Source organism: Luteitalea sp. (assembly GCF_044337415.1).
In the GTDB taxonomy this organism is placed as follows: Bacteria; Acidobacteriota; Vicinamibacteria; order Vicinamibacterales; family Vicinamibacteraceae; genus Luteitalea.
In genome coordinates, this window is sequence record NZ_JBIINP010000018.1 from 1 (window position 1) to 51829 (window position 51829).

Here is a 51829-nt window from a genome sequence, read left to right on the forward strand (position 1 = left end):
GTCTTCACCGGGACCGCACGTGCGGGGTGAAGCACGAGCCCGACCGCGAGGCCCGCAGCGCGTTGTCGTCGCTGACGTGACTTGGGGGAGGGCCGGCCGCATTCGCGGCATCGCGGCATCGCGGCATTCCCCGGCAAGGGCGGCGCGCCTTCCGCGCCGCCTTACCGGGGTGCCAGCTCCTCGGTCAGCGTGTCGATGGCCACGCGCTTGACGCCCAGTGTGCCCTTGGCCACGGCGCTGGCGATGGCCGGGCGCGCGAGGAACTCCTCGACACGGGCGCTGCGCTCGTCCACAGCCGCCGCGAGCGCCGGGAACTTCGCCCGCAGGTCGGGCGTCTTCGCGACCCGCTCGGCCGCGCAGTCGGAATGGGTCGTCAGCACCACGAGCTTCACGCCGTTGGCCACGGCGAGCTCGAGCATCTCTTCCTCGCGCGGGCTCATCACCGAGCCGGCGGTCCGGATGATGTAGTAGTAGTGCCGCGTGTCGCCCATCAGCTCGTTGGTATCGATGCGCGCGTCCATGCACACCACGAGCGCGACGAGCGGATGCCGCGCCGTGCGTGGGAAACGGCGCCGCTGGGCAGACGCCAGATGGTTCTGCTTCTGCAGTTCCTCCCAGACCTGTTCCGGCGTGATGTCGTGCTCGTGCTCGAAGTCGTAGCGCTCGATCCCGTCCTGCAGGCCGTAGCCGGCGTCGACGAGCGCGCCCCCGACCACGAACTGTGCCTCACGCCCCGTGGCCGTGAAGTGCGCACCGACGAACGCCAGGGCACCGAGCACGACCAGCGACAATCCCAGGACCAACGCCTTCCTCACGCGGCACCTCCCACGGTCAGCCGCGGCGATTATGGCGTGCCGATCGACGCGCCAAGAACGCGTGTAGGCGCCGTCCGACATCGCCGTGCCCGCGTGGCGTAGGATGCTGGCATGAGCGACGCGCCCGACCACGCCGCCCCCGTCCACCGCGCCCCTGCCCTCACCGCACGCACGCGCGCCGCCCTGAAGGCGCGTGCCCATGCCCTCGAGCCCGTGGTCCGCATCGGCCACGCCGGGCTCACCGAGGGTGTCGTGGCCGACATCGCCCGTGCCCTCGAGGCGCACGAGTTGATCAAGGTGAAGGTAGGCGAAGGCGAACGCGAGGCGCGCGAGGCCATGAGCACCGCCATCTGCGATCGGACCGGCGCCGCGCTCGTGCAGAAGGTGGGACGCATCCTGGTGCTGTGGCTGCCGCGCCCGGAGGAGTGAGTCCAGGCACCGCGACGCGACCCACGCTCGCTCCCACGACATGACGCCCGACGCCAGCGCCACGTGGCCCCGGCCAGCGGTGTACGACTTCTTCGCCACCACCGCGCTGCTGCGCACGGGTCCCTTCGACCCGACGCTCCGACGCGAGCCCGACGGCCTGTGGAGGACAACGCATACCCCAGACGGCCCTGCCACGGTACGGGTCTGGGTGGGTGACCCCTTGCGCGCGGAGGCGTGGGGCCCGGGCGCATCGCGCGCGCTCGCGGACATCCCGCGCTGGCTCGGCCTCGACGAGCCTGCCTGGAGCCTGCCGCCGCACCCCGTCGTCGATCGCCTGTCGCGGGCCCATCGCGGCCTGCGCCTCACCGACACGCGCGACGTGTTCGAGGCGCTGCTCACCTTCATCCTCCAGCAGCGCATCACGTGGGAGGAGGCGACCGCGCTGTGGCGCCGGCTGTGCGAGCAGCTCGGGGCGCCGGCTCCCGGCCCCATGGCACTGCGACTGTCGCCGACGGCCCGCACGCTGCGCGCGGTCGGTCCCGAACGTCTCGGCGATCTCGGGATCGCGTGGCAGCAGGCGCGCACCATCATGGCCGTGGCTCGCGCGTCCCGCCTGGTGGAGCGGGCTGCCGATCTTCCCACCACCGAGGCCGATGCCGTGCTCCAGTCCGTGCCGGGGGTCGGCCCGTGGACGGCCGCGATGGTGCTCGGCGTACGCCTGGGACGGCCCGAGCCGGTCCCGGTCGGCGACGTCCACCTCCCGAGCACGGTGGCGTTCGCACTCACCGGAGAACCGCGAGCCGACGACGCGCGCATGCTGTCGCTGCTGACCCCGTTCGCCCCGCAGGCCTTCCGCGTGGTCCGGCTCGTGTTCGCGGCTGGTATCCGCGCGCCTCGCCGGGGCCCGAGAGCGCCGATCGCCCAGCGCCGCTGACGCCGTCGGTCGAGCCGTGACTATACTCGCCACCGTGTCGCTCATGACGCCGGCACGCCTCTTCGGACGCGTACGGCACCTGCCGCGTTGGCTCTCCGTGCGTGCTGCGTGGCGCGCAGGGCAACGTCTTGCCCCGCTGTCGCCCGAGCCATGCGACCAGTCGATGCTCGACGAGGCCGAGACGCTGCGCGCGGCCGCCATCGCCGGCGCCAGGGATCGGCACGCCGGCTGTGGGCTGCGCGCGTTCCTCGTGCGTCCGCCGACGATCAGCGGCGCGATCTGGTTCGACACGCTCGGCCACGCGCTGCGGCACATGGGCATCCCTGCGGTGGTCCTCGATGCGGACGCGTCAGACTGGAGCACGCAGTGGCGTGCGCTGTCGCCGACGCTGCTGGTCGCACCGGACCGCGAGGCCATCCATGCCAGGCTCGACGCCGGCGCGCGCGACGACCTCGCCTCGCGCGCGGGCCTCCGCCTGCTGGTCCACATGGCACCAGCGGGATTCCCGTTCGACGCGGGCGGGGATGCCGCGGACGAGGCGCGCCTGCGACGCGCAGTGGCGGGCGACACCGCCGACGCGTTCCTGTCGCTGTACGAGCCCGAGTACTTCGATCGGTACGCCCCGACGCTGGCGGCCGCCGGATTCCGCTACCTCGCGCTGCCGCAGGCCTGCGACCCGTTCGTCGATGGCCCGCAACCGGTGCCGCGCACGCACGCCTGGTTCATGGCGTCCACCTTCACGCCCGATCGCCTCGCCGTGGCCTACGACGTGCTGCGCCCCGTACTGAGGAACGCACCCGGCCTGTGGGTGGGGAGCGGATGGCGGTTCGGCGCACCGCGGGTGCAGCCGGCCGACCTGCCGGCGCTCTTCTCGGCAAGCCGGATCGCGCTGGCGCCGCTCGTACCGTTCCTGCGCGATCGCCCCCTGGAGATCACATACCGCGTCTTCGCCGCCGCCGCCTGCGGCGCGTTCCAGGTGACACACCGCACACCCGTGACGCCACGCTTCTTCGCCGACGACGAACTCGTGCAGGCCGACGACGACGCGACGTTCGCCGAGGCCTGCGCCTGGTACCTGCCTCGCCCGGCGGAGCGGCAGGCGGTGGCGCGTCGTGCACTGCGGCGCGCCTGGCGCGATCACACCACGTTCCGGCGCGTGGACCACCTGGTCGCGTTCGTCGAGTCGCTGCGGGCGACGCCACGCCTGTCATGAGCCTCGCTGCACAGCACGCGCGACTGGTCGTGGTGGATGGCGGCGCACGCGGCGGCTGGCAGTTGCTGCCCGGGGTGCCCGCCGACCTCGAGGTGCATGCGTTCGAGCCGGACCCGGCTGCGTGCGCGGCCATCAGCGGCAGCGGCCGCGGCATGACGCTCACGGCATGGCCGTGGGCGCTGGATGCCCGGCCGGGGCGGCGCCTGCTGCACATCGCGCGGCATCCCAGCATGAGTTCGCTGCTGCTGCCCGACATGGAAGCGTACGCGCGTCACTTCGGCCGGATGGTCGACTACCCGCGGTGGGCCCGTGCCATCGACACCGTCTCGACGTGCGAGGTCGAAACGGTGTCGCTGGACGCGTGGGCCGCGCAGGCGGGCGTCGAACGCCTGCACCTGCTGAAGCTCGACACGCAAGGCACCGAGCTCGACATCCTGCGCGGCGCGCGAGGCCTGCTCGAGGCAGGCCGGGTCGGGGTCGTCTACTGCGAGGTGAGCTTCCTCCCCGTCTACCGCGGCCAGGCGCTGTTCCCGGAGGTCGAGCGCTTCATGCGCGAGGCCGGGTTCAGCCTGGTCGACTGCCACTTCCACCCGCAACCGCGCATGGGACATGCGCTCGGGGCGCGCTACGCCGAGCCCCCGCGCTGGTCGGCGGTCGGCGATGCGGTGTTCGCGTGTCGTCCCGAGCGGTGGGCGCCAGCCGAACGCGAGGCCTCCGTCGTCGCGGGCGCCATGGTGCTCGCGTTCCTCGGGCAGCCACGGACGGCGGCGGCATGGCTGTCGCGTCACGCAGGCTGGTCCGCCGGCGACGTGGCCGCGACGATCGCCGCGTGGAATGCACACGCGCATCGCCATGCCTCGCTGCCGAGGCGTGCCGCGCGATGGCTGCGACGGCGGTGGCCGTCGTGAGCGCCGCCTGGCGCGAGACGCTTCGGGCAGGCGCTCCCTGGCCGTGCGTGCACGGCGGCGTCACGTCGACCAGGCCGCACCTCCCGGCACTTCGGGACCTGCTGGCATGGCACGGATGCCATCCATCGACGGCGGTCGCGGACGGCGTGGCCCGCCTGTTCGCCTCGGCGACCGGGACGGTCCGGTGGCTGTGCACGGCAGACCCGGCGCTGGGCACGAGGCTGGCACTCGACGTCGACGCGTGCGACGAGCTCTACGGGCACATGGCTGGACATTCCCGGTGGCTCGCCGCGCGGGAGGTGGTCGATCGCAGGGACGTCCCGGCCACCACCCTCGACGACTGGACCGCCGGAAACGACCTGCGCGACATCCTGCTGCTGTCGCTCGCGCTCGAAGGCGGTGAGCTCGATGCGCTGCGCGGCGCCGATGGCCTGCTGCGCGAGGGCGGCGTCAGCATCGTGCGCACCGCGGTCGTCCTGCGTCCGCTGTATCGCGACCAGCCGACCTACACCGATGTCGACGGCTGGCTGGTCGCGCGAGGGTATCGGCTCGTGGACTGCCGATGGCCCTGGGACGCCCCGGGGCGCGTGGACCGGCGGCAGGCCGGGGGCCAGCCCGCACGCCGGTCGATCGAGGGCATCGCGACGTACGCGCACGGCACGCTGCTCGAAGGCGACAGCCCGCCGCTGCCCCGCGCGATCGCCGCCGCGGCGATCCTCGCGCAATGCGGATACGGCAGCACCGCCGCGACGATCCTCGACAGGCATCCGATGTGGGACCGTGGCGACACGGACGCATGGTTGAATGCGTATGCGCGTCCCGGGCGGCGCGAACGCTGGGCCGCGTGGTTGCGGAGCCGCTGGCCGGCGCGACGCTGACGGCCCCCGTGGCCCGCGTGCGAGAATGCGCCGATGTTCTTCGACTGGCGCTCGCGAGCCGCGCTGGAGCGGCGCATGGGTCAGCCGGTCTTCCGATCGCTGTCGCGCGCCCTCGGCCGTGCCGCGCTCGAGGGCACACTCGCACCGGTCGTCACGGCAACGGAACGCCTGCGCGCCAGCGACGCCGACGTGTTGTTCGCCGTGCGGTGCCAGGGTGTCGCCGGTCACCTGCGCCCCCTGCTCGGCGAGGCACCGTCCGCGTGGACGTCCGCCACCATCGACGCGCTGCATCTCGAGGCGGAGCGCATCGCCGTGCGCAGCACTCGCCTGCGTGACGACCTCGCCCGCATCGCGCACACCGCCGAGGCCGAGAACCTGCCCTGGTCGCCTCTCAAGGGCACATGGCTGCGCCTCGGCGTGGATCGGCATCCGGAGCGGCGGCCCTCGGCCGATATCGACATCCTCGTCGAACCCGCCGACCAGGCGCGATGGGATGCGCTGCTGACGCGACTGGGCTATGTCGCGATGCACGTCGATCGGCACGTCACGTACCTGCAGCCAGGCGCGGCGGCGGCAGACGTTGCCGGTGATCACCCGGACCACCCGAGGCCCGTGGAGGTGCACACGCGCATCAGCGAGGTCGTGTTCGGCGTGCCGCAGGACGTGACGGCGCCGTACCGAGACGGGCTCGCAGGCACGCGCGTGCACGGCATGGCACTGCAGGCGCCGTCGGTCGACGGGCTCGCGCTCCACCTCGTGCTGCACGGCGCCGCCGCGATGCTCAGCCGCGGGTTGCGCGTGTCGCAATTGCTGGATCTGCGGCACGTGGGCGACGACGAGACGACGCGCGTGGCGCTCCAGTCGACGCTGGCGCAGGAGACCTGGGCGGTGGCGGCGCTCGCCGAGCGTGACCTGCCGGGCCTGGTGCCCCTGGCGATGCGCGACGTGCTCGACGGCGCGGCGCCCTCCGCCGCGCGACGTCGCGCGATCCTGTCACGGCCGGGCGTGCTCGAGGGCGACCCGTTGCGCTGGCGCACCGCGCTCGGCGAGTGGCGACTGGCGGGCACGCCTCACGTGGTGCGGCGGGTACGCGAAGCCGTGGCGGGACGCATGGCGGTCGATCCCCTCGGCCAGGCGAGGCCGGCGGCCGTGGTCGGCACGCACCTGCGCAGCGCCGTCGACAGGCTCACAGGCCGTCGATCTCGGGCCGCTTCAGGGGAATGAGCCGACGCGCCAGGTCGAGCTCGATCGGCCGGCCATACACGCCGCTGGCGTAGCGCCACGACGCCAGCGCCGCCAGCACACTGCGCCCCCAGGCGGGCGTCCGGTGATCCTGCACCGTCGGGAACCGACAGCCGAGCACTTGCGCGAAATCCTGTACCCGCTGCCGCATGCGCGACGACAGCCACGGCGCGTCCTGGTGGCACACGTAGCGGATCCACTGCGGTTGCGTCCACTCCTCGGGCGTGGTCGGGAGCGGCGGGCCGTCGGGTCCGTACGTGGCCAGGCTGGGCAACAGCGCGACGTCGCGATCGGCCCACGCGCGGTCCCGCTGCGGCGTCGGGCTGTAGAAGTAGAGGACCACGTCGCACTGCGGATGGAGCCGCTTGACCTGCCTGATGAACGCGAACGTGCGCTCGATCTCGGCCTCCGGATCCTCGGGCCCGCCGAGCACGAAGGAGAACTCCGGGACGACGCCGGCCTCGCGGCAGCGTGCCGCCACCTCCAGCGTGTGCTCGACACGCGTGCCCTTCTTCATCGACCGCAGCACGGCGTCGCTGCCGGCCTCGGCACCGATGTACGCCATCCGCAGGCCGCTGCGCCGCACGAGGGCCCACGTGGAGGCGGAGAACTTCGCCATGGTGTCGGCACGCGCGTAGCACCACGACGGCAGGCCGGCGCGCTCGAGCACTTCCAGCAGGGGGACCGAGGCGTCCTCGTGATCGAAGAAGTTGTTGTCGTAGAACTGGACGGCATCGGCGTGCCATCCGTCGCGCAGCGTGCGGAGGGCGGCCTCGAGCCGCGCCGGCCCGCCGAGCCGCGTGTGGCCGTTGTACACCGACACGACGCCGCAGAAGCTGCAGCGGTAGCGACACCCGATGGCGGCCTGGTGGACGGCGGTGCGCGCGCCCATGTACGTGGGCCGCAGGTAGTCGGGCAGGCCCTCGAGCCGGTGGTACGGCAGGGGCGGCCTCGCATCTGGATCGACGAACGGGCGGGCGGCGTTGTGCTCCACCCGCTCGCGGTTCTTCCACGTGAGTCCGGCGATGCCGCCGAGGTCGTCGGCCACCGCCGATGACGCGGACGCACCGTCGGCATCGGGAAGCACGGCCAGGAGCTCGAGCAGCGTGTCCTCGCCTGCGCCACGCGCCACGTAGTCGACGTAGGGCGCGTTGATGGCGGCATCGGCGTACAGGCTCGGGAAGTACCCGCCCCACACGATGGGCACGTCCGGGCGCCGCGCGCGGATGGCCAGGCTGGCGGCGATCGCCGGTGCGACCTGCGGTCCGGGCATCACGCTGATGGCCGCGACGGCTCTCGGGGATCGCTGCAGCGCTGCGGCGATGGCCGCGTCGAGGTCGTCGAGCCGGTTCCCGTCGAGGATCTCCCACTCGTATCGCCCCTCGAGCACGGCCGCCAGCGACAGCAGGGAGAGCGGCAGGCGCATGCTGCGGCGCGAGCACATGCGCGGGTTCACCAGCAGGACGCGAGGCGCGCTCACCTGTCGCCCCCGTGGTGCCGGGCGGCGAGCACCGTGACCTGTTCGTAGCCGAGGTCCTCGACGACGAATTGCTCGACGCGCAGTCCGGCATCGCGCAGCGCTGCCTCCGTGCGTGCGCGCCCGCCGTGGCTCGACACGATCACCAGCGCCACGCCACCCGGTGCGAGGACGCCGGGCAGGCCCGCGCCAAAGCGCTCCGGCACGTCGACACTGCGCCACGCGCGGTCGAGCGACGAGCGCGGCGCGCCCTCGAAGAAGGGCGGGTTGAACAGCACCACGTCGAAGTGCTGGCCGGCCACGGGTGCGAAGAGGTCGCCCTCGAGGGCCTGCACGCGGTCCTCCAGGCGGTGCTGCAGGGCGTTGATGCGTGCGCAGCGCACGGCGTCGGGGTTGAGGTCGACCGCCACCACCTCGTACCCGAGTTGCGCCGCCGCGATGGCGCCGATGCCGGTTCCCGTGCCCATGTCGAGCAGGCGGCCGCGCACGGCCCCGCACGCCCCGGCATGAGTCCGGAGCGCGCGCACGAGCACGTCACTGCTGCCGAACACCGCCGCGTTGAACACCGTGGGCAGGACGATGAGCGGGATGCCCTCCACCTCCTCGCAGACGAGGCGGCCGACACGCCGGCGCAGGAAATGCCGGCGCAGGGGCAGGGTCGCCCGCACGGTGAGCCGTCGCCACGCGTTCACCCGACCCTCCGCTCGAGTTCGACCACGACGTGATCGGCCAGCGACGGGAGCGGCCAGACGGTCTCGAGCCGGCGTTCGAGGTGCGTGAGCCGCCGGGACAGCCGCGGGTGCGCCCTGACCCACGACTCCGCGAACGGAGGTGGCATCACGGCGCCCAGCGCCCAGGTGCGCGTCACGCGAAAGCCGGGATCGAAGGCTGCGCGCACGTCGCGCGCCGAGAAGTAGTGGATGGTGAGCCCGCGCCACGGCACGCCGCCGCGCCGACGGCGCCGGGCGCGCGCCAGGTCGCCGCGGGCGGCAAACCACGCCCACTCCCACGGCACGAGCGGTCCCATCACGCACAGCAGCGCACGACCGCCGGGACGCACGACGCCCGCGAGCCGGCGGGCGGCGCCGGGCAGGTCGCCGATGCAGTTCAGGCCGCCGAAGTTCGACAGCAGGCCATCGAACGTGCCGAGGCCGGGGCCCACGGCCTCGATGGACAGGGCGGCCACGTCCACGAGGGACTCCACGCCAGCCGCAGCCACCTTCCTGCGCGCCTGCGCCACCATGGCCTCGGAGGCATCGGTGGCGACGACACGAACACCGCGATGCCCGAGGTGCACGGCGTCCTCGCCGGTGCCGCAGTTGATCTCGAGCACCCGCGCGCCCGGAGGAAACAGCGCGTCGCACCGCCGCCAGGTCGCGTCACGCATCCAGCGCCCGACCTGCGTGTCGGTGAACGCCTGGTCGTAGTCGCCCGCCAGTCCCTCGAACGCGTCCACCATCGTCACGGGACGACCGCGTCGCCGGCGTGCGCCGCGAGCAGGGCGCGACGGGCCTCGTCGGCCTCGGCGGCGAGCACGTCTGCTCGTGCCGGGTCGCTCTCACGGAGGTGATGGGCCTCCACGTCCCTTCGGAGCCAGCGGTCGGCGTGCGCGTAGTACGCCCGATCCCGCCGGCCGGCGATCACGTGGTCGCGATCGGTCGCGTCCTCCCAGGGCACCGGCAGCGACAGCCGGTCGGCGACCTTGCGGTGATAGCCGGTGCCCGCGATGGGATAGGCGAGCGTGGTGAAGAAGACGTGCGGATGGGCGCGCTTGACGAGGTCCACGGTCTGGGCGATGTCGTCGGGCGTCTCGCCCTCGTAGCCCCACATCAGGAACATCCCCACCTCGATGCCGTGACGGCGGGCCGCCTGTGCGGCCCACTGCACCTGCTCGCGGGTGACGCCGCGCTGCATCGCATTGAGGATGCGCTGGCTGCCGCTCTCGGCGCCGATCCAGATGCGGTAGCAGCCGAGCCTGGCCAGCGCCTCGATCACGTCCTCCTTGAGCATCCGGTCGGCGCGCGAGATCGTCTCGAAGGGCAGCACGAGGTCGCGCCGCGTGATCTCCTCGGCGTAGGCCTTCAGCCACCGGTGATCGATCGTGAAGACGTCGTCGGCGTACCAGAGCTGGTCCGGGGCGTAGACCTCCCGGATGTGCGCGACCTCGTCGGCGCAGGCCTCGACGCGCCGCCGGCGATGCGTGTGCCCGTACACCGCATGGCTGCACCAGTTGCAGCGATAGGCGCAGCCGCGGGCCGTGATCAGGTTGACGCTGCCGCGTCCGTGGTGCGTGCGCCAGATGTCGACGTACGCGGGCATGTCGATCGCCGCGCGATCGGGCCAGGGCAGCGTGTCGAGGTCCTCGACCTGCGCGCGGGCCGGCGTCACCACCATCTCGCCCGCCTCGTCGAGGAAGGCGATGCCTGCGATGTCGTGCAGGCGGTGGCGGCCATGGATCGGCAGCGCCTCGAGGAGCGCGGCCATGGTGACCTCGCCCTCGCCCAGCACGACGACATGCGCCCCGCGCGCGAGGTACTCCCGCGGGTAGTTGGCCGACTCCGGTCCGCCGAGCACCACGGTCCAGCCGTGCGCCGCGGCGACCGCGCTGATGTCGAGCACCGATCGGCGCGTGATGAGGTTGGTGTAGAGGCCGAGCACCGGCGCGCGGCGCGCCTCGAGCCGCGACGAGAGCGCGGCGCGGGTGTCCAGCGTGCTGTCGAAGATCTCGACGCCGAAGCCGGCACGCTTCAGGTACGCCGAGAGGTACAGCAGCCCGAGCGGCGGGTAGGGCCGCATGATCTGCTGTTCCTTGGGATCCTCGCCGAGGAAGTAGCCGTGCGAGAGCAGGACGTCAGGCACGTCAGTTGGCGTCCATCGCCAGCACCGGGCGCGGCAGCGACTCGCGCACGCCGAGTTGCAGGGGATCGGCCTGTCGATGCTGCGCCTCGGTCTGTTCGAGCAGCGCCCATGCCTCGCTGACGGCGGCGGCCTCGACACTCATGTCGCGCCCAGCGGCCTCGGCGCGGCGGACGTCGAGGTCGCGGTGCAGGAGCGTGTGCAGCCTGCGGTAGAACTCGCTCGTGTAGGTGCCCTGGAACATCATCGCGAGATCGTCGCTGTCGACCCACTGGGTCTTGGCCCCGAGTTCCTCGCGCACCCGGTCGTACAGGCCCGTGCCCGGGAGGGGGTAGGTGACGCTCACGCCGATGTCGTCGGGAAGCAGCCGGCGCACCATCTCCACCGTCTCCATGATCTGTGACCACTCCTCACCGGGATACCCGAACTGGATGAAGAAGGCCGTGCGAATGCCCGCCGCGCCGAGCCGCTGCCGGGCGTCCGCAATCTCCTCGACCGTCGTGCCCTTGTCCATCGCGTCGAGCACCTGCTGACTGCCGCTCTCGGCGCCGAGCCACGCCTCGGCGCAGCCGGCGCGGGCGAGTCCCTCGACGGCTTCCGGCGTCATCAGGTCGGCACGGGTCTGGATCGTGAAGGGCACGCGCGCGTCACGCGCGGCCACCTCCCTGGCAAACTCCGTGACCCAGGCCGGCCGGAGCCCGAAGATGTCGTCGGCGAACCAGACGTGGTCCGGGCTGCAGTGGAACTTGAGCGACGCCAGGTCGCTCGCCACGCGAGCCGGCGAGTGCATGGCGTAGCGCTGGCCCCAGATCGGCTTCGCACACCAGTTGCAGTGGAAGGGACAGCCGCGCGTCGTGACCAGGTTCAGGCTGAAGTACCCGTGCGCCTCGGTCCACACGCGCCGGTAGGCCTCGACGTCGACGAGGTCCCATGCCGCCTCCGGGAACGAGTCGAGATCCCGCTCGGGGGGCCGGCCGGCCGAGAAGCGCAGCCCCCGCGGCGCCGAGGGGTCCGCGACCACCACGCCGGGAACGGCATCAGGCTGCCCCGGGGCCCGCCCCAGCAGGATCGCAGCCAGCTCCGCAGTGCTGCGGTCGGGTTCACGCACCAGTGCGAACTGCACGTCGCGTGAGACGTACCGCTCCGGATGGTCGGTGACGTGCGGGCCGGCCGCCGCCACCGTCGCGCCAGACGCCCGCGCCATCCCCGCCATCGTCAACGCGGCATCGACCATGCGGTCGAGGCACATCTTCGACAGGAAGTTGAAGTTGTCCTCGTAGAGCACGACGAGGCGCGGTCGATGCGTCCGCAGGCAGTCGGCAAAGGCCTGCTCGTCGGGTTGCAGCGTCGCATCGAAGAGACCGACCTCGAGGCCGTCCTTCCGGAGCAGGCTCGCAGCATAGAGGGCCGCCAGCGGCGGGTACGGACGCGACTTGCGGCGCTGCTTGGGATCGAGCGCCATGAAGTTGGCAGTGGCGAGCAGGACGTCTGTCACGGGATCGTGGTGGTCAGGGTGGTGGACATGGGCAATCGCATGGATGCCGGGGACTCCGACGGCGCGGCGGCGAGGCGCGCCAGCAGCCTCGCGGTGAGGCGGGGATCGGGCCCACGTCGGCACAGGTACGCCGGCCGCGTCCGCAGCCAGTCGACGACGCCAGGACGCGACTCCGGGTACTGATCGAATCCCTCGGTGCGGTCGGCAGCGACCCTGTCGGCCAGGACGTCGCTGCCTAGTGCCTCGAGGACCGGTTCGTCGCCGCCGGTCTCGATGAGCACGGCGCTCACCGGCGCGGTCGTGGTGAGCAGTGGCGGGCCCGCGGCCGGGATGCGGAGACGTGGCTTGCCGTTGCCGCGAACCACGACCGGATGCCCGGCCAGCTCGGGGAACATGTCCACCGCGGCAGGCCGGAGCCAGTGGCAGGGCAGTCCACCCCACAGGCGCGCCACGCTCCCCGCCGCATCCACGAAGACGGTGTCCTCGGTGAGCACGCGCAGGCCAGCGTGGCCGCAGGCGTAGGCCAGGGTGGACTTGCCCCCGCCGCTCTCGGCCAGCAGCAGGAGCGCGCGTGCGTCACCGACGACGGCCGCGGCGTGCAGCGGCACGCGCCGATGGCGACTGGCGAGCATCCAGGCCAGGCCCGTGACGTGGGAGCGAAACCACTCGCCATCCTCGAGCGCGTGCGCCGGCACGAAGGCCACGGCGTGGGCGAGCTCGGGCAGCACCGACACCATCACCGTGCCGGCGGCCGCCATGAAGACGGCGCCATGCCGACGATAGGTGAGCGGGCCGAGCGCCTCGGCGGTGCGGGGATGCACCACGATGTCGAAGGTCGCGACGGGGCCGTCGCCCACCAGCCCGGACGGGAGTGTCCGCCACACGCCGAAGTCGACCTCGGCATGGCGCAGCGCCTGCTCGGCATTGCTCCGGATGCGGAGGGGCATGCCCAGCACGGGCGCGTGCAGCCCGAAGTCGAGCGTCGCCGAGCGCCCGAAGGCGTCCCCGGGCGGCAGGAACGCCGCCGATGCCAGGGTCATGGGTGCGACACCGGCGTGACGGGCCATGGCGACGCCGGCGCCGGACCTGTCCTGAGGCAGGCGGCGACGCAGGCGGGAAGGTCGACGCGCCGATGGAGCAGCCATGCAGCCGCCACGGCAGGCAGGATCCAGGCGATCACCCAGACCGCCGTCGGGGGCACGAAGTGCACCGTGACATCGGCAGCGAACTCGCTCCAGGTGGCAGTGGCGGCCACCGACGTGTGGATCGCGTGGTGGGCGCGACGCGGCAGCCGTCCGAGGCGACCGGTGCGCGCGAGGCCCCCCAGGCCCGCGAGGACGCTCCCCCACACGAAGGCGACACCGAGCCCGAGGCCGTACGGCGTGATCGGCAGCTCCCGCTGCACCAGCATCGCGAGCGTTGCCAGCATCAGCGAGACCCCGAGCGCGATCGCGAGGTCGTGCTGGACCAGGCGCGCCAGTGCCCCGGCCAGGTAGGGGCGCTCATCCCGGCCTGCCACCGGCAGCCAGGCCTGGTGCGACGCGTACCACGCGGCGTACCCGATGACGAACAGGAAGAACGTGTAGCGAATCGACGCCATCAGCGCCGTCGTGACGAACAATCCCGCCACCGCCTGGACGAACCACCAACCCGCCCGCCGGTGAGCGGCACTGCCGCGGCGCGTGCGGACGGCGGCGACCGAGGCCGCCAACGCCGCCACCCCGAAGCCGGTGTGCACGTAGATGAGGAACCAGAAGAATGGCGTGCGGGTCATGGGCTCGATGAAGCCGCGTGGCCGCGCCTGGGTGTGGGCATGGATGCAGCCACGGCCAGCATCACCAGCTCCCCCCTGCTGGCCGCGAATTGATGAGGCTACGTTGTATCGGTTCAGACGACTGGAGTCAACATGACCCGCGCACCCGTACGATGCCGACACGGCGGCCGGGAGAGCGATCGCCATGGCGGCGCCGCCCATCGACCGTCAGTCCTGCTGGACGCGCAGCGGCGGTGACGCGAGTATGGCGCGGCGGCCAGTGAACCGCCGACTGGCCCGGCCTGTCCAGATGTGTTACCGTTCGCGCACTCATCACGGTCATGGCTACCAGTCCGTCACACGCGCCAGGTTCACGACTGGTACTGTCGCCCCAGGAAGCCCTCGTGGCGGGCGGTCCCGCCGAGGAACTCGAGCGTCGGATCCAGGCACTGTTCCGTGAGGGCTACCGGCACGTGGTCGTCGACCTCCGCGCCGTGCCGACGGCCGACAGCGCCGGCGTCCGCGCGCTGGTGCGCGGACACACCTCGGCACAGCGGCTCCACCGTCGGTTCACCCTGATCAGCCCCAACCCGCGCGTGCAGGAGGTGCTGAGCCTCTCGCTCCTCGATGGCGTGCTGGAGGTCAAGGACTCGGTGGCCGACGCGCAGGCCAGGGACGTGCGCTGGGATCGCGTGCTGACCATCGCGGGCGTGCTGGTCGTGGGGGTGGGCCTGGTCGGCACCGGGCTGGTGTGGCCGACGCTGGGGCTGCCGACGGCCGCGGCGCCGACGGCCCCGGGCGGCGCCCCGTTCGTCGCCTCGCCTGCCGGCGGGTTCGATCACCCGGTCTTCGAGCTCGCCAAGCTGGTGGCCTCGGCCCTCATCGGCATGCTGGTCACCGTCGTCCACCGGCAGACCCGCAGCGATCGCACGCCCAATCCGTCCATGGATCAGGCGCAGGTGCTGCTGTGCGTGTCGGGGGCGCTGATGATGGTGATCATCGGCAACAACCTGGCGCGGGCCTTCGGCATCGCCGGCGCCGCGAGCGTGATCCGCTTCCGCACGCCGGTCGAGGACGCCAGGGACATCACGATCCTGTTCATCCTGATGGGACTGGGCATGGCCGCCGGCCTCGGCGCGTTCGCCGTCGCCGGCCTGGGCACGCTGTTCCTGTGCGGCCTGCTGCCCGCGCTGAACCTGTTCAGCGGCGACCGGCCGCGCAGCATGCTCGTCGAGATCGTGGCCGACGGCCGCGAGTTGCCGATGTCGCACATCCACCAGGTGTTCGCCATCAACGGCATCGTGTTCGAGCCGCGCGAGGTGTCGCAGGGCGACGAGGCGACCGCGCGGTACCTGGCGACCCTGGGCCCTGGCGACTCCATCGAGGACCTCAGCGCGCAGCTCATGGCAGAGGGCAAGGCGAGCATCAAGCATGTCTCCTGGTCCCCGCCCAAGCGCGGCTGAACCGTCCGTCGCCGAGTCGGTGGCGCTGGCGCCCGTGGCGCGTCGGGAGGCCCTCCTTCGTGCCATCGACGAGGCCCGTCGTCACCTGGTGCTGTCGCTCTTCCGGTGCGACGACCAGGGCGTGCTCGACGCGCTGGCCGCCGCCGTCCGACGAGGCGTGGCCGTGGAGGCGCTGCTCACGCGCCGCGCCAGGCGGGGCCGCAAGTCGCTCGGGCGGCTGCACGCCGCCCTCACCGGGATGGGCGCCACGGTGGCCTGGTTTGCCGACCCGGTCGTGAAGTACCACGCGAAGTACCTGGTCGCCGACGAGACGACCGCGCTGGTGATGACGCTGAACCCGACGCGCAAGTGCTTCGGGCGCACGTGGGATGCCGTGATCACCACTGGCGACACCCGCGTGGCCCGGAGCCTGCTCCGGCTGTTCGACGCCGACGCGTCGGGCCGCCCGCCGGTGTTCGGTCCGGACTTCAGCCCGCGGCTCCTCGTCGGGCCCGAGCGGAGCCGCGACGAGGTCCACCGGCTCATCCTGGACGCGCGGCGGTCGATTGGCATCCTTGACCACAAGCTGGCCGACCCCGGCGTCGTGACCCTGCTGCGGGAGCGCCGCAACGCGGGGGTCGCCGTGACCGTCGTCGGCAAGGATCTGCCCTCGCCGCTGGCCGCGCATGGCAAGCTGATGGTGGTCGACGAGACGCGGGCGCTCGTCGGGAGCCTGGCCCTCTCGACGCTGAGCCTCGACTTCCGCCGCGAGGTGTCGCTGATGGTGGACGATCCCGCCCTGGTGCAGCCGCTTGCCGCGGCCTGGCGCGCACTATCCGACCACGCCGGCGCGCGGGCGCGCCGCCTTCCCGGAGACCCGTCGTGACGCCCACGCCCGCCCTCGCCTTCACGCTCGCCGGCCTGCTGCTCGCAGGCGCGCCCGCTGCGCTCGCGCAGTCGTCGCAGGCGCCGGTGGCACGCGGGTTCGGCTGGAAGGACGACCGTCCCGCGATCATCTTCGGCGACGACATCTACGTCGGGCTGCGCACACGAGTCGTGATGGACTGGCGCGGGTTCGATCCCGAGCTGGACGAGGACCGCTTCAAGCTCGACGTGGCCCGCATCGGCATGAAGGGCAAGCTGACGCGGCACCTCGACTTCGAGCTGGAGCGGGAGATCGACGAGGACGGTGAGTGGCAGGACTGGAAGGACGTGTACCTGAACTGGGGCACGTTCGACGCGGTCGCCGTCCGCGGCGGACGGTTCAAGATTCCCTTCGGGCTCGAGCAGAACTTCGGCCGTACCGAGATCGACTTCGTGTACCGGTCGCGGGCCTCGACGCAACTCACCCCGGCGCGTGACAAGGGCGTTGCCGTGCACGGGCGGTTCTTCGGACGGGGCCTGACCTACGAGGCCGGCGTGTTCGACACCGACGGCGACCTCGGCAAGCTCTCGGAGCCGCAGTTCATCGAGGGGGCCGAGGACGACCTGGGCCCCACGTACGGGGGCCGCGTGACGGCGGCCGTCCTGCGGCCGCTGGTGGGCAAGGACGCCGCCCTGCGCTCGCTCCGCGTCGGCGCCGCGTACACGACCGGCAACCTGCCGGAAGGCCTGAACAGCCTGCGCGGCGAGACGCCGTACGGATTCGACTACTTCGCGCCCGTCTATGTGAAGGGGCGCCGGCAGCGGCTCGGGGTCGAGCTGGACTGGACGCCGGGTCCGTTCGGGCTGCGGGCCGAGTGGATGCAGACGCGTGAGGACCGCCTGAAGCAGGGCCTCGGCGACGTGGATCTCTCGGACTTCCTGGGCACGGGCTGGTACGCGTACGGGACGTGGCTGGTCACCGGGCAGGACAAGGACGATTCCATCAGCATGAAGCGATCCGTGCTGCGCGGCGGGCCCGGCGCCATCGAACTGGCGCTCCGCTACGAGGAACTGGGCTTCGGCAGTGCCAGCAAGGAGGGCACCCCGGTGCGCAACCCCCGGGGAGACCACCTGCTCGGCAACACGGACCGCATCTGGACGGCGGGCGTGAACTGGTACGTCATGCCGCACGTGAAGGTGGTGGCCAATGCCATTCACGAGGACTTCACGGATGAGCAGCGCACGCCGGCGGCTGGCGAGACCGCATTCTGGTCGGGCGTCCTGCGGCTCCAGGTCGTATTCTGAGGACACCATGGCGAACGGGCATCCCACGCGCGTCGCGTCCATCGGTCGGTGGCTCCTGGCCCTCTGCGCGCTGGCCGCGCTGCTCACGGGGACCTCGCAGGCGCAGACCGCCGACGATTTCTTCAACCCGGCAGTGATGCACCGCATCGACCTGCTGATGAACTCCCAGGACTGGGCCAAGCTCAAGGAGAACTTCCAGGAGAACACGTACTACCCGGCCGACATGCGCTGGAACGGGCTCACCGTCCGCAACCTCGGCATCCGCTCGCGGGGCCTCGGCTCGCGAAGCGCCACCAAGCCCGGCCTGCGGGTCGACTTCGACCGCTACGCCTCGGACCAGACCTTCCTGGGCCTGAAGTCCTACGTGCTCGACAACCTCACGCAGGACCCGTCAGGCGTGAAGGAGTCGGTGGCGATGCGGTTCTTTGCCCGCATGGGGGTGCCGGCGCCGCGCGAGTCGTTCGCCCGGCTGTACGTGAACAACCAGCTCGTGGGCCTCTATGGCGTCGTGGAGGCCGTGGACAAGGACCTGCTCGCGCGCGTGTTCGGCGAGGTGGACGGCAACGTCCAGAACGACGGCTACCTGTTCGAGTACAACTACCTCATCGGCGCGCCGTGGCGCTTCGAGTACCTGGGCAGCGACCTCGCGCCCTACGCCGAGCGCTTCGACGCCAAGACGAAGGAGAGCAAGAGCGACGCGGAGAAGTGGGGGCCGATCGAGGAGCTCGTGCGGCTGACCAACGAGACCCCGGAAACAGGCCTGACGGCGGCGCTCGACTCGCGCCTCGACATCCCCGCGTTCGTGCGCTACCTGGCGGCCCAGAACTTCGTGGCCGAACCCGACGGGTTCACCGGCTACGACGGCATGAACAACTTCTACTTCTACCGCGTCGAGGACGGCACGCGGCACGTGTGCATCGCGTGGGACGAAGACAACGCCTTCGAGGCGCCAGACTTCTCGCTCACCACGCGCCACGACGAGAACGTGCTGGTGCGCAAGCTCCTGGCCTCCGCGGCCTGGCGCTCGCAGTACTACGCCACCCTCTCGGAGGCGGCAGCCTCGGCCGCGCAGGTGGACGAGGGCCAGACCGAGGCGTGGCTCCTGGCCGAGATGCGGCGCCAGCTCGACCTGATCGCCGCCGCCATGCGCGAGGACCCCTCCAAGCCGTACAGCAACGAGGACCACGCGGCGGCCCGCGAGAAAATGCTGGCGTTCCCGGCGGCCCGCATCACCTACGTGACGTGCGAAACCGCCCGCGCGACGGGTGCAGCGCTGCCGGAGGGGTGTCAGTAGGGGCCGGGTACCGGGTACCGGGTACGGGGTACGGCCTGTCCGATCACACCTCGTCGACCCTGCGGCGGATGTCGACCATGCGGCGGATGAGGTGGCGACGCTTGAGCCCACCCGTGGCCACCGCCCGTGCCTCCAGCCATGCCATGGCGCGGCGGCGCGCGCGGCGCTTGCGCAGCGCCGTCGGCGCGCCGTCCAGCAGCGTGGCACAGCACTCGGCGTAGCCGCGATCGGGCCTGGGGCGCCACCCCGCGTCGCGGCGCCGCTCGGGAGCGGCCCGGGCGGCATCGGGCATCGGGGCGAATCGAAGCACGTCGAGCAGCCACGCGTCCGGCAGGCCGAGCCCGACCCCCACCGCCACGGCCGTGTCCACGTACGGCGCCGCGATGACGACGCGGCCAGCGGCGAGGGCGGGGCCGATCTCCCAGCGCAGGCGGAACACCAGGTCGGCCGCATAGAGCAGCGCCAGCATCCTCGGCGACACCTGTCGCCCAGCCACCGGTCCGGCCAGCAGGTCCTCGAACATGCCCGAGGCGTCCCAGCGGCTGATGGCGCAGTCGATGCCACGGGCCCGCAGGTCGTCGGCCACGCGCGCAGCTTCCGTCCGGATGTCGGCGCCGCGCGTCGCGTCGATCGCGATCAGCCGACCAGGTGCGGGTGTCGCTGCAGCCATTCGGTGAGCGCCTCGGCGCTGTAGTCGGGCCACGGACGTCGCTCGGCGCCCTGCACGAGCGCGCGCACCTGCTGGTGCAGCCGGTAGACGGGCTGCGAGGCGTCGACCTTGACGAACTGGAAGATGACCGCGAGGTTCTCGTAGTCGGTGATGACGCGGTCGATGAACTGCGCGTAGCTGGCGACGGGATCGGCCAGCCCCGTCACGTCCTGCCCGGCCTGGTAGAAGCGGGGCGAGCGCGTCGCCACGACGCGACGACGCGAGTCGTGCGCATCGAGCGCGAAGTACACGACCAGGTCGGGCCACACGAGCGGTGCGTAGGCCCGCAGGAGCCAGTCGAGTTCGAGGCCGCGCGCGGCGTCGCGCGCCAGTGCGGTGAACAGGTAGCGATCGGCGAGCACGGTCTGCCCCGCCCAGAGCGCGGGCAGCACGACCGTGTCGAGGCGGTGCTGGAAGTCCGCGGCGTGCAGCAGCGAATACTCCTCGGCCGACAGCACGCGCAGGCGGGCGCGCGACGTGATCAGCGGCTTGATCAGGCGCGACGAGGCCCAGCGCGAGGTCACCACCTCGTGTCCCTCGCTCTGGAGCCACGTCCGCAACAACCGCTGCTGCGTCGTCTTGCCCGCGCCATCAGGCCCTTCGAACGCGATGAGCAGGCCCCGGCGCTCGTCGCGCGCGGCGATCGCGCGCGCGATCGCGGCGGCGTCGGGCTCGTGGCCAAGCATGGGCGGCACTATACAGGACCGGGTGCCGGGTGCCGGGTACAGGTCGCCTGCAGCCTGCAGCCTGTGGCCTGTGGCCTGCTACCGCTTCACGAGTTCGACGCGGCGGTTCCTGGCGCGGCCATCCTCGGCGTCGTTGCTGGCCACGGGGGCCAGTGGCCCGACACCGCGGGCGACGAGGCGAGCTGCCGCGATCCCGTGGGTGCGCACGAGCGCCTGCACCACGGCATCGGCACGGGCCTGCGAGAGCCTCGTGTTGAGGTCGAGCGCCGCCACGTTGTCGGTGTGCCCGACGACGTAGACCTCGAGTGTCGGGCTGGCCTTCAGCAGCGCCGCGACCTCGGCGACGGCGGCCGCCGACTCCGGCTTCAGGACCGACTGGCCGGTGTCGAAGAAGATGCCCGGCACCTCGACATGGCCGGTCGCGGCCAGTCCCGCCTTGAAGGCCTCGGCATTGGCGACCACTTGCTGCGTCATCGCCTGCTTCTCGATGATCGTGAGCATGTAGCCACCGCCCCACGCGGTGTCGACCTGCGTCCAGATCTCCTGCTGCTGGTGCGTCACCTGCAGCGTGGTGTAGCGCGCGTCCTCGTACTTCGTGGTGCCGCCGATGCGCGCCACCGCCTGCTGGTGGTTGCGCAGGATCGCGATGGGCCCCGGCGCCGGGCGTCCGGTGGCGATCCTGTAGCGCACCTCGTACCTGCGGCCCTCGACAGGCGTCTCCACGCCCTTGCCGGTGCGGAACGCGAAGCGATCGAACTCGACGGTACGGCACGACACGATGTGCATGTCGGCCATGCGGGTGAGGAGCGGGTGATCCGTGCAGCCCTTCGCGTCGCTATCGGGCGAGGCTTGCGGCGCGGCAGTGACGCGCATGCTGGCGGCCAGGCCGATCACCACCAGGATCGACAGGGTTCGACTCATCGTCATTGGGAGTCTCCTCTGCCCCGGTGCAGCGCAAGAACAGTGCCGGAGGGGTGCCGCATGCGCACCTCGAAACGCGCACGACATGCGTGCGCAAGTGCGAACGTTTCCGCAGGCAGCGCGAAGAAGTTCGGGTGTGCGTCGCTGGCGCGCATGACGTGGCTCGACCAACGGCCATGACGCGTGCCGCTGCTGCCGGGTTAGGATGAGGTGCCGCGACAGTGCGGCCACAGACACGGAGAGGCACCATTCATGGCCAAGGCCCGTCGGACCACGCATCGCAGCAGCACCGGCACGAAGCTGTACGCAGTGCGTGACAGGTCCGGGAAGTTCAAGGACATCCAGACGTTCAAGCGCGCGCACGCCGCCGACCTGCGCAGCAAGAGCGCCGAGGAAGTGGTGACCGCGGAGAAGAAGGCCGCCAAGAAGGCCGCGGCCCCGACGCCTGCGGCGAAGAAGGCCGTCGCGAAGAAGGCCGTGGTGAAGAAGGCCGTGGTGAAGAAGGCCGCCGCGCCGAAGAAGGCCGTCGCCGCCAGGCCGGCTGCGAAGAAGGCGGTCGCGAAGAAGGTGGCGGTGAAGAAGGCCGCCCCGAAGAAGGCTGCCGCCAAGAAGGCCGCGCCCGCGAAGAAGCGCTGACGCCCCGCGTCGCCGCTCACCTCCCCCGCTTCGCCCCTGCCGCCTGCAACCCGCGCCGGACCCGCCGGCGCGGTGGCCGTGTCGGTCATGCGGCACCACCGCCGTGTCGAGGCGGAGTCGTGTCCGCGCCGCGCGCTGTGCTATCAACGAGAGACGGATCGTGTCGCTGGCGCGAACGCCGGCAGGGGGAGCGTGTGGCGTGTTGAACTGGAAGGACGTACTCGGGCGGGCTCGTGACGGCAATCCGGCGCCGCTGCGCCGCGTGGAGCGGAGCGACGAGGAGTGGCGGGCGCAGTTGAGTCCGGCGCAGTACCACGTCACGCGCCAACACGGCACGGAGCGTGCGTTCAGTTCGGAGATGTGCAGCCGGTTCGAGCCGGGCCGCTATGCCTGCGTGTGCTGCGGGACGCTGCTGTTCGATGCCTCGACCAAGTTCGAGTCGGGCACCGGCTGGCCGTCGTTCACCCAGCCCGTCGAGGCGGACGCGATCGCCTACACCGCAGACCACTCATACGGCATGGTGCGCGTGGAGACCACGTGCAGCACCTGCGACGCGCACCTCGGCCATGTCTTCCCCGACGGCCCGGCGCCGAGCGGCCTGCGCTACTGCATGAATGCGGTGGCGCTCGAGAAGATCTAGGGCTACAGGCTGCAGGCTACAGGCTGCAGGTCGCCTGCAGCCCGTGGCCCGTCGCCAGATACGTGCTACTTCGCCGAGTGCAGCCCGAACATGTTGCCCTCGGTGTCCACCGCCAGGGCGATGAACCCGTAGGGCCCGATGGACGTCTTGGGCCGCTGCAGCGTGCCGCCGGCCGCCGACACGCGGTCGGCCTCCACGGCGCAGTCCTCGCTGGTGAAGTACACCAGCGTGCTACCGCCCGAGGGCACGCCGGGCATCCTGACGAGCGCGCCCGACGCGCCGGTGCCCTCGTCCGACATCGGGAACGACAGCATCTCCATCTCGTCCTCGGTGGGGTTGGGCAACGGGTCCAGGGTCACCTGCAGCACCTGCTCGTAGAACGCCTTCGCGCGGGGCATGTCCTGCACGTAGATCTCGAACCATCCGACGGGATTCATGGGGACTCCTTCTACGCGAGCGCCTTCGCGTACAGCGCGAGCAGGCGGGCCCACGCCTTCTCGGCCAGCGGCTCGTTGTACACACGCGAGTCGGGCGGGCACCAGCCGTGCGCAGCCGCGTACACCTCGATCTCGGCGGGCAGGTTGGCCTTCGTGAAGGTCTCGCGCAGCGTGTCCTTCTCGGTCGGGTTGCGCTTGTCGTCGTTCTCGGCGACCGCGATGAGGAACTGCGCCTTGGTCGCCGCCGCCTGCAGGTGCGGGCTGTTGGGGGCCGTCGTCGCAAGCCCGCCCCCGTGGAACGACGCCACCGCGCCGACGCGGTCGGGCACGGCCGCCGCGGTGCGGAACGCCATCGGGCCACCCATGCAGTAGCCCTGCGTGCCGACCTTGCGCGAGCGCGCGACCGGCTTCTGCTGATCGAGCCAGGCGATGAACGCCCTGGCGTCGGTCATGTGCGTGGCTTCGTTGAGGCCCTGCGCGAGCGGCCGCACCTGGTCGATGGGCGTCGCGCCGCCCTGCTCGGCGGTCGGGGCCTTCTTCACGCGGTAGAAGGGGTTGACGACGAGCACCGCGTAGCCGGACTCGGCCAGCCGCTTGCCCATGTCGCGAAACGCCGGGCGCAGGCCGAAGATGTCGGGCCACACGAGCACCGCGGGAGCCTGTCCCGTGGCAGGGTGCACGAAGAACGCATCGCAGGTGCCGTCGGGCGTCGTGATGCTCACGTCGCTGCCGGTCACCGTGACCGCGTTGGCCGCGCGCGGCAGCATCATCGACACGCCGGCGCCGAGCAGCACGCCGAACTGTCGGCGCGTCACCAGGCCACGCGCCTCGTACTCGAGCCGGTCGCGCTCGAACTGGTCCTGTTCACACATGGGATGTCCTCGGCTGGCGGCCGCCGGATGGCCGGCGGGCCAGCGTCCTGTCCTGCGATAGGTTTGTCGGCGATTCTACCGGAACACGTCGGCAGGCATCACGCCCACGGCCGAGGTATCGGGCCTGAAGTCCATGTGGGCGAGCACGTCGCGCTCGAGGTCGAGGCCCGGGGCGATCTCGACCAGTGCGAGCCCTGACGGTGCCAGACGGAAGACGGCGCGTTCGGTGACGTAGAGCACCTCCTGCCCGCGCTGGCGTGCGTAGGCGCCACTGAAGGTGATCCGGTCGACCCGCGAGACGAACTTGCGCACCTTGCCAGGCGCGACGATGGAGAGGCGGCCGTCGGCAAAGGCGATGCGCGATCCCTGCGCATCGAAGGTGCCGCAGAACACCACCTTCTTGGCGTTCTGCGCGATCTCCATGAAGCCGCCCGGGCCGATGAGCGTGCCGCCGAGGTGCGACACGTTGACGTTGCCCTCTGCGTCGGCCTCGCCCATCCCGAGGAACGCGATGTCGATGCCGCCGCCGCTGTAGTAGTCGAACTGCTCGACCGACGGCACGATGGCGTCGGCGTTGCGCGCTGCGCCGAACAGCCGGTCGTCGAGCATCGCGCCGTTGTGCGTGCCCTGCTCCACGCTCATCCAGAGCCTCGAGCCGATGCCCTGCTCCGCGATCACGCCGAAGATGCCACCGGGCATGCCGAAGCCGAAGTTCAGCGACGCGCCCTCGCGCAGTTCCATCGCCGCGCGCCTGGCGACGACGCGACGCTCCAGCTTGTCAGGCAACGCCACGTCGCCCTCGCGCAATGCGGCGCGGCGTGTGCCGCTCACCGTGTCGTCGTACGCGAGGCCGTAGAACTGCTCCTGCTGCGAGTCGGTGACCACGGCGTCGACCAGGATCCCGGGGATGCGCACGTGACGCGCCGCGATCGACCCCGGCTGCACCACCTGCCGCACCTGCGCGAGCACCACGCCGCCGCTGTTGTGGGCGGCCAGCGCCAGGGAGTGCACGTCCATGTCGATGGCCTCGCCCTCGGGGCTGACGTTGCCGCGCGTGTCGGCGTACGTGCCGCGGACGATGGCGACGTCGACGCGGAATGGCTTGTAGTGCAGGACCTCGCGGCCGTCGATGGTGAGCAGGTCGACCAGCGAGTCGCGGCTGCGGGCGTTGCAGCGCCCGCCGTCCTGCCGCGGATCGACGAACGTGCCGAGGCCCGAGTGCGTGAAGAGGCCGGGCCGCCCCGCGCCGATCTCGCGCAGCAGGTGCTGGATCACGCCGCCAGGCAGGCAGTAGGCCTCGATCTGCTCATCGCGGACCATCTGCTGGATGCGCGGCGACCACGTGAAGTGCCCGGCGATCACCCGCCGCAGCATGCCCTCGTGCGCGAAGCGGTTGGTGCCCCTCGACTCGCGGTCGCCGAGCCCGAGCGAGTGCACGAGCGTGAGGTCGCGCGGATGGCCCGTCTCGAGGAAGCGCCGCTCGAGCGCCTCGAGGATCGCCTCGGCGGAGATCATGCCGGCGCCGTTGCCGCTGACGGCAACGGTGTGGCCGTCCTTCACGAGGGCGGCGGCCTGGTCGGCGGTGAGGAACCGGGTGACGGGCATGAGGGAAGGCTACAACGTCCTGCCCGTCGGCCATGGCCGACGGCTACGTGTTGGGGAAGGCTGCCCGTCGGCCATGGCCGACGGCTACGTATTGAGAAGAGCCGACGGCTGCGTATTGAGAAAGGCAGACTGCAGGCGGCGGGCGGCAGGCTACCGGTTCATGAACTGCGGTGGACGCTTCTCGGTGAAGGCGCGCACGCCCTCGCGGCAGTCGTCGGTGGCGGCGGCCTGCGCCGCCGCGGCCGCGTGGTGATGGCGCATGTCACGCCGCGACTCGGCGAGCAGGCCCTTCACGAGCGCCATCGCCACCGGGGCATGCCCGCAGAGGCGGTCGACCCACTCGGTACGCCGAGCCGCCAGCGCCGCATGATCGGGCGCCACGGCGGTCACCAGTCCCCACTCGAGCGCCTCGGCTGCGTCGATGGGCGTGCCGAGCAACGTCAGGTGTGCCGCGCGAGCCGGGCCCACGACCTCGGCAAGACGACCGACGCCGCCCCAGCCCGGGATCATCCCCAGCCCCACCTCGGGCGTGCCGAACTTCGTGCCCGCCACGCACAGGCGCAGGTCTGCCGCCAGCGCCAGCTCGAGGCCGCCGCCGATGGCGTGGCCGTTGATCTCGGCGATCACCGGCACCGGCAGCGCCGCGAGCCGCGCCAGCACATCGGCGCCACCGGCGATCCACTCGCGCGCCATGTCGAGCGGCGACAGGCGGCCCCAGGCCGCGATGTCGCCACCGGTGCAGAAGTGGCGCTCCCCGGCGCCGCGCAGCACCACCGCGCGCAGGTCGCGGTCGCGCGACGCCTCGTCGACGGCTGTGCCGATGGCGCCCAGCATGGGCATCGTGAGCGCGTTGCCCTTGGCGGGGCGATCGAGCACGATCTCCAGCCAGCGCTCGTGACGGGTGACGAGAACGTTCGTGTCCTGAGTCATGGGTCGGGCCAGTTCGTGTGCGCCGCTCAGCAGACGTCGAGCAGGCGCGACATGCAGAACTCCAGCACCTCGTCCTCGGGGCGCACCCACCAGTCGGTGGCCGAGAAGATTTCCACTTCGACGGGTCCCCGGTAGCCCGCGGCCTCGAGCAGTCCGCGAATCCGTCGCAGGTCGATCACGCCGTCGCCCATCATGCCGCGATCGGTGACCAGATCACGCGTGTCGCGCAGCCAGTCCGAGACGTGATACCCCAGCACGCGGCCGTCACGGCACGCGCGAGCGATGCCGGCCTCGAGATCGGGATCCCACCACACGTGGTACGCATCGACCATCAGGCCGAGCCCACCCTGCCGCTCCGGATCCAGCGCGTCGCACCAGTCGAGCGCCTGCGCCAGCGTGTTGACGACGGATCGTCCCGCGGCGCCCATCGGATGGATCGGCTCGATCGCGAGCGCCACGCCGACGGTCCGCGCGCGCTCGAGCAATGCGCCGACGCCGTCGATGGCCTGCTGTCGCGCGGCCGCGATGTCGTGCATGCCGTCAGGCACGCCGCCGACCACCAGCACGAAGCTTGCCGCCCCGATCGCGGCCGCCTCGTCGATCGCGCGGGCGTTGTCGTCGATGGCCGCCTGGCGCTCGGCATGCGAGGCATGCGTGAAGTACGTCGAGCGGCAGTAGCCGGTCACCGTGAGGCCGCGGTCGCGGATGCGCGCCGCGACGTCGGCGAGCCGTCGCCCCTCCAGATCGCGTCGCCACGGCGCGATGGCCCCGAAGCCGTGCGCCGCGCACTTGTCGATCACCGCCTCGATCGGGCTGCGATGGCCGAGCGTGGCCGTGTTGAGGGCGAGCGCCTCGCGATGGTGACGGAGATCGCGCATCAGAATCGCGGCACCGTGAGGCCGCCGTCGACGGTCACGGCCTGCCCGATCGTGTACGCCAGGCGTCCCTCGGCCATCGTCCGCACGGTCGAGGCGACGTCCTCCGGTTGCCCCCAGCGGCGGGCCGGCACCCGCCCGTCGGCGATGGCCGCGTCGTAGTGGGCCTGCACCGGTTGCGTCATCGCCGTCGCGATGATGCCCGGGCGCACCTCGTACACGCCGATACCCTCGTCGGCGAGGCGAAGCGCGAACAGGCGCGTGGTCATGCTCGAGGCGGCCTTCGACACGCAGTACTCCCCGCGCGCGATCGAGACGGCGACCGCGTTGCTCGACGTGATGGTGACGATGCTGCGGTGGTGGCCGCCGATCTCGCCTTGCGCGAGCATGTGACGCGCCGCGACCTGCGACAGGAAGAACACGGCGCGCGTGTTCACGCTCACGCACCGGTCGAAGCTCTCGGGCGTGACGTCGAGGAGGTCGCCACGCGACAGCACCCCGACGCCGGCGTTGTTGACGAGGCAGTCGAGGCGTCCCCAGCGCGAGACGGCCGCGTCGACCAGCGCATCGTGGCGCGACAGGTCGGCCACGTCGATGGCGAATGCCTGCGCCTCGACACCGGAGGCCTCGAGCGCGCGCACCGTCTCGCCAAGTGCCTCGTCCATCGCCAGGTCGGCCAGGAGCACGTGGAATCCCGCGGCGCCAAGCGCGACCGCGCACGCCCGGCCGATGCCGCGTGCGGCGCCGGTGACGAGGGCGACGGGTCTGGAGGAGAGGGCGCTCACGGTGGCGTCGATTCTTGCGCGAAGCGCGACGGTCCGCCAAGTCGCGAGCGCGTGGGTCGCCTGCCGCCTGTAGCCCGCAGCCGTCGGTCGCCTAAGATCCCGCCCATGCCGATCGACCGTGGCACCACATCCGTGTCGTCGTGGCTGGTCTCTGCCGGACGCGACGGACGACCGGGCTCGCCGCTCAATGTCCCGCCGATCCCGGCCTCGAACTTCGTGCTGGGCGACCAGCGCGCCTACGCGCGCGACGACGGCACGCCCGGCTGGGAGTCGCTCGAGACGCTGGTCGGCGGCCTCGAGGGCGGCATGGCGGTGGCATTCGCCTCGGGCATGGCCGCCATCGCCGCCGTGTTCGAGCAACTGCCCGTGGGATCGCTCGTCGCGCTGCCCGACGACTGCTATCAGGGCGTCGCCGGCCTTGCCGATGCGGGCGTACGCCTCGGCCGCTGGCGCGTGGAGCGCGTGCCCGTGGACGACACCGCCCGCTGGGTGGCGCTGTGCGGCCAGGCGGACCTCGTCTGGCTCGAGTCGCCGTCGAACCCGCTGCTGGCGGTCGCCGATCTCGACGTCATCTGCGCGGCGCCGCGCCAGCCCGGCGCGACCCTGGCCGTCGACAACACCTTCGCGACGCCACTCAACCAGCAGCCGCTCGCCCTCGGCGCCGACGTCTCCGTGCAGTCGGTCACCAAGTTCATCGGCGGACACTCCGATCTGCTCGGCGGCATCGTGACGGTGCGCGACGCGGCGCGCCTGGCCGCGTTGCGGCACACACGCGAGCTCACCGGCGCGACGCCGGGCACGCTCGAGGCCTTCCTCGCGGTGCGAGGCGCACGGACGCTCGCGCTGCGGCTCGAGCGGGCCCAGGCGAGCGCGGCGGTGCTGGCTGGGCGCCTGGCGGGGCATCCGCACGTGACCGCGGTGCGCTATCCGGGCCTGACCAGCCATCCCACCCACGACGCGGCCCGGCGGCAGCTCGCGGGCTTCGGCTCGATCATCTCGTTCGACGTACGTGGCGAGGCCAGCGACGCCGACCGGGTGTGCACGGCGGTGAGGCTCGTGCAGCACGCCACGAGTCTGGGTGCGGTGGAGTCGACCATCGAGCGCCGTGCCGGCATCCCCGGACAGGAACACCTGCCGCCAACGCTCTTGCGGTTGAGCGTCGGCATCGAGGACGTCGAGGACCTCTGGAGCGACCTCGACGCGGCACTGCGCGCCGTGTAGGCACGGCCAGCGCCCGGCCGTCGGGGCGCGACCAACGCCCTACCCCAGCGAGGCGCCGCACCGGTGACAGAACCGCGCGTCGTCGGTGGGCGCCATGGCGCCACATGCCGCGCAGTGCCTCGGCGCCACTGCCTGTGACATCCGCTGCGTGGTCATCTCTGCCGTCACGATGCCCGTCGGCACGGCGAGGATGCCCCAGCCGAGCAGCATGACGACACTCGACACGAAACGCCCGAGCGTCGTCTTGGGCGTGATGTCGCCGAAGCCCACCGTCGTCATCGTGGTGATCGCCCAGTAGATCGACGCGGGGATGCTGGTGAAGCCGTTCTCCGGCCCTTCGATCACGTACATGACGGTGCCGAGCACCACCACGACCATCGCGACCACCGACAGGAACACGGCGATCTTGCGGCGACTGGCGCGCAGGGCCGCCCCGAGGCTCGCGTACTCGCGTACGTACTCGGTGAGCTTCAGGATGCGGAAGGCCCGCAACAGCCGGAGCACCCGCACGTCGATCAGCACGTGCAAGCCAGGCACGAACGCCGCGACGTACATCGGCAGCACGGCGGCGAGATCGACGACGCCGAAGAAACTCCGAGCGTAACGGAGCGGTCGCTCGACGCACAGCAGGCGCGCGACGTACTCGACCGTGAAGACGACGGTGAAGGCCCACTCGAGCGCGAGGAACAGCCGCGCGTGGCGATCGGCCAGCGCCGGCACGCTCTCGAGCGTGACGACGAGCACGCTCAGCACCACCGCCACCAGCAGCGCGATGTCGAATCGTCGTCCAGGTGGCGTGTCGGACTCGAAGATGACGCTGAACCATCGGCGCCTCCAGCCAGCCGGAGGACGTCCGAAGGCTGCCGCCTCCGGCGACGTACGCGGATCGGTCACGTCGTCATCTTACGTTGCACCGCGGCAGGGGCTGCGACATGATCCGCCTCCCATGCAGACGACGGTCGCGATCATCGGGGGAGGGCTTGCCGGGCTGTGCGCGGCGCGCCGGCTGAACGCCGAGGGCGTGGCGTGCGTGGTGCTCGAGGCACGCGAGCGCCTCGGCGGGCGCGTGCTCTCGGTCGACGACGCCGGCGCGCCGGCCGACGACGGCTTCGACCTGGGGCCGTCGTGGTTCTGGCCGCACACGCAGCACGAGCTCGCGGCCCTCGTGCAGGCGCTCGGCCTGGCGACGTTCGCGCAGCACGACGAGGGCGACGTGATCGTCGAACGCATGTCGCGCGAGACGCCGTGGCGCTACCGCGCGACGTACCAGGTGCCCCAGTCGATGCGCATCGTGGGCGGCACCGGCGCCCTGGTCGCGGCACTGGCCGCGAGCCTGCCCAGCGAGTCGCTGAGGCTCGGCACGCGCGTCACGCACATGACGCTCGACGGCGACGCCGCGCACCTGACCACCGCGGGCCCCGACGGCGTGACCGGCTCCCTGGTTGCCACCCACGTGCTGGCCGCGCTTCCCCCGCGCCTGCTCGCCGGCCTCACGTTCTCGCCTGCCGTCGACGACGCCACCCTGCGTCGGTGGGAGGAGACAGCCACGTGGATGGCGCCGCACGCGAAGTGCTTCGCGATCTACGACCGCCCGTTCTGGCGCGAGGCCGGACTCTCGGGTACGGCCCAGAGCTTCGTCGGGCCGATGGGCGAGATCCACGATGCGACGACGGCCTCGGGGAAGGCGGCGCTGTTCGGGTTCCTCGGCGTCGGGGCCGACGCACGCGCGTCGATCGGTGAGGCTGCACTGACGGATGCATGCGTGGCGCAACTGGGCCGGCTCTTCGGCCCGGAGGCGCTGCAGCCGCGGGCCACGCTCCTCAAGGACTGGGCGGCCGATCCGTGCACCGCCACGCCGCACGACCGCAGCGCTGGCGGGCATCCTCACCCCTCCGCGGCGCCATGGGTGACAGGGGCGTGGCAGCCGCGCCTGTCCTTGTGCGGCAGCGAGACGAGCGCGACCGAGCCGGGCTACATGGCAGGGGCGATCGCGGCAGCCGAGCACGCTGCGCGGGACGTGGCGGCTCGCGTACGGACATGACGCACGCACGCGAATGCGCCTTCGGGCGCCTCGCGCGAGGTCTCTCGCCTCACCAGGACGCGCGAAACGACAGCGCCACCCAGCCTGCCTGCGTACGCGCCTCGATCTGGTGCAGGCCGACGCGACGATAGGCACGCTCCACCTCGGCCTGCAGCCCCGACGACACGCCAGACAGCACGAGCTGGCCACCGTGCCCGAGACGTGTCGCCAGCACGGGAGCCATCTCGATGAGCGGCGCCGCAAGCACGTTGGCGACCACCAGCGGCCAGCGCCCAGCCACTGCGTCGAGGCCGGCGTGCAACACCTGCAGTCGCGATGACACGCGGTTGAGTCGCGCATTGCCCACGGCGGCCCGCGCCGCATCCCCGTCGATGTCGAAGGCCACCACGCGGGGCACGCCCAGCGCCAGGGCTGCGAGCGCCAGGACTCCCGTGCCAGTGCCGACGTCGAGCATCGACGCGACCGGCGCCGCCTGCACGATGTCGTCGATCACGGCGATGCACAGCGCGGTCGTGGGATGCAGGCCGGTGCCGAACGCGGGTGTGTCGATGAGGCGGATGTCGCCGTCGCGCGGTGGCGGGTCGCCCGCTGCGGAGGGCACGAGGCGGAGGCGTCCGAGGCGGACGACGCGGGGCGACAGGACCCATACGGAGTCGGCATCGCGGCCAGTGGCGGCAGACACGGTCACGTCGGGCACGCCCAGGGCCTGCAGCACCTCGCCGTGCGTCACGCCGTCGGGCAGGATCGCGGCGCCGCCCCCATCGTCGCGCACCTCCACGTCGAGGGCGCCGAGGTCCAGGAGTCGGAGCAGCGCTGACTCGTCGGCGCGGTCGACGTCGATGCGATAGGGCATGACGCGTCAGGCCCTGGGCGCCGTGGCGGGCGAACGATGCCTGGCGCTCATGCGACGCGGTCGGGCCACTCGGCCCGGATCTCGTTGGCGCGCGCCAGCGCCGCCTGCACGTGCGGCGCGATGTTCCGCTCGCCGACGTGGGCGACGAACGCGCCCTGCGCGAGGAAGGCCGCCGGCTGCTGGCGCGCGCCGCAGATGATCAGCGTACGCCCCGACGCTCTGAGGCGTTCGGCCAGCACCTCGATGGCGTGCAGGCCCGTCGCGTCGATCGCCGTCATGTTGCGCAGCCGCAGGATGACGATGCGCGGGAACTGCGACAGATCGGCGGTGGCCTCGGCGAGCTTGTCGGTCATGCCGAAGAGGAACGGCCCGAGGATGCGCAGGATGGCGACGTCTGGCGGCACGTCGCGGTCCTGCAACATGTGCACGCGACCTTCCTCGATGATCTCCTGCGTCAGCGTCGACACGATCGTCGTGTCGGTGACGCGATAGATGTAGAGCAGCGCGGCCAGGGCCATGCCCACCTCGACGGCGATGGTGAGGTCGGCCACCACGGTGAGGGCGAACGTGAGCAGCCACACCGACTTGTCGGCCCACTCCAGCCGCCAGATGCTGCCGATCTCGCGCCACTCGCCCATGTTGTAGGCGACCACGAACAGCACGGCGGCGAGGGTGGCGAGCGGAATGTGGGTGGCGAGCGGGGCCAGCAGCAGCACGATCACCAGCAGCGTGAGCGCGTGGACCACCGACGACACCGGCGTGCGTGCGCCGGACCTGAAGTTGGTGGCCGTGCGCGCGATGGCGCCCGTGACGGGGATGCCGCCGACGAGCGGCGTGAGGATGTTGGCGACGCCCTGTCCCATCAGCTCGGCGCTCGGGTTGTGTCGATCGCCGGTCATCGAGTCGGCCACCACGGCCGAGAGCAGGCTCTCGAGGGCCGAGAGCATCGCCACCGTCAACGCCGACGGCAGCAGCGGCAGAATCAGGTCGGCGCGGAACTCCGGGATGCGCACAGGCGGCAGGCCGCTCGGGATGCCGCCGAACTTCGAGCCGATGGTCTCGACGGGCATGCCGAACGCGGCGACGACGATGGTGGCCACGACCAGGGCGATCACCGAGCCGGGGATGCGCTTCACGACGCGCGGCGCCAGCAGGATCGTCGCCAGGGATCCGGCCGCGAGCGCGAACGCCACCGGGTTCCATTGCGGCAACCCGTGCAGCAACGCCTCCATGCGCCCGAAGAACTCGCTCGGCGGCTCCGGAATGGCGAGCCCGAGGAAGTCCTTGATCTGCGTGCTCGCGATGAGCAGCGCGATGCCGTTGGTGAAGCCGATCACGACAGGGCGGGGCACGAAGCGCACCGTTCGCCCGAGCCCGGTGACCGCCAGGAAGATCAGGATGACGCCGGCCATCATCGTCACCATCAGCAGGCCGGAGAGGCCGTGCGCGGCGATGATGCCCGCGACGATGACGACGAAGGCGCCGGTGGGGCCGCTCACCTGGATGCTCGACCCGCCGAGCAGCGCCACCACCAGGCCCCCGAGGATCGCCGTGTAGATGCCGGCCTGGGGCGAGACGCCGGAGGCGATCCCGAAGGCCATGGCCAGCGGCAGGGCGACGACGCCCACGGTGATGCCGGCGACGAGATCGGCGAGGAACGTCTTGCGGTCGTAGCCCGCCAGCATCTCGACGAGCTTGGGCCGCCAGGTCGCCCACGGAATGGCGAGGCGGCTCATGGCCGACCGGCCGCGTGCCGCTGGGCGACGGAAAGGACGTGCATCACGTCATTCTAGCGAGGCGCGAGCGTCGCCGCGATCCCTTCGCGATACGGCGTGGCCGCGAGGCCGAGCGCCTGCGCGGCCTTCGTGCTGTCGAACCGGTAATCGTGCTCGAACTGGTACATCATCTCCATGTTCTCGCGCAGCACCGGCACGAACACGCCCATCAGACGCAGCATCCAGCGCGGCGCCACCTGCAGACCGTACGGGCGACCCGCGAGTTCGCAGGCGATGCGCACGTACTGCTCGCCGGTCATCGCGTCCTTGCTGGTCAGCGCGTGCCACACCTGTCCGTAGGCGTCGGGGCGATTGCCGAGACGCGCCACGGATTCCGCGGCGTCTGGCGTGTAGGTGAACGTGTGTACGGCCCTGGCATCGCCGACCCACTGCGGCGTGCGGCCGGCCTTCAGGCGTTCGGTGACGGTGGCATGCGTCAGGCTGAGGGTCGCGCCAGGCCCATAGAAGTCGGCGGCGCGCACGATCATCGCGCGCAGCGTGCCCTTCGCCACCTCATCCATCAACATCGTCGCGATGCGTGCGCGCACCTCGCCTTTCTTGCTGCAGGGGTTGTACGGTGTGGACTCGGTCATCGGCCCGTCGACGCGCCCGTACGCGTAGACGTTGTCGAAGAACACGAGCGCGCAGCCATGCCGGGCACAGGCGTCGATGGCGTTGCGCATCACGCGCGGCCACTGATCGGCCCACACGCGGGCGTCGTATTTCAGGCCGGCCAGCAGGTAGGCGACGTCGGCGCCCTTGACGGCGTCAGCCGTGGCGGCCGCGTCGAGCAGGTCGGCGGTGACCAGCTCGTCCGTCTCGTTGACCCGCGAGGGTGTCCTCGCGACCTGTCGGACATGGTCGGTGAATCCGGGCAGACGCCGGGCCAGCTCGCGACCGACCACGCCATTCGCACCGAGAATCACCTGCATGGGGCCATTCTAGCGAACGCGTGGCGATACCGAGGGAGCCGGAGGCGGCGGCGCGCACGACGCGCGCCGCTGCTCCCGGCCCTGACGCCTTCCCTACCGCCGCTTGAACGTGGCCGTCACCGCACGCGCCTCATTCATCGTGACCACGCACACGGGCCCCCACGTCGACCCGCAGGCACCTGTCCAGCCGGTGAAGCGTGTGCCGCGCCCGCCCAGCGCGAACAGCAGCACGCGCGTCCCTGGCTCGTAGGTCTCCGCGCAATCGGTGCCGCAGGCGATGCCGTCAGGCACGCTGAACACGCGGCCCTGAGCGCCCGCACGCGATCGGACCGTCACCGAGAGCATGAAGCCGGCCGGGCCGGGCGGCGGCGCGGGAGCCCACGTGCCATCCTGGGCGTTGCCGTCGAACGTGAGGGGCGTGGCAAGGCCGGCTGCCGCGACGATTGAGGGCGCGTCTGCCACCGCCGCGGTCATCGCCGACCGCAGGGCTGGCGCTGGCGCCACCGTGGGCGCAGGCATGGTGTAGAGGTTGAATCCGCCGAGCTCGGCCCGCGAGAACAGGATCAGCGAGCCGTCGGGCGACCACGACGGGTACAGGTCGTTGACGGTGTCGTCGTTGGTCAGGTTCACCGGTGCAGTGCCATCGTCGGCCACCGCCCAGATCTGCCAGGGGCCGCAGCAGCCTTGCGCCTGGGTCTGGCTCATGAAGACCACGAGCCGGCCATCGGGCGACCACGAGGGCGAGCGATCTTCCTCGAGCGAGTCGGCGCGAACGCTGCCCGCGTCGCCCCGACTGACGATCCGCTCGCCGGTGCCATCCACGTTCACCGTCACGATCTCGTACTGTGCCGCGACCTGCGGTTCGCCCGTCACGGGGTCCAGCATCGTCTCCGGGCGCACGCTGGTGAACGCGATGCGGTCGCCGCTGGGCGACCAGGCGGGCTCCATCTCCTCCACGTCGATGAAGACGCCGTTGCCAAAGTCCACGGGACCGGTCACGTCGCGCTCGACGCCGGTCGCCAGCGTGCGGATGACGATGTTGACGGGCAGGCCGTCGCGGCCGCGCACGTAGGCAATCTCGGTGCCCGCCGGATTCCACGTCGGGAACGTGGCGCCGCTCACGATGGGTGTGGGGTTGCTGCCGTCGGCGTTCATCACCGTCAACGTCTGCGAGAAGGCATCGGCGATGAAGGCGATGCGCGTGCCGTCGGGCGACCAGGCCGGCGTGAACTCGTCCACCTCGCTGGTGTTGGTCAGGTTGCGCGGATTGGTCCCATCCGCGTTCATCACACAGATGTCGGTCTGCGTCGGCGAGCCGAACGGGATCGTCGACGGGCCTGACACGACGTAGGCGATCTGTCCGTTGACGGCGGTCTGGGCCCCGGCCGGAATGGCCGGGCACACGAGTGCGGCCAGGGCGAGGCTGGCCGGCAGGAACGAGCGGCTCGCGGCGGTACGAGCAAGGATGCGGCGGATGAGCGGGTCTGACACGACAGCCTCCAGGGGCGGAACGCGAGGCCACAGGCACCTCGCATGGCGTGCCAGCAGGTGTCCCCGGGACCCGGGGCGCTGCCAGCACGCCTCATGAGGGGGCGTTCGGAGCCGCGTGATATAGGGCCGGCGGTCCTGCTTCTGCCCGGGAAATCCAGGGATGGCCGGCGAAATGACGGGAAAATCGCGGTGTGGGCGTGAACTCCCGGTATGATGATGGCCGGCCGAGCCGCGACGCTGCATCGCACGGGTGCGATGCGAAGCGGGCCGCGTTGGTCATCATTCGGCCGGAGAGGCCAGAAGGAAACACATGCTCACGAAGACGCAATTGATCGAGAAGCTCGTCGCTGGTTCGGACGGCCTGACCAAGAAGCAGGTCAAGACCCTCCTGGAGTCGCTTGCCGCGCTCGCCCACAAGGAACTGAAGAAGACCGGCACGTTCGTCATGCCGGGCCTCGCCAAGTTCGTGGTGGTGAAGAAGCCGGCGACCAAGGCGCGGAAGGGCATCAACCCCTTCACGAAGGAGCCGACGGTGTTCAAGGCCAAGCCGGCGCGCAAGACGATCAAGATCCGTCCCGTGAAGGCCGCCAAGGACGCGCTGGCCTAGCCAGCACGCCCGCGGGCTGCGCCCGAGGACTCGAGGGCCACGCCGCTTCGACGGCGGTTCTCGAGTCCATGGCGCGCCCGGCGTCTGCCGTTCTGCGGCGCACGCCCGACCGACTGGCGCGGGTCGCTTGACCCGCCAGTCACCCTCCCGCAGCATCCCACTCATCTCGATAGCCACGAGCTCAGCGGGCGCACGTGCCTGCGCGTCGCGGAAGCGACTGTTGACGTGAGGCGGGCGAACCGAAGGCTGCGCCCAACGGTTTCCGCTGGGGCAGCGACGACGTCACGAGCGTTGGGATGGCTCACGTGTGGGCGCGTCGCACAACGCCTCGAAGAACTCGCAGTGACGTCGGAAGCCCAGTGAGTCGTAGAGGTGGATCGCCGCGGCGTTGTCGGCGCGGACGTTGAGGCCGATGGTCTCGAGCCCCGCCAGGTCGCCAAGCACGGCCGACACCACACGTCGGCCGAGGCCGAGGCCGCGTCGATCGCGGCGCGTGTAGACGTTACCGATGCTCGCCACGCCTTCCGCGCGCGACAAGAGGTGCGTCCCGGCCGCGGCCAGCAACGCGTCGCCGTCGTGAACGCCGTGGAAGACCCCGTCGGTGACCATCGACGGGAAGAAGAAGTCGGGTGACTCTCCAGCCGCATCCCCGTCGGCATAGAGGCGCTGCAGCGCCTCCACGTCGCGCGCGTCCAGTCGAGCGGTGCCGTCGCGCCGTGTCGGTGACGGCTGCCCCGTCCACGTCATGCGCAGCATCGGCTTGACCGACGAGACGGGCGCGTGTCGCCGAATCTCCTCGAGCGCGTCCTGCTGCACCTGGAGGTGTACGGGGCCGTCCACGGTGGCGAGCGCCTCGCGCACGCTGCCCGTGCCCATCGCGAAGAGGATGGCCGTGCCGTAGTCGCGAAGCACGAGCGTGAGGTCCGGCGTGAACCAGGTGGCCTTCGGGAACATCGCCGGCGCGAGGTCGCCGAGCGCGTAGACCGACCACGCCGGATCGCGGCGCAGGAGACGGCGAATTTCGTCCCGGTCGATCAGTCGAGGCATGCGGAGGTGACTTCCGGGGCCGGTGAGGCGGCGCGGCGTGTGTCGCCGCGCCGGTCCGATCCCGATGGCGGAGTTCTTCAGCGCTCTGCTAGAGCTTCAGGTCCCAGCCCTTGCGGAACATCGGCTTCACCCAGCGATTGGCTTCCTCGCTGTTGGTGAAGCGCGTGTTCTTGCTGTCCCACTGCAGCTTGCCCGGCACGCGCCAGGCGATCACCACGAGCGCCAGCCACTCGGCGTAGGGCGCGGTGATCGCAAAGTCGGAGCACGAGCGATCGCCGCCCTTGCAGGCACGAATCCAGTCGAGCATGTGCCCGGGTGAGCGCGTGAGCAGCTGCGGCGGGAGCTGATACTCCTGCCAGCGCGCCGCCGGCAGGAGCCACACGCCTTCGCCACGGTCCCGCGTGGCCAGCATGCCCTTGCTGCCGACCATCACAGAGCCGTTGCCGGTCAGCACGCCGTTCGTCGGCGTGTCGTTGCGGCCACCCGGCTGCGTGTAGACCTTCACGTCCGGGCCGCCGGGGCTCATCACGCGACGGGGACCGGCAGGCGGTGCCTGCGGCTGTGCGCCACGCGCGCCGGCAGGCGCCTCGCCGAGCGCGGGCGCGCGGTTGCTCGTCTCGCGGCCCTTGTCGCGGAGGTTGTTCGACGGCGGCAGGATGGTCTCGTTCTCCATCCCCGGCACGACGTAGGCCTCAGGGTCGCCGGGTCGCGCGGCCTCGTGGTAGTACACCGACACGGGCGGCATGCCCGCGCGCGCCGGGAAGTCGAGCCGGACGACCGCGCGATGCGGCATCGAGATGGTGCTCTTGCCCTCGATGCGGAGGCACTCCACGCTCACCGGCGTGCCCAGCTTCAGCGCGGTGTGGACCGGGCCGGCCGTATGGGTCGCCCAGTTGCCGATCTGGCCGGTGCCGAAGTCGAGGAAGCCGCGCCAGTTGTACGGCACGTACGCGTCGCTGAAGGGCCGCGGCGCGGCGCCGCCGAGCCACAAGTCCCAGTCGAGGCTCGACGGGACGGCCGACTCGGGTGGCGGCTCGGTGAGCCCGGTGGGGAACATGCCCGGCGACGTCGAGACGTGCGCCTCGGTGACGTCGCCGATCTCGCCCGACCACACGATCTCGGCGGCCACGCGATGCGCCTCGTGCGAGAAGCCCTGGTTGCCCATCTGGGTGGCGACCTTGTACTTCACGGCCGCGTCCTGCAGCAGGCGCGCTTCCCACGGCGTGCGCGTGAGCGGCTTCTCGACGTACACGTGCTTGCCGCGTTGCATGCAGGCCAGGGCGACCGTAGCGTGCATGAAGTCGGGGACGCCGATCGTGCACGCGTCGATGTTCTTGCCTTCCTTGTCGAGCATCACGCGGAAGTCCTTGTACTTCGGCGTGGCCTCGAACTTCTTGAAGGTGCCGGCGGCGCGGCCGTGGTCGACGTCGCAGAGCGCGACCAGGTTCTCGGTGAGCGCGGCCTGGCCGAGGATCAGGCCACCCTGCCCGCCACAGCCGATGGCGGCGACGTTGAGCTTGCCCATGGCCGACTTGAAGCCGAGCGCCTGCAGCGACGGCACGCTGCCATAGCCACCCGTCGGCACCGCCCCCGCGAGCAGGGAACCGTAGAAGAAGAACTTTCGCCGAGAAATGGAGTTGCTCATCGATCCGCTCCCTGCCGGGCGTCACCCGGCCGTCGACGCGGAGCGTATCACCATGGAACGGGAGTCGGGAGTCGGGAGTCGGGAGACGGGAGTCGGGAGTCGGCAGTCGGCAGTCGGTCGTCGGTAGGGCAGTCGGCGGTGACCGGGTAGCATCTCGGTATCCCTGCACTCACAGGAGCGCACGATGGGCGAGCCGAAGACCACACCGACGACCACGAGTTTCGCGACGTACCTTGCCGGGATCACCGATGAGACGCGGCGTGCCGACTGTACGGCGCTCGCCGCGATGATGACGCGCGCCACGGGCGAGGCGCCACGCCTCTGGGGCACCGGCATCGTCGGCTTCGGGGAGTATCACTACCGGTACGCCAGCGGGCAGGAGGGCGACTGGCCACTCGTCGCGTTCGCGTCGCGCAAGACGGACATCTCGGTGTATCTCATGCCCGGCTACGACAGCGGCGAGGCGAAGGCCTGGCTCTCGACGCTCGGTCCGCACAAGACCGGCAAGAGCTGCCTCTACATCAAGCGGCTGGCCGCAGTGGACGAGGCGTCGCTGGCCGCCCTGATCGACTGGTCGGTGGCCGAGATGCGGCGGCGCTACCCGCCGGCAGTCTCGGGCCCGGGCGCCGCGCCATCGCGCTGAAGGCCGGGCGTCTCGGGAACACCGACGGCGGGCCTGCCGATCAGGGCATTCACCGTCTCCGGCTCGACCGGCTTCACGAGGTGATGATCGAATCCTGCGGCGTGCGCACGATCGACGTCGTCGGGTTGCCCATACCCCGTCAGGGCGATCAGCACCACCCGGGCGGTGTCGGCATGACCGCGGAGGTGCCGAGCCAGCTGATAGCCGTCCATGTGCGGCAGGCCGATGTCGAGGATCGCCACGTCGGGACGGAACTGGCTCGCCACGGCCATGACGTCGCGCGGATCGTGGACCACCCGCACGTCGTGGCCGTGCGTCGACAGGATCATGGCGAGGGTCTGCGCCGCGTCGATGTTGTCGTCGACGACCATCACCTTCCGACGGATGGCAGCAGTGGCGCCCCTGGCCAGCCCGGTCGGTTCGTGCGCGGGAGGCAACGAGCGCTGCTCCAGCAGCGGGAGACGAACGACGAAGCGGCTGCCCTTCGCCAGTCCGTCGCTCTGCGCGTGCACGGTGCCGCCGTGCAGCTTCACGAGCTGGCGCACGAGCGTCAGGCCGAGGCCAAGCCCACCCTTCGAGCGATCCAGCGTCGTGTCGGCCTGCGCGAAGAGGTCGAACACGTGCGGCACCATGGCGGCCGTGATGCCGGCCCCGTTGTCGATGACCCCGATGACCACCTCGCGCGCGTCGCGGCGGGCATCGATGGCAATCTCGCCGCCCTCGTCGGTGTACTTGGCCGCGTTGTTGATCAGGTTGGCGAGCACCTGTGTCAGGCGCAGCAGGTCGCCCACGACGGTCAAGGGCTCCGAGGGAAGGTCGACCGTCAGGCGATGGCGACGCGCGTCGATCAGCGGGCGGCTGATCTCCACCGCGCGCTCGACGATCACCGCGACGTCGACCGGCGCCAACGCCAGCGGCACCTTGCCGCGGGCGATGCGCGCCACGTCGAGCAGGTCCTCGAGCAGCTTGGCCATGACGTCGGTCTGTCGACCGATGACGCCCGTCGCCCAGACCGACGTGGCGTCGAGGCCGGGAGTTCGGGCGAGGATCGCGGCGGCGTTGCGGATCGGCGCGAGCGGGTTCCGCAGCTCGTGCGCAAGCATGGCGAGATACTCGTCCTTGCGGCGATCGGCCGCCACGAGTTCGGTCTCGGCCTGCTTCCGGTCCTCCACGTCGAGCATCAGCGCCACGTACCCCGAGTAGCCGCCATCGGGATCGAAGTGGGGCACGCTGATGGTGCGCATCCAGCGGTAGACCCCGTCGTGACGCAACAGCCGGAGATCGGTCTCGAATCGGTCGCGGCTGGGCAGGGCCCGCGCGTAGTCACTCACGTAGGCCTGACGGTCCTCGGGGTGGAGGAACTGCAGCCACCCTTCGCCGAGCAACGCCGCCCGATCCTGCCCGGTGAAGCGGCAGCACGCCTGGTTCACGAACTGGGCGCGACCGGCCGCATCCTCGACGCGCAGCAGGGCCGGGATGTCGTCCGCGAGACGGCGGAAACGGATCTCGCTCTCGGCGCGCAGGCGTTCGGTGAGGTCGCGTTCGGTGGACAGCATGGCGTACACGGCGCCGCGCTCGTCGCGCAGGGCGGTGACGGTCACCGACACCCTGATCGTGGCGCCACTCCTGCTCAGCCGCTCGGCATCCAGCGGACCGGCCCGGTCACTGCTGCGCACCAGCGCGATGAGCTCACGCGCCGAGGCGTGGGCCGATGGGGGCGTGATGCCGAACAGGCCGAGGGCCATGGCCTCGGCTCTGGCGTACCCGTACACCCGCTGCGCCGCGCTGTTCCACGAGAGGATGCGGCCCTCGGAGTCGTAGGTGAGGACGGCGTCGTTGGAGTCCTCGAGGGCCGAGACCAGTTGGCGCGCCTGCTGGGCGGCCGCTCGGCCAGGCGTGATGTCGACGAAGGTGACGACGACACCCTGCGTATCCGACTCGCCCGAGCGATAGGGCAGGATCCTGCGCAGGAACCACGACCCGGCGGAGGTCCGGACCTCGGCCTCGGCCGGCGTCAGCGACGTCAGCACGCCGTTCATCTCGGCGAAGAAGCCCGGGTCGTCGACGCGGCTGGAGATGTCGGTGATCAATCGACCCTCGTCGCCCGCCTGCACGCTGAACAGGGTGGCGGCCGCCGGCGTGAAGCGCCGGATGCGCAGGTGCCGGTCGAGCAGCAGCGTCGCGATCTCGGTGCTGGCGAGCAGGTTGCTCAGGTCGTCGTGGCCACGGGCGACCTCGCCGACCTTGTCCTCGAGCTGGGCATTGACGGTGGCCAGTTCCTCGTTGAGGGCCTGCAGTTCCTCCTTCGAACTCTCCAGTTCCTCGTTGGACGACTGCAGTTCCTCGTTCAGGGCCAGCGATTCCTCGTTGGCCATCCGCAGCTCCTCGTTGCTGCGTTCGGCATCCTCGAGCGCCAGCGTCAGCTCGTGGCGGTTGTCGTCGAGCTCCTGCGACGACGGGGCGTCGGCGGCGCCCGGCACCTGATCGGGCGACAGGCCAGCCGTCTCCGAGGGCGCCGTGTCCAACAGGACGAGCATCAACCCCCGACCATCGGCATCAGGCACCGTCTCCACGTCGACCCGCACGCGCCGCGGCCCGGTCGGCGACGGCACCATCGCGTGGTGACCCGCCGCACGGGCCCCTTCGTGCACCTGCCGGAGCATGTGGCGGACGGCGGCCCGCAGCTCCGGGCGCACCAGCGCCGACAGTTCCAGCGTCGCGTCGCCTTGCGGCTCGAGGAACTGCCCCATCCGTCCCTGGAAGTGCAGCGCACGACCGTCACGGTCGATCAGCGCGGCCGCGGCCACCTCGCGCTGGCCGAGTTGCGCCCGGAGGATCTCGCTCGGTGAGGGCGCGCGCCTCACCCCTCGACTCGTGACACCGAGCACGGCATCCGCGTCGCTGCGATGCCCAACGCTGCGCGGCAGGTGCGTGCGACCGCCGACCCGCCGGAACAGCCGGGCGTGGCGCGAGGCCGGCTCGAAGAGCGCCGTCGCCGTGCCGATCGACTCGGCCTTGCCCAGCAACAGGAACCCGCCCGGCTTGAGCGCGAAGTGGAAGACCCGCAGCGCCCGATCCTGCAACTCCGGCTGGAAGTAGATCAGGAGGTTGCGGCACAGCACGAGGTCGAGCTTCGAGAACGGCGTGTCGCGCACGAGGCTCTGCGGGGCGAACAGCACGGCGTCGCGCAGCGGCTTGCGCACGACGTAGCGGTCGCCACGCCGCTCGAAGAAGCGCGCCAGCCGATCGGACGACACCGTGGCTTCGATGGTGAGCGGGTACGACCCGCGCCGGGCCACGCGGAGCGCATCGTCGTCGATGTCGGTGCCGAAGACCTGCACGCGCTGCGACGTGTCGCCGATGTCGAACTGCTCCAGCACCAGCATCGCGATGGAGTAGCTCTCCTCGCCCGTCGCGCAGCCTGGCGTCCACACCCGAACGGGAAGATCCTCCGGAGCGCGGGTGGCCAGCACCTGCGGCAGGACCTCGCCAGCCAGGGCCTGCCAGGCCTCGGGATCGCGAAAGAAGTCGGTGACGCCGATCAGGAACTCTCCCTTCAGCGCCTCGACCTCCTCGCTGGAGTGCTCGAGCAGCGACACGTAGTCGGCCACGCGATCGGCCCCGGTGAGGCCCATGCGGCGGCGCAGGCGGCGGCGCAGCATGCCTGGGCGGTACCACCGGAAGTCGTGGCCCGTGCGCGCCAGGAGGATCCCGAGCACGTCCTGCAGCCCTTTCTCGGGAGCGTCGAGTGCCGAGAACGGAGTCAGCGGGCTGTCGAGGTCGATCGGCACGTGGGCCAGGTAGGCACTCAGGGCCGCCGGCATGTCCTCGGGGGCCAGCACCTGATCGGCGACGCCGGCCGCGATGCCGCTGTCGGGCATGCCCTTGAACTGCGCCGTCTCTGGGCGCTGCACGAGGGTCAGTCCACCGGCGGCCCGGATGGCCCTCAGCCCGGCGGTGCCGTCGTGGTCGGTGCCACTCAGCACGATCCCCACCGACCGATCGCCGGCATCGTCGGCCAGCGCGGCCATGAAGTGATCGATGGGCTTGGGAGACGATGGCCGCACCGGGCGCGGCTCCAGGCGGATGGCGCCGTTGGTCACGCCCATCAGCGCGCCGGGCGGCATCACGTACACGCGCCCGCCGACGAGCGGCTCCCCGTCGCGCGCCTCGCGGGCGCGAAGCACGCCGGCGCGATCCAGCAGGGCCGGCAGGTGACTCACGTGGTCGGCCGGCAGGTGCGTGATGACGACGAAGGCCAGCTGGGGGTTCTCGGGCATGGCCCGAAAGAAGGCCTTGAGGGGCTCGAGACCGCCGGCCGACGCCCCGATCGCGACAACGTTGGGCAGGCGGGCCGGCGAGCGCGCCGGGGAGTCGGATTCGTTCACGTGAGCGCCTGGGAGGCTCCCGTCGTGCCACCAGCCAGCACGCGTCGGCTGTCGTGTGGGGCACTACGCAGAGCAGGGAGCCAGTCTACTCCCTGCCGGGCCGGCGCGCTGTGGCGACGCCGCGAGACGGATCAGGCCAGCACGGCTGTTCGCGCGTAGTGCGAGAGGAACTGGTGCACGCGGTCGGGCGAGGCAGCGTAGGCCTCGCGCACGGCCGGCTGGTGCAGCAGGGGCGAGAAGCCCTCGGGGACGTCGCCGTCGGCGAGATCGACGAAGCCCATCGACCAGTCGGCGAAGTCGCGTTTGGCGCGCGGACGCCGGGCCGCCACGATCAGGTTGTGGTGGCGCACATCCCTCACGATGCGCGCAAACAGCGCCTCGACCTGCGAGCGCGGCCCCTCGAGCGCCTGCATGAAGCCGCCGCGATGGTAGAGGAGCACGCCGGTGATGCCGGCGGCAGCGTTGCGCACCCGCGCCGACTCGAGCATGCCGTGGAGTTCGTCGCGCGTCAGCTCGCGCGTGGCGGCGCTGACATAGACCAGCACCATGAGTCCTTCGGGGTTGGCAGGGACGCGCGGCCCGGACGGTTGAGCAGCCATTGGTCACCTAATCGGCCTCACCAATGCCCCGCGTGAGCGCGTGCCCCCTGCGACACCTGCCGCAGCGCCCTCACGACGCACCAGGGGGTGGGCACGACGAGCACGGGCCAGATGACCAGCAGGTCGACACGGATGTTCGCCTCCGGCGTGCGCACCATCACGAGCCACTCCCGGCCCGCGTGGACCAGCCATGCCGCTGCCGCGGCCAGCAGCAGCGCGACGATCAGGATATCGAGTGGCCTGCCCACCAGGAGCGTGGCGAACCTTCCGGTCATCGTGCCCTGGACGTATTCGGAGCGTCCACGCCCGTGGGCGTCACGCCGCGCTCCGCGTCGCCCGAGCGACTAGCCCATCACTCCCACAGCCTTGAGGAGGCCGATCAGGACCGCCGCCCCGATGATCGAGATGACGTAGCCCCCGACCGCGCCGCCGGCCGAGAGGCCGAGGACTCCCGCGAGCCAGAAGCCGACGAACGAGCCGACGATGCCGACGACGACATTGGCAATGAGCCCCATCTGGGCATTGGTCTTCATGACCATGCTCGCCAGCCAGCCGATGATGCCACCAATCACGAGCGTCACGATCAGGTTCATGTGATCCTCCGAGCCAGGAGCCAGGGTGATGACACGGCGACAACCGTGAGTCGCGCGTCATGCCGCTTCGACCGTGCCCTGCCCTTCCGGCGCAGGGTCGGTCAGGCGCACGAGTGTTCAGCAGTTCCAGCGGCGGCCGCCATCTTACCCCCTCCGTGTGAATTCCCGGTGCGCGTGTCGTCGAGCCTGGGGCAGCGCGGGCGGGGAGCCACGATCGGCGCGGCCGATGAGGGGCGCGGCGTCCTACATCACGTGCCGAGCGGGCCGCACGCTGAGGAACACGACGACGCTCGGCGCGACACGCCCGTAGTAGTAGGGCGACAGCTCGGACGACAGCACGCTCACGGCCACCGACGCACCGATGCCCGGCACGATTCCCCTGCCGCTCCGCGGGTGCCACACGTACCCGACCTGCAGCTTGCCGAGCGGCACCAGCGCGAGCGCGTACTCGTGCGCGTGCAGATGGTGGGCCGGCATGCGTCCGACCTCGGCTCTCCCGAAGACCGTGTGCCGGTCGGCCACCAGCAGGCTGCTCTCGAGGAGCGCGCCGACGCTGGTGGCCTCGAGGATCCCGCCGGGCACCGCCTCCCGGGCACGCGTGGTCCCGACGGCGACCGTCGTGGCCCAGAGATGTGCCTGGCCGAACGGCACGTGGTACATCGCCGATGCGGTCGTGCGGATGACCGGCGGCTGGGACGGGAACGGGAAGTCGGTCGCCGCCTCGCGCAACCGCCCCGCCGACACCTGCAGCGCGAGACGCTCGGTGGGCAGGAACGACAGGCGACCTGACACCGAATCGAACGCGCCGATGTCGAGATCCGTCCGACGCTCGTCGGGCTCGCGCCCGTTGAACGTGGAGACCTCCGCCTTCCAGCGCTGGTTGTGGACACCCAGCGTCACGAGCCCGAAGCTCACACGCGTCGCGTCGAGCCAGTGATGGGTGAGCGGCGCGGTCGGATTGGGCATGGCGGAGGCCCGATGCGGGTATCCCGGCGGGCCCAGCGCGGGCTCCCCTGCCAGGCCGGCATAGACCTGCCACCGCCATGTGCGTCGCAGCGCATGCTCGTAGTCCACCGCCAGTTCCATGACGAGGTCGTGCGGTTGCTGTCGGTCGTGGATCGTGTCGCCTTCGCAGACCTCCCCGACGGCCAGGAAGCTCAGCGACCCGCAGCCGGGAACCGTCCACGGCTCCGCGCTGAGCATGGTGCGCACGCCGAAGCGGCCGTCGCCCAGGCGTCGACGGGCCCCGAGCATCACCCAGTTGAGGCTGCTGGCCTGGCTCGTGCTGGCGCCGCCCGTCCGGTGGCGCTCCCGGGGCTCGTACACCGCTTGCGCGAAGACCGTCCCGTTGAGCCGGATGTCCCAGGTGCGCCACGGCCGATGGAGGCCGTACATCGGCGTCGCTGCGGGAATCCACGCCGTACCCGGGCCCTCGCGGGTGGGCGTGAGCATGGTGCCGTCGACGACCACGTGCTCGTGCGTCTCCGGCGGAGGTGTCGGTTGAGGCTCCTGTGCCGCTGCGACCGTTGGCGCCACGAGCAGCGCCGCCGCGAGGCCCAGGGCCGCAGCTGGCCTCCTGAGACTGGACACGCGCACGGGATGGCGCTGGTGGACGGTCAACACATGAGCCTGCTCGACGTAGGCTAGCAGGCGCTGGCGCTCGCCTCTCAGCGCGTCAGCTCGTGGCGGGCCGCCCATCGTGTGATGGCGTCGCGCGCGGTCGTGGCCGGCCCGAAGAAGTACGCCCGAGCCGCGTCACGGCGTGCTCCCTTCCGGCATCAACACGACCTTGACGTAGCGCTTCAGGTCCAGGTAGGTGTTCGCGGCGTCGCGCAGCAGGGGCGCGCTCAGTTGGTCGTACAGCCCACGCATCGTCGCGACATCCGGCACCGGCTCGTCGTACTGGTACGCGAACGCAATCTTGTTCAGGATCGAGCCGTTCTGGCGGCTCTCGATCTCGAGGTCGCGCCGCAGCGCCGCCTGCGCATCCGCCACCTGGCCGGCGCTCGGCCCACGCGTCTTGAATTCCTCGACGACGGTGAACAGCGCCTCGACGAGATCGGACGCGCGTGCCGGGTCGCACGCGAACATGATCGAGATGCTGTACTGCCCGACCGGCTGCTTGGTGAAGCCTGGCACGACGCTGACGCCATACGTGCCGCCGAGATCCTCGCGGAGCACACGCTGGAGATTGCCCGCCAGCGTGTCGGCCATGGTCCGGACAGTGAGGCGGTTCTTCGGCGTGTTCTCGAACGGCCCGGTGAAGACGACGCCGACCTGGCTCTTGGGCGTCGTGCCCTTCTTCACCAGCGTCTCGACGACGGCGTCCGGGGGGCGGATGCCGACGTCTCGACCGGCTTCCTTGCGGCGAAGGGAAGGCAGGCTGCCCAGGTAGCGCTCGACGAGCGGCTGCATGGTGGCCAGCTCGAAGCTGCCGACGAAGACGAACGTGAAGTCGCTGGCGTCGGCGAAGCGGTCCCGATAGAACGCGATCGACTTGTCGAGGCTCATCTGGGCGATCGCCTCGCGCGTCATCGACCGGGCGCGCACGTGGTTCCGGCTGACGGCGGCCGTGAGCGCGTCCTCGAACGCCGCCTCGGGCACCGACTGCCGGTTGGCCAGGGCCGCGTTCAGCTGTTCGGTTGCGGTGCGGAACGCGTCGGCGTCGGGACGGGGCCTCGTGAACGTCAGGTAGATCAGCTGGAACATCGTCTCGAGGTCGCGGTTCAGCGCCCGGCCGCTCAGTCCCTCGAACATCTCGTCGATGTCGGCACGCACCAGCGCCGACTTGCCAGCGAGCTTCTTGCCGAGGTCGATGGCGCTCAACGTCCCGAGCCCGCCCTGCGCGACGATCCGATCCGCCGTCTGGGCGGCGATGAAGTCCGCATCGGCCGCCAGTGAGGTGCCGCCGGGACTGAAGGCACGGAACAGGACCTCGTCCTGCTTGTAGGTGGTGGGCTGCAGCACCACGCGCACGCCGTTGGACAGCGTCCACTCGGTGACGCCGGAGGGCCGCGATGCTCGATTGGCGACCGACCCTGGCTTGGGCAGTGGCTCGAGGAGTGGGGTCGCGCTCACGGTGTCGACATAGGCCGTCAACGCCGCCGCGCCCGCCTCCTTGATGACGGCTGCGAGTGACGTCTCGGTGGGGACGGCCACGCCGACCTTCCGGGGAGCGGTCACCGAGACAACGCGGTTCCGTTCGGGGATCCAGTCGCGGGCCAGGCTGTTGACGTCGGCCAGGGTGATCTCGGGCAGGAACCGGCGCGCGAGCCCGTACTCGTAGGCGATGCCCGGGATCGGTTCACCCTGCGTGAAGCTGCGGATGAACTCGTCGGCAAGCGACTCCGAGGTGTGCTCGTCGGGCGATGACGCAAGCTGCTCGAAGGCGTTCAGCATGGCCTGCCGGTAGCGATCGAGTTCGGTCTGCGTGAAGCCGAACCGGGCGACGCGGGCGGCTTCGTCCAGGAGCGCCGCCAGGCCCTTCTCGGCGCCGCCATCCGGCACGAGCGCACTGAGCGTCGTCGATTCGGTCGACTGCACGAAGATCCCGCGATTGGTCTGCGCGGCCAGGAACGGCGCGCCGGGCTTCTGGGCCATCTCCGAGAGCCGCGCGGACAGCAGCGATGCGAACGTCCGCTCGAGGGTCATCTGGCGATAGGCGCCGAGGGTCGACTGGTCGCGCGCCGGCATGGTGCTCGAGATGCCGATGATCGTGCGCGTGGCCTCGGGGTCGGTGGCGATCGTGTAGCGCGTACCGGGCTGCTCGGGGACGTCGTACACCGGTCGGGGCCTGGGGCTCTTGGCCGCCGGAATCGGCCCGAAGCGCGCCTTGATGCGCGCTTCCATGGCGACCGGGTCGAAGTCGCCGACGACGATCACGGCCATCAGATCGGGGCGGTACCAGTCGGTGTAGTACTGCTTCAGGCGAGCGGCGGGGAACGTGCGAATGGTCTCGGGCGTGCCGATGGGCAGGCGCTGGGCGTAGCGGGAGTCCTTCAGCAGGACCGGCAACTGGGCGTCGAGGATCCGGGCGCCGGCGCCGAGGCCCGTGCGCCACTCCTCGAGGATGACGCCGCGCTCTTTCTCGATCTCGTCCGGCTCGAACGACACGGCGGTGGCCCAGTCCTCGAGAATCAGCAGGGACCGGTCGATGACGTCGGGGCTGTCGGTTGGAATGCGGAGCTCGTAGACCGTCTGGTCGAAGCCGGTGTTGGCGTTGACGTGGGCGCCAAAGCGCATGCCGGTCGACTGCAGGAACGCGATCACGTCCTGCTTGGGAAAGTGCCGCGTCCCGTTGAAGGCCATGTGCTCGACGAAGTGCGCCAGCCCTCGCTGGTCGTCGTCTTCGAGCACCGACCCTGCGTTGACCACGAGCCGGATTTCGGCACGGTTCTTCGGCTGGTCGTTGGCGCGGATGTAGTAGCGCATCCCGTTGGACAGCGTGCCCACCGTGATCCGCGGGTCGACGGGCACGGTCGCCGTCAGTGGCGCGTCGTGCGCCCCCGACACGACGGCGCGCTGGCCGGCGGCCGCCGGGCCGGTGCCAACGACGAGGGCCAGGAGCATCACGGCCAACGGAACGCGAACGCATGCGGTCATGCCCCCATGGTTCCACAAGTCGGCTCAGGGGCGGCCTGCGCGTCAGGAAGCGGTTGGCGCTGGGGGCTGGGGGCTGGGGCTGGGCGATACAGAGCGCCAAGGCCGCACCGCACGCGCCCAGCGAGGCAGCACTGACCGTCGGGCACGTCCGACGGCGACACCCCGCGTGGGATCCGAGCCAGCTCGCGGCAGCCATATACGTCATGTATATGGCATACTGGCTTCGGAGGTGCCCGACATGTCACGAACTGCGAAGGTCTTCATGACCAACCGCAGCCAGGCGGTGCGACTACCGAAGGATTTCCAGTTCGCCACCGACGAGGTCCTGATCCGCAGGGTCGGCGACGACGTCATCCTCTCGCCTCGCCCCCGCGACTGGAACACGTACCTGGCGTCCGCGCCCGTGGCATCGGCGACCTTCATGGCCGACGTCGAGGACCTGCCGGTGCAGGAGCGCGATCTGTGATGCCCCGCTTCATGCTGGACACGGACACGTGCTCCTACATCATGAAGCGCTCGCATCCGCTGGTCTTGAAGCGGCTGCAGACGTTCTCGGTCGACGACGTCTGTATGTCTGTGGTCACCAGGGCGGAACTGCTCTACGGAGTTGAGGTGTCACCCCGCCGCGCGCATGACGCCGCCGCCCTGGCGGCCTTCCTCCCCTACGTCGAGGCAGTGGATTTCGACCAGGGCGGCGCGCTCCACTACGCGGAGATCCGTGCGGATCTGAAGCGCCGGGGCGTCATGATCGGCGCCAATGATCTCTTCATCGCCGCGCACGCCAGAGCGTTGGGAGTGACGTTGGTCACCAACAACATCGCGGAGTTCGAGCGGGTGCGCGACCTGAAGCTCGAGAACTGGACGCTGCCGACGCGGCGTTCACGCTGACGGCCCTGTCGCGGCTCAGCGCGACGGATCTCGCCGCCCGACGCCGACGAAGCCGCGGCGCTTGCGCCCCTCAGCGAAGCCGCACTGACCGTCGGACAAGTCCGACGGCTACGGATCGAACGTGCACGGACCGTCGCGAGGGCGTCGACGACGTGTGGGGAGCCTGCCGGTGTCCGAGTGGGATCCGGAGCCGAGGCGCACAGCGCCGACGGCGACCAAGCCGCGGCCCTGACGAACCGCAGCGAGCACCGCCCACCGTCGAACTGAAGTTCGACGGCCACGGACTGCGGGTAGAGGCAGCACTGCTGCTCGATGTGAGGGAAGCCGAGGCGCGGAGCGCCGATGGCGACCAAGCGCCGGCCCTGCCGAACCACAGGGGTGGGATTCGAGCCAGCTCGCGGCGTCGCGCAGCGATGCCGCGGCTGGCCTGAACACAGCCTCGACGACAACGACTGACCGAAGGGAAGGAGTTGGCGGAGAGGGTGGGATTCGAACCCACGTGA

The 51829-nt window shown here is 71.1% G+C and carries 48 protein-coding genes; 18 read left to right on the forward strand and 30 right to left on the reverse strand.

Features of this window, described 5'->3' with window-relative positions; genetic code table 11:
- Window positions 1–161: 161 nt before the first annotated feature.
- Window positions 162–815, reverse strand: a complete 654-nt coding sequence (locus tag ACIRDX_RS05200) for a carbonic anhydrase (protein WP_396624343.1) — start codon at window positions 813–815, stop codon at window positions 162–164.
- 111 nt (window positions 816–926) lie between these two features.
- On the opposite strand from ACIRDX_RS05200, the gene yhbY reads away from it, so the two are divergent.
- From yhbY to ACIRDX_RS05230, 6 genes are read left to right on the forward strand one after another with little or no spacing between them, the layout of a single operon-like run.
- Window positions 927–1244 carry a ribosome assembly RNA-binding protein YhbY gene (gene yhbY, locus ACIRDX_RS05205; RefSeq protein ID WP_396624344.1) on the forward strand — a complete coding sequence of 106 codons (318 nt, stop codon included), beginning with the start codon at window positions 927–929 and terminating at the stop codon, window positions 1242–1244.
- Between the two features lie 40 nt (window positions 1245–1284).
- Window positions 1285–2178 (forward strand): DNA-3-methyladenine glycosylase family protein, encoded by an 894-nt coding sequence (locus ACIRDX_RS05210; RefSeq protein WP_396624345.1) that lies wholly within the window; start codon window positions 1285–1287, stop codon window positions 2176–2178.
- Between the two features lie 16 nt (window positions 2179–2194).
- Entirely contained in the window at window positions 2195–3391 is a 1197-nt protein-coding gene (locus ACIRDX_RS05215; protein WP_396624346.1) for a glycosyltransferase, read from the forward strand.
- The gene (locus ACIRDX_RS05220) at window positions 3388–4299 is read left to right on the forward strand and encodes an FkbM family methyltransferase (RefSeq protein ID WP_396624347.1); all 912 of its coding nucleotides are present in this window, start codon (window positions 3388–3390) and stop codon (window positions 4297–4299) included. Before ACIRDX_RS05215 ends, ACIRDX_RS05220 begins: the two co-directional genes overlap by 4 nt.
- On the forward strand, window positions 4272–5177 hold the full coding sequence (locus ACIRDX_RS05225; RefSeq protein WP_396624348.1) for an FkbM family methyltransferase: 906 nt from the start codon (window positions 4272–4274) through the stop codon (window positions 5175–5177). Before ACIRDX_RS05220 ends, ACIRDX_RS05225 begins: the two co-directional genes overlap by 28 nt.
- A gap of 33 nt (window positions 5178–5210) precedes the next feature.
- Window positions 5211–6401, forward strand: a complete 1191-nt coding sequence (locus ACIRDX_RS05230; RefSeq protein WP_396624349.1) for a nucleotidyltransferase family protein — start codon at window positions 5211–5213, stop codon at window positions 6399–6401.
- Here the strand turns inward: ACIRDX_RS05230 and ACIRDX_RS05235 are convergent.
- From ACIRDX_RS05235 to ACIRDX_RS05265, 7 genes are read right to left on the reverse strand one after another with little or no spacing between them, the layout of a single operon-like run.
- Window positions 6364–7899 (reverse strand): B12-binding domain-containing radical SAM protein, encoded by a 1536-nt coding sequence (locus tag ACIRDX_RS05235; RefSeq protein WP_396624350.1) that lies wholly within the window; start codon window positions 7897–7899, stop codon window positions 6364–6366. The two genes, ACIRDX_RS05230 and ACIRDX_RS05235, sit on opposite strands and share 38 nt — an antisense overlap.
- Window positions 7896–8588, reverse strand: coding sequence for a methyltransferase (locus tag ACIRDX_RS05240; protein ID WP_396624351.1), 693 nt, complete (start codon window positions 8586–8588; stop codon window positions 7896–7898). The genes ACIRDX_RS05235 and ACIRDX_RS05240 overlap by 4 nt, the downstream gene beginning before the upstream one ends.
- Window positions 8585–9355, reverse strand: a complete 771-nt coding sequence (locus ACIRDX_RS05245; protein ID WP_396624389.1) for a class I SAM-dependent methyltransferase — start codon at window positions 9353–9355, stop codon at window positions 8585–8587. Before ACIRDX_RS05245 ends, ACIRDX_RS05240 begins: the two co-directional genes overlap by 4 nt.
- 2 nt (window positions 9356–9357) lie before the next feature.
- Window positions 9358–10755 (reverse strand): B12-binding domain-containing radical SAM protein, encoded by a 1398-nt coding sequence (locus tag ACIRDX_RS05250; protein WP_396624352.1) that lies wholly within the window; start codon window positions 10753–10755, stop codon window positions 9358–9360.
- A 1-nt stretch (window position 10756) separates the two neighbouring features.
- Window positions 10757–12247, reverse strand: coding sequence for a B12-binding domain-containing radical SAM protein (locus ACIRDX_RS05255; RefSeq protein WP_396624353.1), 1491 nt, complete (start codon window positions 12245–12247; stop codon window positions 10757–10759).
- Entirely contained in the window at window positions 12244–13287 is a 1044-nt protein-coding gene (locus tag ACIRDX_RS05260) for a hypothetical protein (RefSeq protein ID WP_396624354.1), read from the reverse strand. The genes ACIRDX_RS05255 and ACIRDX_RS05260 overlap by 4 nt, the downstream gene beginning before the upstream one ends.
- Window positions 13284–14021 (reverse strand): hypothetical protein, encoded by a 738-nt coding sequence (locus tag ACIRDX_RS05265; protein WP_396624355.1) that lies wholly within the window; start codon window positions 14019–14021, stop codon window positions 13284–13286. The genes ACIRDX_RS05260 and ACIRDX_RS05265 overlap by 4 nt, the downstream gene beginning before the upstream one ends.
- Before the next feature lie 320 nt (window positions 14022–14341).
- Here ACIRDX_RS05265 and ACIRDX_RS05270 point away from each other — a divergent pair, with 320 nt between their 5' ends.
- The 4 genes from ACIRDX_RS05270 to ACIRDX_RS05285 are packed head-to-tail and all read left to right on the forward strand — an operon-like array spanning window position 14342 to window position 18905.
- Window positions 14342–15463, forward strand: coding sequence for an STAS domain-containing protein (locus tag ACIRDX_RS05270; RefSeq protein ID WP_396624356.1), 1122 nt, complete (start codon window positions 14342–14344; stop codon window positions 15461–15463).
- Complete coding sequence (locus ACIRDX_RS05275) at window positions 15432–16328, forward strand: phospholipase D-like domain-containing protein (RefSeq protein WP_396624357.1); 897 nt, start codon at window positions 15432–15434, stop codon at window positions 16326–16328. Before ACIRDX_RS05270 ends, ACIRDX_RS05275 begins: the two co-directional genes overlap by 32 nt.
- A complete protein-coding gene (locus ACIRDX_RS05280) occupies window positions 16325–17611 on the forward strand; it encodes an OprO/OprP family phosphate-selective porin (protein WP_396624358.1) in 1287 nt (428 codons plus the stop codon). The genes ACIRDX_RS05275 and ACIRDX_RS05280 overlap by 4 nt, the downstream gene beginning before the upstream one ends.
- A 7-nt stretch (window positions 17612–17618) precedes the next feature.
- On the forward strand, window positions 17619–18905 hold the full coding sequence (locus tag ACIRDX_RS05285) for a CotH kinase family protein (RefSeq protein ID WP_396624359.1): 1287 nt from the start codon (window positions 17619–17621) through the stop codon (window positions 18903–18905).
- Window positions 18906–18948: 43 nt separating this feature from the next.
- Here ACIRDX_RS05285 and ACIRDX_RS05290 read toward each other — a convergent pair whose 3' ends face one another.
- The 3 genes from ACIRDX_RS05290 to ACIRDX_RS05300 form a co-directional block, all read right to left on the reverse strand.
- Complete coding sequence (locus tag ACIRDX_RS05290; RefSeq protein ID WP_396624360.1) at window positions 18949–19575, reverse strand: dTMP kinase; 627 nt, start codon at window positions 19573–19575, stop codon at window positions 18949–18951.
- A complete protein-coding gene (gene tmk, locus ACIRDX_RS05295) occupies window positions 19542–20300 on the reverse strand; it encodes a dTMP kinase (protein WP_396624361.1) in 759 nt (252 codons plus the stop codon). The genes ACIRDX_RS05290 and tmk overlap by 34 nt, the downstream gene beginning before the upstream one ends.
- 78 nt (window positions 20301–20378) lie before the next feature.
- The gene (locus tag ACIRDX_RS05300; protein WP_396624362.1) at window positions 20379–21227 is read right to left on the reverse strand and encodes an OmpA family protein; all 849 of its coding nucleotides are present in this window, start codon (window positions 21225–21227) and stop codon (window positions 20379–20381) included.
- 246 nt (window positions 21228–21473) lie between these two features.
- Between ACIRDX_RS05300 and ACIRDX_RS05305 the strand changes: the two genes are divergently transcribed.
- On the forward strand, window positions 21474–21857 hold the full coding sequence (locus tag ACIRDX_RS05305; protein WP_396624363.1) for a hypothetical protein: 384 nt from the start codon (window positions 21474–21476) through the stop codon (window positions 21855–21857).
- Between the two features lie 199 nt (window positions 21858–22056).
- Window positions 22057–22497, forward strand: coding sequence for a peptide-methionine (R)-S-oxide reductase MsrB (msrB, locus tag ACIRDX_RS05310; RefSeq protein ID WP_396624390.1), 441 nt, complete (start codon window positions 22057–22059; stop codon window positions 22495–22497).
- Between the two features lie 65 nt (window positions 22498–22562).
- Here the strand turns inward: msrB and ACIRDX_RS05315 are convergent, their stop codons facing one another.
- The 6 genes from ACIRDX_RS05315 to ACIRDX_RS05340 all read right to left on the reverse strand — a co-directional run bounded on the left by ACIRDX_RS05315 (window position 22563) and on the right by ACIRDX_RS05340 (window position 28001).
- Complete coding sequence (locus tag ACIRDX_RS05315; RefSeq protein ID WP_396624364.1) at window positions 22563–22934, reverse strand: VOC family protein; 372 nt, start codon at window positions 22932–22934, stop codon at window positions 22563–22565.
- An 11-nt stretch (window positions 22935–22945) separates the two neighbouring features.
- Window positions 22946–23806 carry a dienelactone hydrolase family protein gene (locus tag ACIRDX_RS05320; RefSeq protein ID WP_396624365.1) on the reverse strand — a complete coding sequence of 287 codons (861 nt, stop codon included), beginning with the start codon at window positions 23804–23806 and terminating at the stop codon, window positions 22946–22948.
- Between the two features lie 75 nt (window positions 23807–23881).
- The gene (locus ACIRDX_RS05325; RefSeq protein WP_396624366.1) at window positions 23882–25411 is read right to left on the reverse strand and encodes an acyl CoA:acetate/3-ketoacid CoA transferase; all 1530 of its coding nucleotides are present in this window, start codon (window positions 25409–25411) and stop codon (window positions 23882–23884) included.
- Between the two features lie 150 nt (window positions 25412–25561).
- Complete coding sequence (locus ACIRDX_RS05330) at window positions 25562–26341, reverse strand: enoyl-CoA hydratase/isomerase family protein (protein ID WP_396624367.1); 780 nt, start codon at window positions 26339–26341, stop codon at window positions 25562–25564.
- A gap of 26 nt (window positions 26342–26367) precedes the next feature.
- On the reverse strand, window positions 26368–27219 hold the full coding sequence (locus tag ACIRDX_RS05335; protein WP_396624368.1) for a sugar phosphate isomerase/epimerase family protein: 852 nt from the start codon (window positions 27217–27219) through the stop codon (window positions 26368–26370).
- Window positions 27219–28001 carry a 3-ketoacyl-ACP reductase gene (locus tag ACIRDX_RS05340; protein ID WP_396624369.1) on the reverse strand — a complete coding sequence of 261 codons (783 nt, stop codon included), beginning with the start codon at window positions 27999–28001 and terminating at the stop codon, window positions 27219–27221. The genes ACIRDX_RS05335 and ACIRDX_RS05340 overlap by 1 nt, the downstream gene beginning before the upstream one ends.
- Window positions 28002–28106: 105 nt before the next feature.
- Here ACIRDX_RS05340 and ACIRDX_RS05345 point away from each other — a divergent pair, with 105 nt between their 5' ends.
- Window positions 28107–29222: a trans-sulfuration enzyme family protein gene (locus ACIRDX_RS05345; protein ID WP_396624370.1), complete on the forward strand. Its 1116-nt coding sequence runs from the start codon at window positions 28107–28109 to the stop codon at window positions 29220–29222.
- A gap of 39 nt (window positions 29223–29261) precedes the next feature.
- On the opposite strand, the gene ACIRDX_RS05350 is transcribed toward ACIRDX_RS05345, so the two are convergent.
- Window positions 29262–30116, reverse strand: a complete 855-nt coding sequence (locus tag ACIRDX_RS05350) for an ion transporter (RefSeq protein ID WP_396624371.1) — start codon at window positions 30114–30116, stop codon at window positions 29262–29264.
- Window positions 30117–30168: 52 nt separating this feature from the next.
- Between ACIRDX_RS05350 and ACIRDX_RS05355 the strand changes: the two genes are divergently transcribed.
- Window positions 30169–31263 carry a flavin monoamine oxidase family protein gene (locus ACIRDX_RS05355; RefSeq protein WP_396624372.1) on the forward strand — a complete coding sequence of 365 codons (1095 nt, stop codon included), beginning with the start codon at window positions 30169–30171 and terminating at the stop codon, window positions 31261–31263.
- Window positions 31264–31312: 49 nt separating this feature from the next.
- On the opposite strand, the gene ACIRDX_RS05360 is transcribed toward ACIRDX_RS05355, so the two are convergent.
- The 4 genes from ACIRDX_RS05360 to ACIRDX_RS05375 form a co-directional block, all read right to left on the reverse strand.
- Window positions 31313–32116, reverse strand: a complete 804-nt coding sequence (locus tag ACIRDX_RS05360; RefSeq protein ID WP_396624373.1) for a 50S ribosomal protein L11 methyltransferase — start codon at window positions 32114–32116, stop codon at window positions 31313–31315.
- A gap of 47 nt (window positions 32117–32163) precedes the next feature.
- Window positions 32164–33852 (reverse strand): SulP family inorganic anion transporter, encoded by a 1689-nt coding sequence (locus tag ACIRDX_RS05365; protein ID WP_396624374.1) that lies wholly within the window; start codon window positions 33850–33852, stop codon window positions 32164–32166.
- 53 nt (window positions 33853–33905) lie between these two features.
- Window positions 33906–34823: an NAD-dependent epimerase/dehydratase family protein gene (locus tag ACIRDX_RS05370; RefSeq protein WP_396624375.1), complete on the reverse strand. Its 918-nt coding sequence runs from the start codon at window positions 34821–34823 to the stop codon at window positions 33906–33908.
- Between the two features lie 93 nt (window positions 34824–34916).
- Complete coding sequence (locus ACIRDX_RS05375; protein ID WP_396624376.1) at window positions 34917–36314, reverse strand: hypothetical protein; 1398 nt, start codon at window positions 36312–36314, stop codon at window positions 34917–34919.
- 310 nt (window positions 36315–36624) lie between these two features.
- On the opposite strand from ACIRDX_RS05375, the gene ACIRDX_RS05380 reads away from it, so the two are divergent.
- A complete protein-coding gene (locus ACIRDX_RS05380) occupies window positions 36625–36921 on the forward strand; it encodes an HU family DNA-binding protein (RefSeq protein WP_396624377.1) in 297 nt (98 codons plus the stop codon).
- A 282-nt stretch (window positions 36922–37203) separates the two neighbouring features.
- On the opposite strand, the gene ACIRDX_RS05385 is transcribed toward ACIRDX_RS05380, so the two are convergent.
- Both ACIRDX_RS05385 and ACIRDX_RS05390 read right to left on the reverse strand, forming a co-directional pair.
- A complete protein-coding gene (locus ACIRDX_RS05385) occupies window positions 37204–37968 on the reverse strand; it encodes a GNAT family N-acetyltransferase (protein WP_396624378.1) in 765 nt (254 codons plus the stop codon).
- Between the two features lie 88 nt (window positions 37969–38056).
- Window positions 38057–39613 carry a Gfo/Idh/MocA family protein gene (locus tag ACIRDX_RS05390; protein ID WP_396624379.1) on the reverse strand — a complete coding sequence of 519 codons (1557 nt, stop codon included), beginning with the start codon at window positions 39611–39613 and terminating at the stop codon, window positions 38057–38059.
- Between the two features lie 184 nt (window positions 39614–39797).
- Here ACIRDX_RS05390 and ACIRDX_RS05395 point away from each other — a divergent pair, with 184 nt between their 5' ends.
- On the forward strand, window positions 39798–40256 hold the full coding sequence (locus ACIRDX_RS05395) for a DUF1801 domain-containing protein (RefSeq protein WP_396624380.1): 459 nt from the start codon (window positions 39798–39800) through the stop codon (window positions 40254–40256).
- Here ACIRDX_RS05395 and ACIRDX_RS05400 read toward each other — a convergent pair.
- From ACIRDX_RS05400 to ACIRDX_RS05425, 6 genes are all read right to left on the reverse strand, one after another.
- The gene (locus ACIRDX_RS05400; RefSeq protein ID WP_396624381.1) at window positions 40211–44644 is read right to left on the reverse strand and encodes a chemotaxis protein CheB; all 4434 of its coding nucleotides are present in this window, start codon (window positions 44642–44644) and stop codon (window positions 40211–40213) included. The two genes, ACIRDX_RS05395 and ACIRDX_RS05400, sit on opposite strands and share 46 nt — an antisense overlap.
- Before the next feature lie 131 nt (window positions 44645–44775).
- Window positions 44776–45243 carry a BLUF domain-containing protein gene (locus ACIRDX_RS05405; protein ID WP_396624382.1) on the reverse strand — a complete coding sequence of 156 codons (468 nt, stop codon included), beginning with the start codon at window positions 45241–45243 and terminating at the stop codon, window positions 44776–44778.
- 17 nt (window positions 45244–45260) lie between these two features.
- Window positions 45261–45518, reverse strand: a complete 258-nt coding sequence (locus ACIRDX_RS05410; RefSeq protein ID WP_396624383.1) for a hypothetical protein — start codon at window positions 45516–45518, stop codon at window positions 45261–45263.
- Window positions 45519–45587: 69 nt separating this feature from the next.
- Window positions 45588–45836 carry a GlsB/YeaQ/YmgE family stress response membrane protein gene (locus ACIRDX_RS05415; protein WP_396624384.1) on the reverse strand — a complete coding sequence of 83 codons (249 nt, stop codon included), beginning with the start codon at window positions 45834–45836 and terminating at the stop codon, window positions 45588–45590.
- A gap of 243 nt (window positions 45837–46079) precedes the next feature.
- A complete protein-coding gene (locus tag ACIRDX_RS05420) occupies window positions 46080–47426 on the reverse strand; it encodes a hypothetical protein (protein ID WP_396624385.1) in 1347 nt (448 codons plus the stop codon).
- 165 nt (window positions 47427–47591) lie between these two features.
- Window positions 47592–50438: a M16 family metallopeptidase gene (locus tag ACIRDX_RS05425; RefSeq protein WP_396624386.1), complete on the reverse strand. Its 2847-nt coding sequence runs from the start codon at window positions 50436–50438 to the stop codon at window positions 47592–47594.
- A gap of 238 nt (window positions 50439–50676) precedes the next feature.
- Here ACIRDX_RS05425 and ACIRDX_RS05430 point away from each other — a divergent pair, with 238 nt between their 5' ends.
- A complete protein-coding gene (locus tag ACIRDX_RS05430) occupies window positions 50677–50904 on the forward strand; it encodes an antitoxin (RefSeq protein ID WP_396624387.1) in 228 nt (75 codons plus the stop codon).
- Window positions 50904–51326 (forward strand): type II toxin-antitoxin system VapC family toxin, encoded by a 423-nt coding sequence (locus ACIRDX_RS05435; protein ID WP_396624388.1) that lies wholly within the window; start codon window positions 50904–50906, stop codon window positions 51324–51326. The genes ACIRDX_RS05430 and ACIRDX_RS05435 overlap by 1 nt, the downstream gene beginning before the upstream one ends.
- Window positions 51327–51829 lie beyond the last annotated feature (503 nt).

Bases quoted from the DNA above. Each gene is read 5' to 3' on its own strand.
- yhbY (WP_396624344.1), top strand. From the start codon at position 927: ATGAGCGACGCGCCCGACCACGCCGCCCCCGTCCACCGCGCCCCTGCC.
- ACIRDX_RS05210 (WP_396624345.1), top strand. From the start codon at position 1,285: ATGACGCCCGACGCCAGCGCCACGTGGCCCCGGCCAGCGGTGTACGAC.
- ACIRDX_RS05220 (WP_396624347.1), top strand. From the start codon at position 3,388: ATGAGCCTCGCTGCACAGCACGCGCGACTGGTCGTGGTGGATGGCGGC.
- ACIRDX_RS05225 (WP_396624348.1), top strand. From the start codon at position 4,272: ATGGCTGCGACGGCGGTGGCCGTCGTGAGCGCCGCCTGGCGCGAGACG.
- ACIRDX_RS05230 (WP_396624349.1), top strand. From the start codon at position 5,211: ATGTTCTTCGACTGGCGCTCGCGAGCCGCGCTGGAGCGGCGCATGGGT.
- ACIRDX_RS05245 (WP_396624389.1), bottom strand. From the start codon at position 9,355: ATGGTGGACGCGTTCGAGGGACTGGCGGGCGACTACGACCAGGCGTTC.
- ACIRDX_RS05260 (WP_396624354.1), bottom strand. From the start codon at position 13,287: ATGACCCTGGCATCGGCGGCGTTCCTGCCGCCCGGGGACGCCTTCGGG.
- ACIRDX_RS05265 (WP_396624355.1), bottom strand. From the start codon at position 14,021: ATGACCCGCACGCCATTCTTCTGGTTCCTCATCTACGTGCACACCGGC.
- ACIRDX_RS05270 (WP_396624356.1), top strand. From the start codon at position 14,342: ATGGCTACCAGTCCGTCACACGCGCCAGGTTCACGACTGGTACTGTCG.
- ACIRDX_RS05275 (WP_396624357.1), top strand. From the start codon at position 15,432: ATGTCTCCTGGTCCCCGCCCAAGCGCGGCTGAACCGTCCGTCGCCGAG.
- ACIRDX_RS05285 (WP_396624359.1), top strand. From the start codon at position 17,619: ATGGCGAACGGGCATCCCACGCGCGTCGCGTCCATCGGTCGGTGGCTC.
- ACIRDX_RS05290 (WP_396624360.1), bottom strand. From the start codon at position 19,575: ATGGCTGCAGCGACACCCGCACCTGGTCGGCTGATCGCGATCGACGCG.
- tmk (WP_396624361.1), bottom strand. From the start codon at position 20,300: ATGCTTGGCCACGAGCCCGACGCCGCCGCGATCGCGCGCGCGATCGCC.
- ACIRDX_RS05300 (WP_396624362.1), bottom strand. From the start codon at position 21,227: ATGACGATGAGTCGAACCCTGTCGATCCTGGTGGTGATCGGCCTGGCC.
- ACIRDX_RS05305 (WP_396624363.1), top strand. From the start codon at position 21,474: ATGGCCAAGGCCCGTCGGACCACGCATCGCAGCAGCACCGGCACGAAG.
- ACIRDX_RS05315 (WP_396624364.1), bottom strand. From the start codon at position 22,934: ATGAATCCCGTCGGATGGTTCGAGATCTACGTGCAGGACATGCCCCGC.
- ACIRDX_RS05320 (WP_396624365.1), bottom strand. From the start codon at position 23,806: ATGTGTGAACAGGACCAGTTCGAGCGCGACCGGCTCGAGTACGAGGCG.
- ACIRDX_RS05325 (WP_396624366.1), bottom strand. From the start codon at position 25,411: ATGCCCGTCACCCGGTTCCTCACCGCCGACCAGGCCGCCGCCCTCGTG.
- ACIRDX_RS05330 (WP_396624367.1), bottom strand. From the start codon at position 26,341: ATGACTCAGGACACGAACGTTCTCGTCACCCGTCACGAGCGCTGGCTG.
- ACIRDX_RS05335 (WP_396624368.1), bottom strand. From the start codon at position 27,219: ATGCGCGATCTCCGTCACCATCGCGAGGCGCTCGCCCTCAACACGGCC.
- ACIRDX_RS05345 (WP_396624370.1), top strand. From the start codon at position 28,107: ATGCCGATCGACCGTGGCACCACATCCGTGTCGTCGTGGCTGGTCTCT.
- ACIRDX_RS05355 (WP_396624372.1), top strand. From the start codon at position 30,169: ATGCAGACGACGGTCGCGATCATCGGGGGAGGGCTTGCCGGGCTGTGC.
- ACIRDX_RS05360 (WP_396624373.1), bottom strand. From the start codon at position 32,116: ATGCCCTATCGCATCGACGTCGACCGCGCCGACGAGTCAGCGCTGCTC.
- ACIRDX_RS05365 (WP_396624374.1), bottom strand. From the start codon at position 33,852: ATGAGCCGCCTCGCCATTCCGTGGGCGACCTGGCGGCCCAAGCTCGTC.
- ACIRDX_RS05370 (WP_396624375.1), bottom strand. From the start codon at position 34,823: ATGCAGGTGATTCTCGGTGCGAATGGCGTGGTCGGTCGCGAGCTGGCC.
- ACIRDX_RS05380 (WP_396624377.1), top strand. From the start codon at position 36,625: ATGCTCACGAAGACGCAATTGATCGAGAAGCTCGTCGCTGGTTCGGAC.
- ACIRDX_RS05385 (WP_396624378.1), bottom strand. From the start codon at position 37,968: ATGCCTCGACTGATCGACCGGGACGAAATTCGCCGTCTCCTGCGCCGC.
- ACIRDX_RS05390 (WP_396624379.1), bottom strand. From the start codon at position 39,613: ATGAGCAACTCCATTTCTCGGCGAAAGTTCTTCTTCTACGGTTCCCTG.
- ACIRDX_RS05395 (WP_396624380.1), top strand. From the start codon at position 39,798: ATGGGCGAGCCGAAGACCACACCGACGACCACGAGTTTCGCGACGTAC.
- ACIRDX_RS05405 (WP_396624382.1), bottom strand. From the start codon at position 45,243: ATGGCTGCTCAACCGTCCGGGCCGCGCGTCCCTGCCAACCCCGAAGGA.
- ACIRDX_RS05410 (WP_396624383.1), bottom strand. From the start codon at position 45,518: ATGACCGGAAGGTTCGCCACGCTCCTGGTGGGCAGGCCACTCGATATC.
- ACIRDX_RS05415 (WP_396624384.1), bottom strand. From the start codon at position 45,836: ATGAACCTGATCGTGACGCTCGTGATTGGTGGCATCATCGGCTGGCTG.
- ACIRDX_RS05425 (WP_396624386.1), bottom strand. From the start codon at position 50,438: ATGACCGCATGCGTTCGCGTTCCGTTGGCCGTGATGCTCCTGGCCCTC.
- ACIRDX_RS05430 (WP_396624387.1), top strand. From the start codon at position 50,677: ATGTCACGAACTGCGAAGGTCTTCATGACCAACCGCAGCCAGGCGGTG.
- ACIRDX_RS05435 (WP_396624388.1), top strand. From the start codon at position 50,904: ATGCCCCGCTTCATGCTGGACACGGACACGTGCTCCTACATCATGAAG.